Origin of the sequence: Shinella sp. 838 (genome assembly GCF_029623935.1) — a bacterium.
Taxonomy (GTDB): domain Bacteria; phylum Pseudomonadota; class Alphaproteobacteria; order Rhizobiales; family Rhizobiaceae; genus Shinella.
Genome location: NZ_JARSBQ010000005.1, coordinates 53,996 through 111,666 on the forward strand (window position 1 = coordinate 53,996; position 57,671 = coordinate 111,666).

Consider the following 57,671-nt stretch of genomic DNA (forward strand, 5'->3'; position numbering starts at 1 on the left):
CCACGAGTGGGAGCAGGTTCTCTCGTCCGACAAAATGGACGGTGATCTCAGGGTGCTGACCCAGACCAGCCAAGCGCTGAACCAGGTAGTCGTGAATTTCTTGGCCGGGGGCCACGTCGTTCACGACGAAAGTTTCGTCAACAAGGTCGGTCCAATCGACCTCGTCGCGCCCGGCTAACGAATGATCTTCCGGTAGAACCGCAAAGACGCGCTCAGACCAAAAATACGAGGTGTCGCAATCAGACCAGAGGCGGGTGCCGGTAAGGAAGGCGACGTCAAGAGAAAACTGGCGGATCGCCGCCACATGCTCTGAATGATTGCCATCGATGAGTTCAACCTGAACCCTCGGATGCGCGCGATGATATGCACGCAATAGTTCTGCAAGAAACCCCGAGGCAATCGATGAGAATATTCCGATCCTCACGAAGCCGTCTTCAGAACGCCCTATGGCAGCAATATCTTCGGCTCCGTCGTCGACGTTTCTGAGAATTTGTCTTGCCCGCCCAAGGAACCGTTGCCCTGCATGGGTCAGCGAAATCCCCCAGGTGTGCCGGTGAAACAGCGAGGCGCCGATTTGATCCTCAAGGTCAGCAATACATCGACTGACCGCTGATTGCGATAGCCCGATGGCCGCCCCGGCTTTGCGGAAGCTGCCATGCTCGGCCACGACCACGAAGGTGTTAAGGTGACGCAGCTCTATTGCAGGTGGTCGCCTAGCCATGACAGCAGCCTCCTACGAGGCGCTAGGCCGTTAAATTCAGGAGATGCCAAATCCAACGGCTCGCGCCACTGTTCGGGTCCAAGCTGTCCGATACCCGCGTCGATCACCCTCGCCCCTCGTTCGCTCGTATCCGTGCAGCGACGAGCCGCGCAGCGAGTAACGGGTTTCGGATCTGGCATGTCGCGATTCGAAGTGCCGTTGGTCATGCTTCGCTCTCGCTACCTGAAGCTGATCCATTGGAGGCCAGCGGCTGTCTTGGTCGGCACGCCTTTCGTGATGATTATGTCCATATGCGCCATGCTTCCGATGCATAAAGATATGGAGTACCGGACAACTCAAAATGAGAAGCCAAGGCAACCAGCCCAGAGTGTGAGCACGACGCTCCGTGATCAGGTAAAAGGCGGCGATAGCGCGAAAGCCGTAGAGGGCGGCGCTGCTCGCTGTAAGCTTTGAACGGCGAGCGTTACCGCGTTTGCCTATCTGAGTTCTGGTCATATTGCTCCTCCAGTATCGCGCGTGGGCTCGGTAGGTGCATGGTTTGCGCCACCGCCCGTAAGCCGACCGCGAGGCAACTGTTGTTGAGATAGCAATGCCCGTCTGGCGGAGTCTTTAATCTCGATTAAGGTGTCGGGAACGACGAGGCTACCCTGCGCGGTTCGCCAAAAGGCCAGCCTGGACGGGTCCGGTTCGACTTCTCGCCCATCAATGTGGAGGGCTTCGGTGGCCAGAGGAGCTACGCCATCACCGCTTTGATCGGGAACGGACATGTCGCTCCCGATCGACACAGTTCGGAGCAAGGTCGAGCTCAGGCGCGGTGCCACCTCGATCAGCACCGAGAACGGCCAGCTTGCGAACTATGTCTGCGTCGACGTCAGAGGCCGTGATCTCGGCGGCTATGTCGCCGATGCCCGAAGGGCTGTTGCGGAGCAGGTGACACTGCCGCCCGGCTACACCATCGGGTGGAACGGCCAGTTCGAATATCTGCAACGTGCCGAAGCACGCATCAAGATCGTCGTGCCGGTTACACTAATCATCATCTTCTAGCTGCTCTATGCATGGCGCTCCCGATGTCCAAGCCTAATTTCATACCTTCAGTGAATAACACAGCATTGGAGTTAAGGAGTTGGGGGGCCAGTACGTCATCTTTAACCTCCATCAACGATTGCTGTCCAACTCGGGCTCACACTGCCATGCGCAAAAAGAAGTCCGACATCGAAGAAGGAGCACTATCATGTCAGAAGCGCAGGCCACTCTGGAGAAGGACGTTGTTCGACCCAAGATCGAGCTGCGAGCTTATGAAATCTGGGTGCGTGAGGGTTGTCCGAAAGGTCACGACCTAGAGCACTGGCTGCGCGCCGAAGCCGAGATCGTGGGGGAGGGCGCCGAGCCCGAAGCGACGGATGAGGTCGCAGATTCTGCCAAGAAGAAGAAATAATCCGTCGATCGCGCGAGTGACGCCGACAAGCGGGCTTCCTCACACCGGGAGGGTACTCTTGGATTTTCTGGATCGGGCTGTTCAGCGGACGCGCTTTGCGTATTTCTCGATGGAGATCGCGCTTCGCGCCGAGATGCATACTTACAGCGGCGGGCTGGGTGTGCTCGCCGGGGACTCGGCGCGCTCGGCGGCTGATCTCGATCTACCAATGGTGTTCGTTACGCTCGTGAGCCGCCAGGGTTATGCGCGGCAGGAGATCGACAACAGTCATGCGCAGGTCAGCCATGCTGATCCGTGGTCGCCCCAAGACTTTGCGACCGCCTTGCCGCAGATGGTAGCTGTGTCAATCGAGGGACGTGCGGTGTGGGTGCGCCCCTGGCTCTATGCGCTGGAATGCCAGCTGGGGCATGTCATCCCGGTGCTGCTGCTCGACACGGATCTCGCGGAGAACGCCGTGGAGGATCGCCGGATCACCGATGCGCTTTATGGTGGGGACCAGGCCTATCGGCTGAAGCAGGAGATCGTGCTCGGCGTCGGCGGCCAGAGCGTGCTGCGTGCGCTCGGCTTCCGCATCGAGAAATATCACCTCAACGAAGGCCATGCAGCGCTGCTAACCCTGCCCCTTCTAAAAGGAACGCGGCGGCCAGACGGCGTTCACGCGTCCGATCCGATCGACAGCTACGACGTCTCGGCGGTTCGCGAGCGCTGCGTGTTCACGACGCACACGCCTGTGGAAGCCGGGTTCGACAAATTCGACTATGACCTCGTTGAGCGCGTGCTCGGCGACTACATTGAACGCGATATCCTGGCGCACCTCGCCGGCGCCGATCAGCTCAATATGACGCATCTGGCGCTGAATCTCAGCGGCTATGTCAACGGTGTCGCCCGCCGGCACGCGGAGACGACGCGCAAACTCTTCCCAGGCTATACGATCGCCTCGATCACCAATGGCGTTCATGTCCATCGATGGACGCATGGCGCCATTGCCAGACTGTTCGAGCAGCAATTCTCAAACTGGGCGCACGAGCCCGAGGTCCTCGCCTTCTCCGATCAGATCGGCGACAACGCCTTGTGGTCGGCACACGGGGACGCAAAGCATGATCTGCTGGCACGGATCGCGCAGGCGACGGGGAGGCAATTGCGTCCCGACCTGCCGCTGATCGGATATGCGCGGCGCATGACCGCCTATAAGCGGCCCGAGCTCATCTTCTCCGACATGGAGCGCTTGCGCGAGATCGCGAACGCTCAACCTTTCCAGATCGTCCTGGCCGGCCTTGCGCATCCGAACGATGGCGGCGGGCAGGAAGCGATACGCGCGCTGGGGGCGCATATCGATGCACTTGAAGGCACGATCCCGGCGGTATTCATGCCTGGGTACAATCTCGACGTTGCCGCCGCGTTGGTCGCCGGTTGCGATGTCTGGTTGAACACGCCGCTGCCGCCGCTCGAAGCATCCGGCACGAGCGGCATGAAGGCCGCCCTCAACGGCGCGCTCAACCTGAGCGTCCTCGATGGTTGGTGGATCGAGGGCTGTGTCGAGAGTGTGACGGGCTGGTCGATCCCCAGCAATGGTGCCGAGGCGAGCGATGCGGGAGCGCTCTATGACAAGCTGCGGGCTGTGGTGCTTCCCCTCTATCACGGTGACCGGGGACGCTGGATCTGGATGATGAAGCAAGCCATCAGCAAGATCGGGTCGTCCTTCAATTCTCATCGGATGATGCGCCGCTACGTCACCGAAGCCTATTTGCGTTGACGAGGGACGAGGATGCGTGTGCAAGATGTGATGTCGACGCGATTGGTCACCATCAGCCCGGAGCACAGCGTCTGGCACGCCGCGCAGATCATGCTCACCGAACATGTCAGCGGCCTGCCGGTGCTCGACGACGCACAAGCCTTGATCGGCATGGTCACGGAAGGCGACCTGCTGCGGCGCTCCGAGCTCGGCACACCTCTCGGTGACGGCGGAGTGCAAGAGCGTGCGCGGGCCTACGTCAAGAGCCGCAGCTGGAAGGTCGGTGCGCTGATGTCGGCCCCGGTTTTGTCCATCGACGAGGATGCCCCGCTGTCGCAAGTGGCGATGCTGCTCGGCCTCAACCGGATCAAGCGTCTGCCGGTGCTGCGCGACGCACGGCTGGTGGGCATCGTCAGCAGGGCGGACCTGCTCAAGGTCATTTCGGCGGGCGGACCGGATGCGGAGATCAGGGGCGATGCGGCGGTCTCGCGGGCTCTGCGCGCCCGCCTCGAGGAGGCGGGCGCCGTGCTGCGCCGACAGCCGGAACTCCATGTCGCCGCGGGTCGGGTGCACGTCGCAGGGACCATGCGCTCGCAGGAGGAAATCGACGTCGTGCGGATGGTGGTCGACAGTGTCGTGGGATCGGGGTTTAAGGATGATTTGACAGTGGAGAAGGAGCCTCGATGAGGGTTGTTCTGTTCGAAGCGGAGGATTGGGAGAAGAAAGCCTGCGCAAAACTGATGCGCCGGCACGACGTCCGCTGCACGACGGCTCCGCTGAATATCACCACGGTCGGCGAATTCGAGGACGCGGAGGTGATCAGCCCTTTCGTGGCGTCCCGCCTTGATTCCGGCATCATCGATCGATTGCCCGATCTGAAACTCATCGCGACCCGTTCGGCGGGATACGATCATATCGACCTGACCGCCTGTCGAGAGCGAAGTATCGCCGTTGCCAATGTGCCGGATTACGGGGATGCGACGGTCGCCGAGCACGCCTTCGCGCTGCTGCTGGCGCTTGCGCGCAACATCGTCGAGAGTGTCGCGCTGACCCGCCGCGGCGGTTTCTCGATGGCCGGCATGCGTGGTCTTGAGTTGCGGGACAAGGTCATTGCGGTTGTTGGAACAGGGCGCATCGGCCGCCGCACGATCGAGATCGCGCATGGCTTCGGCATGAAGGTCCTCGCCTTCGATCAGGTCGAGGACGCTGCCGCCGCGACACGGCTGGGCTTCACCTATGGCGCGCTCGACGAGGTCCTGGCGCAGGCCGATGTGGTGACGTTGCATGTACCATCATCACCGGACACCGTCGGGATGATCGGCGAACGGCAGTTCGACGTTATGAAGGACGGCGCCATCCTCATCAATACCGCGCGCGGCAATGTGGTCGACACGGAGGCGCTGGTGCGGGCGCTGGCAAGCGGCAAGTTGCGCGCGGCCGGTCTCGACGTGCTGCCGCAGGAGCCGCTGATCCGTGAGGAGGCCGAGATCTTCCGCCAGAACATGGCGGTCGATACGGTCGATCTCAAGGCGCTTGTCGCCAACCACGTGCTGCTGCGCTTTCCGAACGTTCTGGTCACGCCGCACAACGCCTACAACACCGACGCGGCGCTGCGACGTATCATCGACACCACCCTTGCCAACATCGAAGGCTTTGCGGCCGGTCGCCCGGTCAATCTGGTAGGGGTAGCCTGAGATGTGCCTTTCCGCGGAGGTCAGTCTGGGTGCCGCCGCCGTCCTCATCCCGGGCGGCGCGGTGGCGGGCGCGTCGGCCTGGCGGGCAGATCGCCGCTATCTGATGATCGCAACCCTTCCGCTTCTGTTCGGTCTGCAGCAACTGGTGGAGGGTTTGATCTGGATCGAGGGCCACGCAGGCAACACGCATCGCGTCGGCCAGTATTCCTTGCTCTACATGTTCTTCACCTGGATTGCCTGGCCGATCTGGGTACCTCTGTCGGCCTACTTCCTGGAGGGCGGTGGGCGCCGGAACCTCATCCTTTTGTTCGTCATCGCGGGCGCGATGCTGGGCGGCCTGCAGTTCATTCCGTACTTTGTCCATGACGGCTGGCTGGCAACGACCTTCCTGCGTTGGGCAGTTCGCTATCAGGACATCAATCTGCTCGACGGGCTCGTCTCCCGGACCGTGACCTACGCGATCTACGTTGCTGTCGTCATCGTGCCCTTCCTGCTGGTGCGAGGCTGGGAGATCAAGATTTTCGGCCTGCTCGTCGCCGGCGTCCTCGTCATCACCTATGCGTTCTTCTCCTACGCCTATATCTCGGTGTTCTGCTTCGGCGGTGCGGTGATCTCCCTCTATCTCCTGGCGCTGATGTGGCGCAGGCGAGCCAGGCCCGCACTGGCGTGATCGCTGTACGGTCGCATTGCCGGCGTTTGCCGTGCCAAGTGCGAGCGTAGAGCAAGATCCGCACGACGAATACGCCCATATGCACCCGCAGCCGAAGTGGGGCATCGCGTTGCGTTCGATTGCTCCATTTGGAAGCCGCTGATGCTGTTCACAGGAGAGGGCTCGCCAGCCGCGCCAGGTTCTCGCCAATCTTGTGGATCATTGGACGTTTTTCCCAACCGTCGAGCGTGAGCGTCGCGGTGTTGTCGAAGCAGCGCACTTGCTCACGGCGCAACTGTTCCGTGACACCCTTGTCAAAAACGATAAGGCTTACCTCGGCGTTTAGGACAAAAGAGCGGATGTCGACATTGCTGGAACCCAGCAGCGAGATCTCATCATCAAACGTCATATGCTTGGCGTGCAGAAAGACCTCCTCATAGAGATGCACTTGGACACCGGCCTGGAGGAGTTCGGAGTAGTAGGATTGCTGCGCCAATTTCACCAGGATGTGATCCGTGAGACGCGAGACCAGCAAACGCACCTCCACCCCACGCAGCACGGCGGTTTTGAGTGCTTGAAGGAGAGGTTCGTCCGGGACGAAGTAGGGCGTCGTGATCACGACACGCTTGCTTGCGCCGTGAACCAGAGCCGCAATTACATTGCCAATCCCTGCGTTCGGGTAGTCAGGACCGCTTGGAAGGACCTGTGCAACGGCCCCGGCATCGGGATGATGGTGTGGAAAAAGGGCGGATACCGCCAGTTCCTCCTCCGTTTCCATGAACCAGTCGGCGACAAAGACGGCTTGCAGCTCTGTCGTGATCGGGCCGACAACTCGTGCGACCAACTCCTCGTTTGCGATGTTGGAGGCAGATAGGGCGTTTGTTATGTTCTGGGAGCCGATATAGCCGATGCGGCTGTCTATGACGGCAACCTTACGGTGATTACGCAGGTCGGCACGCGCCGATCTGCGCCGAAAGATCCCCACCTTCAGAGCGAATTGAACGTCCACACCTGCTCGGGTTAGCAGCCTCGTCACCTGGTGCCGCCATTGCCGGGACCCGATGGCATCAATCAGTACCCTGCATGTGACACCTCGCAGGACCGCCCGTTCCAATGCTTCTATTACGCGCAGACCCGTCCGGTCGTCTGCGAATATGTAGAACAGGAGATGGACAGTTCGTTCCGCATGATCGATGTCGACGACCATGCGGTCGATAACACCCTCATAATTGGAAAGAAGTTCGACGTTGTTGCCAGAAAGCGCGGGGAACTGGCCGAGGGTTTCAATCAGGAGCGCCGGTCCCGCCAGCGAGCCTGGCAAGTCGGGACGGCGGCAGAAGTGAGAATGGGCAATCTCTTTCGATGCCGCGACCAGGACCTCCGGCAATCTGGCGAAGCGTTCCCTGCGCCAGCGGGGATAGGTCGGTCTGCCGATAACAAGATAGACCGCAAGTGCAGGAAGGGGCAGGAAAAATATTAGCAGCAGCCAGCTGCGCGCGGCGTCGGGCGAACGTCGAAAGGGCACGACAAAAACCATGACAATGCGGATTGTCCATTCCACTACCAAGTAGGCGATCGCCCAGGCTTCGTTCCCAATAAGCGCCATCGCCGTCGTCCCGTGTGCCTATGTTTTCCGCGAAGGTTGAGGAGTGGAGTAGCAGCGTTCGTTCGATCCCAGGATCTTCGGCTTCCACGGTCCTGTGATCTCCGCCCGTCCGCTGCGCGCGGCGGTGCAGGTGCGCCCGCACCGACGCAGCGCTCATCGTCGCCACAGTATGTTAATCCACCGCAGGACGCGCATGCAGATCCAGATCGCCACGATAAATCCGATCAGGGCCGTGACGGGCAGCCCTATCACCTCAGGTCCAATATGCGCTTGCGCCAACAGCGCGGACGTGACCAGCATTCCAGCCGACAGAAGCGCCAGCGCCGCGAGAGCCGCCCGGCGGTCGAGCCGCCGCTCGGTTTCGTCCGATTGATGGACACGCACACCAAGGGCTAGGTCTCCGCCGTCCTGATGGGCGCGATGAAGCCAGGAGGCCAACAGCGAGGGCAGGTCCTCTGCGGAGAGCGCCAGCTCGGTTTTGAGACGCGCCATGGCTGCCGGGTCAGGCCTGCCGCCCAGCGTGTGCGCCAACGCGGCCTCGCCTTTGGCAATGATCGTATCCAGCACATTGAAGTTGGGATCGAGCCGGCGCAGGCAGCCCTCAATCAGAAAAAGCGCCCTGACGAAAACCATGAGGTTATAGGGAACGACGACGCGGGCGCCGTCACCGAGCCGCATCACCCTGAGGAAAGCATCGGCGATAGACCAGTCCTTCAGCGGCAGCGAGGAATAGTCGCTGAGGATTTCTTCGATACCCTGCACGAATGCCGTGCGTTCCGCCTGCCGGTCGATCAGCGAAAGAGCGATGGCCGCGTCGAGCATCCATCCGGCGTCCTGGTGAACGAACGCCTGGAGAAAGATCCCGAGATTGCGCCGTGTCGTGTGGTCAAGATGGCCCACGAGCCCGAAATCGTGAAAGCAGATCCGGCCGTCCTCCATAACGAAGAGATTGCCGGGATGCGGATCGCCATGAAACAGACCGGTCGTCAGCAGTTGCTCAAGATAGAAATCGACCAGGACGCCCGCGATCCGCGAACCGTCCTGCGATATGGCCGAATCCTCGATCGATCGGCCATGGCTCATGACCTGGACGAGGATTGCTTCGCTTGATAGCGTTTCGAATGCTTCCGGCACGTAGACGTCGGTGCGCTGCCTGTAGGCATCAGAAAATCGTCGAATGTTTCGCGCTTCCTGGAGAAGGTCAGTCTCGCGCCGGAGATTGGCCCACATTTCGCGGGCGAGGCGCTCGGGCTGCAGGCGGCGGAAGCTCGGGATCGCCGCGCCGGCGATCCGGGCAACGGCAACGAGTATCCGCATGTCGCTGTCGATCCGCTCCCGCATGTGCGGGCGCCTTATCTTGACGATCACCTCCTGGCCGTCGGGCAGGGTGGCGCGATGGACCTGGGCGATCGAAGCGGCTGCGAAAGGTTCGCTGTCGAATGTCTGGAACACCTGTTCGACCGGCCGGCGCAAGGCGCGCTCAAGTTCCGCCCTGGCCTCTGTCGAGGAAAATGGCCGGGCACGCTCGCGCAGGTCGCGCAGTTGCCTGAGATAGTCCTCCGGGAACAGGTCGGGCCGCATGCTGAGGGCCTGACCGATCTTGATGAAGGTTCCGCCGAGCTCATCGAGCGTCTGGCGTAGGCGAACTGGCAGGGCCGAGGCATCGGCGGCGACGCCGCGGCGCCGCTCGGCTAGATAGAGCAGAGTCAATGAGACTGCGGCGGCGACGATCCTGAAAAACCGCGAGCTCACGCGCTTTACCCCGGTTATAGGCGGCCGCCGCGCATCGCGTTAGAACAACCGCTGCCGGATGCCGAGCGACGCGTTCGTCAGCGCGATTGAAGAGTCGGCACCCGATGCGAGGCCGGTCAAGGCGCGGATGGCATCGATCGTCTCGGGAATGACGATCGCCTGGTTGTCGACCATGTAGGCGTAGAACAGCTCGTCGCCTTCCGTGCGCAGCATGTCTTCCCAGAGCGCCACCTCGTAGAGATTGTCGTGCGGTCGGCCGAGGTCGGCCATCAGCTCCTTCACGGTATTGATCGCGGTGAGCCCGTCCGTGGTTCGGATCAGCGCGATCCGCGACGAAGCGCCGAAAGCCCCGAGCACCTCCTCCTTCTCGGCCGCCCGGGTCATCTGGACGGACCAATAATGGAGATGCGCCAGCGTCTCGGGAACCTTGACGGCCATGGTCACCACGTCGAGGTCGGGGTCGACGCTCTGGGCGTCTGGTCCCTGATGACTCGGGATCTCGGGCTCGGGCACGAGCGTGTTCATGATCCCGCCTTCATGGCTTTCCCACGGATCGGTGGCGCGCCTCAGCAGCGTGCCGCGCGCGCGTTTGAGCAGGCCGGCCCGCTTCAAGACGGAAAGCGTGCGAACGATGGAGGTCGTGTTGCAGGACACAACGCGCGTCGACTGGCGGCCGATCGCGCTCGCAAAGGAGCTTTCTGCGACGAAAGAGTGTCCGGTCACGGCGTGTTTCTCGCCGCCATGGACGATGAACTTGATGCCGCGGGCCCGGTACCGCTCGACGTTGGTTGCGGCGACGCGCTTGGGTGTGCAGTCGACGACGATGTCCGCGGTCTGGAGCAGCGCATCGAGCGTACCGGCGACCGACAAGCCGGATGCCCTCATCGGGCCAGCCGTCTCATCGGACGCCGCGTAGAGCGGAATCGCCTTCTCTTCAAGCGGGCGCAGGCGCCAGTCGCTCGCGATGTCGCAGACACCGACGAGTTCCATATCAGCCTGAAGACGCACGGCGTCGGCCACCCGCTTGCCGATTACGCCATAGCCGTTCACGGCAACCCGGATGGAACTGTGCTGTGTCATTCCAGAAATCCTTAGAAACGAAAGTTCGATCGCGCCGCTTCCCGCCGCCTTAAGAGGAAAGAGCACCATTTTGTATGCCAGCGCTCGGCGGCTGCATCTTTGATCGAGGTTAAGGATGCACAGTCGTCGTGGTGCCGGCTCGGATTCCGGCACCAGGCAACGACAGGTTCTAGCCAAGATCCTCATAGGTGACGTAGGCCATCATGCCGGTCGCCATGTGGTAGAGGTGATGGCAGTGCAGCGGCCACTTGCCCGGATTGCTGGCATCGAAGACGAAGGTCAGGGTTTCGCCGGGTGGCACTAGCGCCGTATCGCGCACGGCCCCGGAGATTGCGGTGCCGTTCACGTTGGTTACCTGGAAATGATGACCGTGCAGGTGCATCGGATGCGCCATCATGGATGCGTTGCGCATCGTGATCTCTATCCGCTCCCCTTGACGCGTGCGCATATCCGAGGCGCCGTCCATGCCCCATACATAGCTTTGCATCTGGCCGGTCAGGGCGATCTCGAAACGTCTGTCTGCCGGACGAACGGCCAGCGGCCTTACGGCCCGCAGGCGCTGCTCGAGGGAATTGCCCACGATCGGACCGTCGGCCTCGGCAATGGGAGCGATACGCTGGATGGGGGCTCCGGCTGTGGCGAGGATCACGCCCGTGCGTTCCATTGCCCCTTCCCGCAGGGCCAGAACAGGATAGGTTCCGGCTCCTTGAGGCAGTTCCAAGCGGATATCGAGGCGTTGACCCATGCTGATCGGGAATGTTTTGCCGTCGACCGGTTCGACCTCCTGGCCGTCGACAGCAACGAGCGTTCCCTGCACGACGCCGGTGTCGATGGTGAAGGCTGTGGCAGTCGCGCCATTGATAATGCGCAGGCGGACGCGGCCGCCTTTTTCCACTTGCACGACTTCGGGATCGTCGAGCGTTCGATCGTTGGCCAGGTAGGCATCATAATCGATGTCGTTGAGGTCCATGGCCCCCATTGTGCCCATGTCCATTCCGGGCATGCCGCCCTTGTTCATGCCATCCATCTCCATATTGCCGTGCCCCATGGCGGAATGATCCATCATCGGCATTCCGGCCATTTTCCCTTGCCCTGTCGCAGGTACACTCGACCGGGCGTCGTGGGCTTGTCCGCTCTTGAGCCTGGCCAGCAGTTCCTCGGCCGGCGTAAAGGAAAAGTCGTGCAGGAGGATGACGACGTTCTGTTCATCCCGTTCCCTGTCGGCCGCGGTGCGGACGACAAGTGGCGCGGCAAGCAGGTTCTGCTCCTGAAGCGTGTGCGCGTGCATCCAGTGCGTGCCGCCGGCACCGACAGGGAAGGTATAGCGCACGACCTCGCCTGCCTTGATTAGGGCCATCGGATTGTCCGGCACGCCGTCCATCTTCCAGGGCGGCGTCAGGCCGTGCCAGTGGATCATGGTCGGTTCATCGATCACGTTTGCAAGCTCGACATCGAAACTCGATCCAGCGTCCAGTTGGATCCCTTGCTTGCCGTCAGGCTGCATCAATCCGAACACGCGTGCTGCCTTGCCGTTGACCTCGATCGTGCGGCTGGCAATTCCGAGCCTGAGCGGTGGCGCGGCGGCCGAGGCCTGAGGCAGGGCGCCGAAGGGGCGGATGACGGAAGCCGCGCCGACGGCGGCGGTCCCGGTCATGATCGTTGTGAGAAAACGACGTCTGTTCATGGTTCACTCCTGATGTGGCCTGCATCGGCAGGCAAGCTGATCGGTGCGTCTTTCGGACGCTGGTCGGCGACCCAATGCGCGATCGGGTCGTTTCGGTCAGATCAGCTTCGGGGAGGCCCGTGGGAAGGATGGACAGAAATGCCGGCCGATTGGGTCTCGATCGGCAATGCATGATCCCTCACCACGGGGGCACCATCGAAGAGGGCGGCAGGCGGCACAAGGCTGAAGCACTTGAGGCAGTATTTTTGGCAGCACTGATCGAGGCTTCTGTCGGTCCTCTTGCCGCTACCATGATAACCTGCATGCACGAGAACGCCGTCCACGTTGGCGCTTGCCGAAACGGTTTGAGTATTGGCCGGGTCTGGACACGGCAAGGTGTGGGCAGTCGTCAAGGACGCCGTCAGAAAGGCGAATACCAACGCGGCCACGACAGCCGTTCTCAATCGTTCGCAAATGTTCGCCACCAGAGCCACCTCAAATCACCTCGATTCAACTCTAGCGCATCAGGAAGTTTTCCTGTTTGATCGGGATCAATGCCAATCCGATGCTGTAAAGCCGTTCCAGCCAGATAGTGTTGTCGTCATGATGAGACCAATCACGACGGCGTACCAGGCCAGTCGAAATGCGGAAGTGTCGCGAAGACGAGGAAGCCCAAGCCGACTGCCGTAATGGTGGCGACCGCGATCGGGAGCCAAAAACGCACCGGCCCCGTCCCGGCCGCGACAACCAACCGTCCAGCCGCGTTCGTTGTCAGGGCGAGCAGCACGGCGTGCCCCACAGTCTCTCTGTCTGCCGAGACACCAAGGAGCCGCAATGCGCTCAGCACGGCAACGTCGATATCGAAGGTGCCGGTGATCGCCGACGTGACCACCATGCCACCAGTGTTCCCGACCGAAACTGCAGCACTTATGGTCGAAACCACAGCAAACAGGATCGCAAAGGCCAGCAGTGCCCACAATTCGAAGGGGTTGCGTGGCATTTGTCCAGCGTCGGTTGGAACTGCACCGCGCGACAGAAACACCCCGCCGCACATCACGAAAGTCAGAACCGCGGCAAGAATGGCAAGTCCTGCGACGCCGAGCACTGATGGTGAGACGATCGCGACGATGCCGGCAACACGGAGCACCGAGACGGCGGCGGCGAGCGTGGCGGCTCCGGCCAGCGGCCAAGGATTGCCGCCTGCGGTTGCCGTACGCGCGAGCGCCAGCGTCACCGCCGTCGATGATACCACTGCCCCCGCCAATCCGCCCACCAGCACTCCACGTGTGGTTCCGAACAGGCGGACGGCAATATAGCCGAGGAACGAGATTGCAGCAGTCAGCACTGTGAAGAGCCAGATCTGTTGCGGATTGAAGCCGCCCCACGGATCGATCGCCTGCGCAGGGAGGAGCGGCAGGATGATCGCCGTCATCACCGCCAGCACCAGCGCGGCGCGCAACTCGATCCAGGAGAGGCGCCTGAGAAGACCATGCAGCAGATCGCGACTGGCGAGGAGGACGGCAAGTGCGGTGCCTCCGGCGGCAGCGGCGCGGTGATCCCCCGCAACCGCCAGTGCTCCGAGCACGAACACGCCCAGGGCCGCGACAACACCGGTCACGCTGAAATCCGCATCCTGAATGGCTTCGCGGCTCTTGTACCAGGCAAAGACCGCGGTGAAGGCCAGCAGCCCTGCGATCAGCACCGATGGTGCCGCGACGCTCTTGGCGAGCGCGGCGAACAGGCCGCCAAGAAGACCGGTAATGGCATAGGTGCGGATACCGGCCGTTCTCGCGCCATCCGGGGCGTCGCGCTCGCGCCAGCCACGCTCGAGACCTACCAGCAGGCCAATGGCGAGCGCCAAGCCCAACCTGGCGATCAACGGGTCCACTGTCAGCTTCCCGCGGGCTGACGGCCATGAAACGAAGTCGGCATCATCGCGGCTTCCGGATCATGCGCCAAAGGACGTCGTCGCGGCGCCAGAAATGATGCCAGAGCGCCGCTGCGGCATGAAGGAGGACAAGAACGAGCAACGTCCAGCTCAGCAGGCTGTGAACCGGCGCAATCCGGAACGTGACATACATGGCGATCGTGCCGGTGACCGGCAGCGCGATCAAGACGGCGTAGAGCGCGACATGCATAACGGCGGCAATGATGCGCTCGACGACCGACATGCCTCGGGCAGGCGGCGGTCTGCCATAGGCAAGGCGCATGACCAGTTGCGCCAGTACAAGACCAAGGATTGCCCAGCCGCTCCAGGCATGGACCTGATGCAGGAACAGGTCGAAGGGGCGCGGTTTCATGAACAGGTGCGCCATATGCGTGCGCTGGATTGCCCAGGCCGTCGGCACCTGTACGAGGCAAAGGACAAGCACGGTCCAATGCATCAGACGATGGGCGAGTGGGAATTCCTCGGGCGGACTCCGCCGGTGGCGTCCTCCCGGGCGCCGCCATCTCAAGTCTCGACCTCGACGATGTCGCCTGCGCGCGCGGCATAATCGAGCGCATAGGCGAGCTCGCCCGTCGTCTCGGCATGGACATGAAGCAGGGGCTGGCCCCGATCGATGTCGTCGCCGAGCCGAACCTCCATGTGAACGCCCGCCGCCTTCGATTCGGGTGCGCCAGCGAGCTTGGCAAGCCGCGAGAGTTTGCGGTTGTTTATGTGAACGACGCGCCCGGTATGCGGCGCGAGCAGGGGATAGACATTGGGCGCCCGCGGTGGCGTACGAGGGCCGCCCTGCGCCCGGCAGATCGCCTCGAACTTCGACCAGGCCCTCCCGCTTGAGAGCGTTTCGAGCGCGCGGACGACGCCTTCTCCCCGTTCGGCCTTGCCGCCGATCTCGAGTGCGGCACCGGCCAGCGTCGCCGCCCGGCGGCGCAGGTCGTCAGGGGCGTCCGCTGCGTTCTGCAATACGGCGAGCACGTCCAGCGCTTCTAGTGCCGGCCCGATGCCGCGACCGACGGGCTGCGAGCCGTCCGTCTGGATGCAAGTCGTGGCGAGCCCGAACCGTGAGGCAACAGCGTTGAGACGCAGGCCGAGCTGAGCGGCCGCGTTCTCACCGCGCACCTTGGCGGTCGGCCCGACGGGAATGTCGATCACGACGTGGGTAGACCCCGCCGCTATCTTTTTGGACAGCACGGAGGCGACCAGCTGGCCTTCGGTGTCGACGTCGAGCTCGCGCTCGACGCGGACGAAAATGTCGTCGGCGGGGCTCAGATGCACAGCGCCGCCCCAGGCGATGCAGCCGCCTTCGCGTTCGACGACGCGCCTCAATGTCGCGATGTCGAGCTCCACCGGCGCCAGCGTTTCCATCGTGTCGGCGGTGCCGGCCGGAGAGGTGATGGCGCGTGACGAGGTCTTGGGCATGAGCAAGCCGTTCGCGGCGACGATCGCGACCACGATCGGGGTTGTCCTGTTGCCGGGAAGGCCGCCGACGCAATGCTTGTCGACCACGATTGGCGCGTCCCAGCGCATCCGCTCGCCGACGTCCACCATGGCGCCGGTCAGGTCGGCAGTTTCGTTCTCGTCGAGGGGGAGGGCGGCGCTGGCCGTGAGGAAAGCGGCTAGGTGGACTTCCGTGTAACGCCCGGCGACCATGTCGCGCAGGATTTCTGCGAAGGCGCGCGAATCGAGCCGATTGCCGTAGATGCGCTGACGCACGCTCGCCAGCGAGTCGATCGCGGGTGCATGGCTGACCCTGACCGCGTCACCGTCGGCAAGGCCAAGCCGCTCCCAGGCGGTTTCGGAGAGGCCGACTTCGTCGAGGGCGATTAGACCGTCACCGTCGACCTGGAACAGCGTCGCCTGAACCTCGCCGCTGCCGTTGGAGACAAGGACTTGTGAGCGCGCCGACAAACCCTCCGACCGGCAGACGTGGCAATCGGTGCGCATGACGACGACGGCCTGATGCTGCGTGTGCAGGCGGATGCGCCTCGCCCGCAGGGTCGGTTGAGCGGGAATTGTCGTGTCGGCGAACGTCATAGATCGAACTTCTGGTTCTGGCGGGGAACGACGGCATCCCATCCGAGCTCCCGGTCAATGCGAACGCGCAGCGCTTCGGAGCCTTCGTCTTCGCCGTGCACGATGAAGACCCGGGACGGCGGTCGGCGGAAGCCCGACAACCACCGCATCAGCTCGCTGGAATCAGCATGCGCCGACAGCATTGACAGTTCCTCGACCGCGGCGCGAACGGGAATCCATTCACCATGGATCTTGGTCTCCTGCGCGCCTTGCAGCATAGCACGACCGCGGGTGCCGGCCGCCTGGAAACCGGAGAACAGGATCGTATTGCGTGCATGCGGCGCGAACGCCTTCAGATGATGAAGCACGCGCCCGCCGGTGGCCATGCCACTCGCCGAGATAACCACCTTGGGATACGGGCTTGCCGTGATGCCCTTCGAGCCGTCGACGTCGCGGGTGTAGGTCGCAATCGCGCAGACCTCCTTACATTGCTCCGGGGTCAGGCGGTGGTCCCCACGGTGGGCGTGGAGGAGGTCGGTGGCGTCGATTGCCATCGGGCTGTCGAGATAGACAGGCACCTTCGCCAGGCGCCCAGTACTTTTGAGCTTCCAGAGATGGTAAAGGAGCGATTGCGCGCGACCCACGGCGAAGGCGGGAACGACGACCGTCCCGCCGCGCGCGACTGTTCGCTCGACGACGGCGCCGAGCGCTTCGGTGGGATCGGCAGGATCGTGCATGCGGTTGCCGTAGGTCGATTCGATCAACACATAGTCCGCCTCCGGTACAGGGGCCGGATCGGGAAGAACCGGATCGTCATAGCGGCCGAGATCGCCGGAGAAGGCGACACGGCGTCCGCCCCATTCGATCTCGGCGGTGGCGGCGCCCAGGATGTGCCCGGCATGACGGAAAGTCAGCGTCGCGCCGAACGGGAGCTTGACCGGCTTGTCGAAGGGCACGGGCGAGAAGAATTCAAGGCTGCGCTCGGCATCCCGGATGCCGTAGAGCGCGAGCGCCGGCTTGTGTTTCGAGAAGCCTTTTCTGTTGGCGTATTCGGCGTCCTTCTCCTGCAGGTGGCCGCTGTCCTTGAGGATGAGCTCTGCCACATCGCGCGTTGCCGCCGTCGCATAGATCTTTCCCTTGAAGCCGTCGCGCACAAGCTTGGGAAGGTAGCCCGAATGGTCAAGATGGGCGTGCGTCAGGATAACGGCGTCGATGCTCGAAGGGTCGATCGGCAGCGGTTCCCAGTTTAACTCGCGCAGGTTCTTGAGGCCCTGAAACAGACCGCAGTCGATCAGGATGCGTTTGTCGCCGTTGGTGAGCAGATGTTTCGAGCCGGTGACGGTGCCTGCGCCGCCGAGGGACGTAAGTGTCAGCATGGCGTCCTTCATTTGGTAGGAGTGGTGAGATCGGCGGGCGAGCCTTTCCCATCGATGGCATTGCGTTCGGCGACTGTCAGGAAGTCGCGGCGCGACCACCCAGCCAAAGGTGCGGCGGCATCGATCAGATGCGCCCAACTGCAGCGATTGGCGAACAGCAGGCCCGCGACATCCAGCGTGCCGCCCCGGCTGATATAGCCGCGGGCCACAGTGTGTTTCGGACCGCTGTCGAGCCGTCGCAGCAGGCCGAGCATCGGCTCGGGCCGTGTGTGCGAGACGATCAGGCGCGGGACATCGACCGGGAAGAGGCGCACGAGCTCCTCGTCGGACGCCACAAAACGCGCCTCGATGGGATCGCGGGGGATCCTGAAGCGACCGGGCTCGTTGATCGCCGTCACCACGACCCGCCGTCCATGCTCTTTCAGGCGGTTCGCCGCCTTGAGCGCCTCTTCGAGCTGGTAAGCGCCGATCGCAACGATCTGCAGCTCGGCGCCGTCAACCTGTCCCTCGATGTGGGCAGCGCCGTCGGCGACGAAACGGACGGCGGCAGCGCCGTCGAAGCGGTGCGGCATGTCGCGCTTTGAGACGATCACGCAGGCGACCTGGCCGCGCCCCTCGAACACCGAGGCCATGGTGGCGACGGCGCTGTTGGCGTCTACCGGAAACAGCACACGCGCGGTGTCCGACATCTCGCCGAGCAGCGCCTCGCCGACGGTCGGATCCTGATGCGACTGCTCGTTCTTGGAATTCTCCCAGGTATGCGAGGTGACGACAAGCGGCACGGAAATCCAGCCCGGGCTCTGGCCCACCGTGCGTTGGTGGCGCGCGAAGATGATCTCCTGACGCAGGCCACCGAGCATCTTCATCGCGAAGGCTTCGTAGCTGACGATGAGGTTGATCCCGCCTTTGTTCGCAAGGGCCGCGGCGGCGACCGCTTCCTCGTTGAGTGCGGTGATCACGGCGCCATCAACGGCATCGGCGACGCCGGCTTCGGGCGTATTGACGCGGTGGCGGAGGCGGTCAAGGGTGGCACCCATGTGGTTGGAGCGCAGTTCGTCCGGATTGCCGACGCGCACCCTGTGCGACGGATTTGCGTTGACAAGGCTCACGAACCAGCGGTCGAGCGCATGCATGGCGCAATCGGCCGGCGCGCTTTTGTCGGTCCATTGCGGCTGCGGCAGGCTCGGCGCAGACGGCCGGCGCGACGCCAGCGGATGCCGGCTCTCCGGGGGACGCTTCTGCTCCTGGTGAATCGCAATTGCTGAAACGGCCTCGGCGATCTCCTCCTGCGGGACGAACAGAACCCGCGCCGCTTCGTTGAACGCAGTTCGCGCGGCCTCGTCGCGGGACGGATTTCCGGCAAGCGGGAGATTGTGCGCGGCGTTCGTGCCAGCGCCTGGAAAGCCGAAGCCTTTCACGGTATTGGCAATGGCGTAGGGAATGGGAGCGGGATAGACGCGGGCGGGATCGCCCGCAAAACGGCCAAGGCGCTCCTCGGCCGTCAGGATCGCCCAGACGAAGGCCGCGGGATCGCGACCGTCGATCTCGAACGGATCGAATCCGTTGAGCCTGAGATGATCAGCGAGCCAATCGGCGCCGCCCTGCTGCGCAATCTGCGCCCGCTCCTCGATGCGTCGGCCGTTAAGGATCATGATCGGCACGACGAGACCGCTATCCTCAGCTCGCCACCAGCGCGCCGTCCAGTCCGAGCCGCGCTGCTCCTCGAAGGCGCCATCGCTCACGAAAGCGACCAGGCTCTCTCCGGGTAGCGGGGCATGGACGTACTGGACCTCGGCGAAGCCGAGATATCCGCCCTCGGAAATGGCGCCGGCCGTGTTCGGTCCGGCATGGCTGCCGATCGGCACCGCCGGACGGCCCTCGGCATTGATAGCATAGGAATAGAAGTCGGCGGCGAGCCGGGACAACCCTTTCTCGCTCCGGTCATAGCGCCCTTTCTGCGCATCCGAAACGTCGCCGGTCAGCGCGTTGAGCGCCTCGATCGCCGCGACGCAATGGCCCTGTCCCATCACCCAGGAGCGGGTGGTGGCCGAGAGCGTGTTCGCGGCAAGGTAGCCGACAAAGGCCGGCACCATGTTCAGGGAACCGCCGGTATGGCCTTCAGGGGTTGCTTTGAAGGCTTCTAGCGGCAGCGACGCGCCGGAGAGGTCGACGCGCTTGGCATAGGTCATGTGAACCACCGTCCACATCGCGGCGGAGGTCAGCCGGTCGGCAGCGGCAAGCAGGCGGTAAAGCGCGTCCGGGTTCTGCTTCGGCGACTGCGCAAGAGCGCGAATGCGCTCGACGGTTTCGTCGCTATGCGTGATCGGGCCGTAGCCGGCACGCCAATGTTCGAATGCTGGGGAGTGTTCGAAGGCTGTGGACGTCGTCGCGGCCATGCGCTGCTGCCTTTCCTGGATGTGTCTGCTTTCCGATGCCGATGGCATCACTCAACCCCGCCGGTCCACGACGGAGGATCGCTGGCGGGAAAGGAATCGATGCCGGCGCGTTCGACGTCGTCGAGCGGCTCGGGCGGGCGTCGATGACGAACGAGTTCAGGATCGGGAGCGTCGGCGATGGCCAGCGCATCCGTGACCAGTCGGGCGAGCCCGATCGCGTTGCTCGGATGACTGACCGAATCGGAGGAGACGATCCTGCCGCAGAGCGGCGCCAGGCGCGTATAGGAATCACCGGCGAAGATGCCGTGCACGACAGCGACGTCGGGTCGTGCGAATCCAAGCGGCGGCAGCTTTCGCGCCGCCTCGATGAGCGTATTGCCGGAGGAGGCGATGTCGTCGACCAGGACGGGCTGCAGCCCGCTCGATGAGGAGAGGTCGGGAAACGCGATCTCGACGTCGCGGTCGCCATGCCGGATCTTACGCAGCACCGCATGCGGCGCGCCGATCTTTGCGGCGATGGCCGACACCCATTGCTCGCTTTCCTCGTCCGGACCGATGATCAGCGGATCGGCAACCGACGCGGCGATCCACTCCGCCAGGAGCGGCGCCGCATGCAGCGTCAGCGCCGGGATTTCATAGAGCGCGGACAGCGCCGGATAGCGGTGCAGGTGCGGATCGACGGTGACGAGCCGGTCGAAGCTGGACGAGATCAGGCGCGCAAAGGTTCGGGAGGTGATGGCCTCACCCGACCGGAAACGCCGATCCTGCCGCATATAGGCCAGATATGGAGCGATCAACGTCACCGCGGTGGCGCCGAGCGATCGGGCCGCGTCAGCGAGAAAGACGAGCCGGAGGAAGCCCTCATCGGGGCGAGCGAGCGTCGAGACCAGAAGAACCGATTTTGCTGCGACGTCGCACGCGAGGCGGACATAGCTCTCGCCGTCCGGGAAACTGCGCGTCTCGATCGCCCCCAGCTCGCCGGCGCCAGCGTTCGCAAGTGCTTGCGCAAATGCTTCATTGCCGGGGAGAGCAATGATGACGGGGACGGAAGTCATCTGGGCTGTGGCAGGGGCCATCATCGTTCTTTCGCAGTCTCGTTCCGGCGTGCAGCACGACGCGCGGTCAGCTCATGATTTCTTGCCCAAAGGCGAAGACAGGTCTCAGATAAAGCCCGCACGGAAGCTCGATTCTTTAATCGAGATTAAGTTCTTGCCATTGCGTGCCAACTCGGCCTCGCGTGCGAACGGCATTTCCGGTCATGCACGAAGGGATGCATAAAGGCTCCGGCCAGCACCTTTCCGGACGCAATCTTGATCTGAGTTAAAGTTCCGGCCTTCCCAGGCGCGCATTTTGACGACCAAGCAGGCTTCAAGTGACTTTTAGCAGAGAACCTTGTCGATCCTGATGCTCAATAGACGCGGCGATCCATAACGCGCCTGGCTGATGACATAAATCGCATTGGCCGTCGCGCGCGAGAGAAGTACGGGAATGCGGCCCATGGAGAATGAGAACAAAGCGCCCGCGAAGCGGGTCTTCAAGTTCGACATCTTGTATTTTATTGCGGTCTTCTTTGCCGTTCTGCTGATCCGGGATCTGCTTGTCGGCCAAGGCCACATCGAGGTCATTCCGTACAGCGAGTTCCAGAGCCTGATCGAAAGGGACGGCGTCGCCGACCTGGTGGTCGGACCGACGGAGATCACCGGCGCTTACAAGCCGCCTATCGAGAAGGATGCGCCCCAGCATTTCTCCACGGTTCGCGTCGATCCGCAGATCGCCGACGTGCTAACCAAGAGCAACATTTCCTTCTCCGGCAAACCCGCGCCGGGCCTCTTCGAAAACCTGCTCTCCTGGCTGATGCCGGCTGCGATTTTCGTGTTGATCTGGATATTCCTGCTGCGGCCGATGATGGCCGGACAGCATGGCGGCCTGATGAGCATCGGGCGCAGCCGGGCGAAAGTCTATGGCGAGAAGTCTGTAAAGGTGACCTTCGCCGATGTGGCGGGCGTCGATGAAGCCAAGCAGGAGCTCGCCGAAGTCGTCGGCTTCCTAAAGGACCCGGCAACCTATGGCCGGCTCGGCGCGCGCATTCCCAAGGGCCTGCTTCTCGTCGGTCCGCCCGGAACCGGCAAGACGCTTCTGGCGCGTGCCGTCGCCGGGGAATCGGGGGTTCGCTTCTTTTCGATTACCGGTTCCGAATTCGTCGAGATGTTCGTCGGCGTCGGCGCTTCGCGCGTGCGCGACCTGTTCCAGCAGGCGCGCGCGCAGGCCCCGGCCATCGTCTTCATCGACGAACTCGATGCGCTCGGTCGCGCCCGCGGCGTCGATATGCCGGGCGGTGGACATGACGAGAAGGAGCAGACGCTCAATCAGCTGCTCGCCGAGATGGACGGCTTCGACCCGAGCGTCGGCATTATCGTTCTCGCCGCGACGAACCGGCCAGAGATTCTCGATCCCGCGTTGCTGCGCGCAGGTCGCTTCGATCGCCAGGTTCTGGTCGACCGCCCCGATCGTCAGGGCCGGATCGACATACTGAACGTGCACCTGAAGAAGATCAGCGTGGCGCCCGAACTCGACGTCGCGGCGGTCGCGGCGCTCACGCCCGGCTTCACTGGCGCCGATCTCGCCAATCTGGTCAACGAAGCCGCGCTTGTGGCCACGCGCCGCGGCGCGAGCGCCACCGTGCTCGACGATTTCACGCAGGCCGTGGAACGTATCGTCGCCGGCCTGGAGAAGAAAAGCCGGATTCTCATTCCACGCGAGCGCCAGATCGTCGCCAATCACGAGATGGGGCATGCGCTCGTCGCCATGGCGCTTCCCCAGACCGACGTGGTGCAGAAGGTCTCGATCATCCCGCGCGGCATTGCTGCGCTCGGCTACACGCTCCAGCGGCCGACCGAGGATCGCTTCCTCATGAGCCAGTCCGAATTGCAGGATCGCATGGCGGTGCTGCTTGGCGGTCGGGCCGCCGAAAGCCTGGTGTTCGACGAGATTTCGACAGGCGCGGCGGACGATCTCGTCAAGGCGACGGACATCGCACGCAACATGGTGGTCCGGTTCGGCATGTCGAAGGAGCTCGGACAGGTCGCATATGAACCGGAGACCGGCAGCTTCCTCGTCGGACAGACCCCGGTCTGGCGGCCGCGCACCTATAGTGATGAGACGGCCGAGGCCATCGATCACATGGTGAAAGACCTGATTGACAGCGCCTTCCAGAAGGCACGCGCGATCCTCGAGCGCAACCGATCCGTGCTCGATACCAGTGCGCGCGAGCTTCTTGCGCGCGAGACGCTCGGCCCCGACGAGCTCGCCAAGCTGACCACGGGTCTCGAGCGCGAGGCACCGCGAAAGCCAGGTCTCGCTCTGGTCGAATGATGCGGATCGAAAATCGCCGGATAGGCCTGCTCGACGGGCGCTCGCTGTTTAAGGGAATCTAAGGTGCGCAGATCATCCGTTGTAGTCGTCGCCGTGTTGGTTGGCACTGCTGTGGCCGGCGGCTATGTCTATTGGCTCGGTACGCAGAACCGGGTTCCAGCAGGTCTGGCGCGAGTGAATGGAAGGATCGAGGTCGAGCGGGTCGACATCACCAGCAAGTATGCCGGGCGACTGGCTGAAGTCCTGGTCGACGAGGGCGCGAACGTCAACAAGGGCGACGTGCTTGCCCGCCTCGATACGAGCGAGATCCAGGCCCAGTTGACGGCCGCGCGCGCCGCCGTCCATCGCAGCCATCAGAGCGTCGCCAGTGCGCAAGCGAGTGTTGCCCTGCGCGAGGCTGAACTCAATCTTGCGCGAATCGAACTCCAGCGGGTCGTCAACCTCATGCGAACGAACACTTCGACCCAGGCCGAGCTCGATCGCCGCACGGCGCAACGCGACATCTCAAGCGCGTCTCTGCAGACCGCTAAAGCCGCGGTTGAGGACGCCAAGGCCTCGGTCGAGGTTGCCGAGGCGCAGGTCAGCCAGATCGAAGCCGCCATTGCCGACATGACGTTGAAGGCCCCGGTATCCGGCCGCGTCGAGTACCGTCTCGCCCGAACCGGCGAGGTCGTCGGCGCCGGGGGGCGCATATTGACGGTCTTCGACCTCTCGGACGCCCATATGACGATCTATCTTCCGACGGCCTCCGCCGGTCGTGTGGCGGTGGGCTCGCAGGCCCGCCTCGTGCTGGACGGCCCAGGCGGCTACGTCTTGCCGGCGATCGTGTCGTTCGTTTCGGCCGACGCGCAGTTCACACCGAAATTCGTGGAGACGGCGAACGAGCGCGAGAAGCTGATGTATCGCGTCAAGCTGCATCTCGACCCGGCGCTGGTCACCTCCGAGCGCGGCTATGTCAAGGCGGGGATGACCGGCAACGCCTATGTTCCGGTGACCCCAGACGCGCTTTGGCCGACCGAACTTGCGCCGAGGCTGCCCGATGGAGGCTGAGCCCGCCACAGCCGTCAGCCTGTCGGGCGTCCAGCATGCCTATGGGAAGGTGATCGCTCTTCGCAATCTGGCTCTGACCGTTCTGCCCGGGTGCAAGCTCGCCATCGTCGGCCCGGATGGGGTCGGCAAGTCGACCTTGCTCGGCTTGATCGCGGGGGTTCGCCGCATTCAGCGCGGTTCGGTCAATGTGCTGGGCGGCGACATGGCTTCGGCGGCGCACCGCAACGAGGCCGCGCCCCGCATCGCCTATATGCCGCAAGGGCTCGGACGCAATCTCTATCCGACCTTGTCGGTCTACGAGAACATCGACTTTTTCGCCCGGCTCTACACCCAGCCGGACGATGGTCGGCGTCGACGGATCGACGAGCTCATGCGGGTCACGGGGCTGTTTCCCTTCGCCGAACGACCGGCGGGGAAACTCTCCGGCGGGATGAAGCAGAAGCTCGGGCTGTGCTGCGCGCTGGTTCATGATCCCGATCTCCTCATTCTGGACGAACCGACGACCGGGATCGATCCGTTGTCGCGCCGCCAGTTCTGGACGTTGATCGGACGTATCCAGGCCGAGCGGCCGACCATGACGGTGATCGTGGCGACCGCCTACATGGAGGAGGCTGGCGCCTTCGATCGTATCGTGGCGATCGACGATGGCGCGATCATCGCTGAAGGAAGTCAGACGGACCTGCTTGCGCGCGCCGGCGCCACCACTCTCGAACAGGCCTATATCGAGCTACAGCGTCCGGAACGGCGCGGGGCGCGCGCGGCGCCGTCCGTGCCGCGTCTCAAACCCGACGGCGGACCGCCGGCCATCGTGGCCGAAGGCCTGACCATGCGCTTTGGCGATTTCACCGCGGTCGACCATGTCAGCTTTCGCATCGAGCGCGGCGAGATCTTCGGCTTCCTCGGCTCCAATGGCTGCGGCAAGACGACGACGATGAAGATGCTGACCGGGCTGCTTCCCGCGACCGAAGGCCGTGCCGAGCTCCTGGGCAAGCCGGTCGATGCGCGCGACATCTCGGCGAGGACGCGGATCGGCTATGTCTCGCAATCTTTTTCGCTTTACGAAGAGCTGACCGTGCGCGGCAATCTCGAACTGCACGGACGACTCTGCGGCATCGGCGGCAAGGGGCTGGGTGAGCGGGTCGATGAGGCCTTGTCGCGCTTCGAGCTCGGTAATGTCGCCGAGATGCTGCCGGACGCCTTGCCCTTGGGCATGCGCCAGCGTCTTCAACTGGCGGCGGCGTGCCTGCATCGGCCGGACGTCCTGATCCTGGACGAGCCCACATCGGGCGTCGATCCGGCGGCCCGCGACCGCTTCTGGAGCCTCCTGCTCGAAATGTCGCGCCGCGACGGGGTGACGATCTTCATCTCGACGCATTTCATGAACGAGGCCGAGCGCTGCGACCGCGTCTCTCTCATGCATGCGGGCCGCGTGCTGGCGGTCGGCGCGCCACGCGAGCTCCAGGCCGCACGTAAGGCCGCAAGCCTCGAGGATGCCTTCGTCGCCTATTTGGAAGATGCGGCGGGCACGGGTGCCGGCGAGCCGTCCGTGACTGATGAAGCGGTTGGCGTGGTCGAGCCGACCTCAGTGAGGCTGAACAACAATGCCGAGGTGGCGCAAACGCCGCGCCTTGCTTCGATGAAGCGGATCTGGACGTTTGCACGCCGGGAGGCGCTCGAGCTCAGCCGGGATCGCATCCGGCTGGCCTTCGCGCTGATCGGTCCGCTGCTGCTGATGGCGGCGTTCGGCTACGGGATATCGTTTGATATCGAACGTTTGCGCTACGCGGCGCTCGACCGCGACCAATCTCTGGAAAGCCGCGCGTTTCTCGACCAGTTCTCGAACTCGCGGTACTTCGTCGAGCAGGCACGTCTGAACGACGATGTCGAGATCGACCGGCGCCTGCGCGCCGGCGAGCTGAAATTCGCCATCGACGTCCCGCCCGGCTTCGGCCGCGACCTCTTGCAAGGCCGCCGGCCCGAGGTCGGCTTCTGGCTCGACGGCGGCAATACCTTTCCCGCCGAGACCGCGCGCGCCTACATTCTTGGCACGCTTCAGACCTATGCCGGCGAGCTGGCGCGCGCCCCTCGTGGCGCCAACGGACTGCCGGCCGAGACGCTGCGGGTCGAGCCGCGCTTTCGTTACAATCAGGATTTCCGTTCCGTCTTCGCGATCACGCCGGGATCGATCATGCTGCTGCTGATCATCTTCCCGGCGATGCTGACCGCCCTCGGGGTTGTGCGGGAAAAGGAGATGGGGTCGATCGCGAATGTCTATGCGTCGCCGGCGACGGTCGGCGAGTATCTACTCGGCAAGCAGCTCCCTTATGTTGTGATCGGCGTCCTGAGCTATCTCAGCCTGCTGGCTTTCGCCGGTGGCGTGCTGGGCGTCGTGCCGAAGGGCTCGCTGCTGGCGCTCTCGCTCGCAGCCCTGGTCTATGTCTACGCCGCGACGGCATTCGGGCTTCTCGTTTCCGCCTTCGTCTCGACCCAGGTCGCCGCGATATTCGGCACCGCCATTCTGACGGCGATGACCGCAGCGCATTATTCGGGCTTCCTGATCCCGGCCTCCTCGCTCGAGGGGCCGGGCCGCATCATGGGCCTGTCATTCCCGCCGCTTTGGTTCCAGACCATCAGCCTCGGCGTGTTCGCCAAAGGTCTCGACACGCCAGCGTTCGCCCGCGAGCTTCTGGTGCTGGCGGCGTTCGCGCTTGGATTCCTGCTGCTGGCGCGGCTCTTGATCCGCAAGCAGGGGGCGTAGCGATGCGGCGCTGGATCGAAAACGCCTTCCGTCTCGGCGTCAAGGAATTCGCCAGTCTGTCGCGCGACGTCGTGATGGTGGTGCTCATCGCCTACGTCTTCACCTTCGCTGTCTATTCCGAAGCGACAGCGATGCGAACCGACGTCAACGACGCCAAGGTGGCCGTCATCGACGGCGATCGCTCGACCCTCTCGGGCCGGATCAAGGACGCGCTCCGGCCTCCCTATTTCCGGCCGGCGGTCGAAATCGACCGCTCGAGCCTCGACGGCTTGATGGACAAGGGCGCCTTCACGTTCGTTCTCGACATTCCGCATGGTCTGGAAGCCGATTTTCTCGCCGGCCGCAACCCGGCCATTCAGGTCAATGTCGATGCCACCAGCATCTCACAGGCCGGCGTCGGCACCGCCTATATCCAGGAGATCGTCGCGCAGGAGACAACACGCTTCCTCAAGCAGGCCTCCGTCGAGACGCTCGCCCCGGTCACCGCGGTGATCCGCGCGATGTTCAACCCGAACCTCGAAGCCATCAGCTTCACGGCAAGCATGGGCGTCATCAACAACGTCACCATCCTTGCCATCATTCTGGTCGGTGCCGCGGTGATGCGGGAACGGGAGCATGGCACGATCGAGCATCTTCTGGTTATGCCGGTGAGCGCCAGCGAGATCATCGCGGGCAAGATCTGGGCAAACGGGCTGGTCATATTGCTGGCCGCGGCGTTTTCCCTTCACGTCGTGGTCGAGGTTGTCCTGCGCACACAGATCGTCGGTTCGATCGAGCTTTTTCTTGCCGGAACGGCCATTTATCTGTTCGCCGTGACGTCGCTCGGCATCCTGCTCGCCACGGTCGCAAACTCCATGCCGCAATTTGCGCTGCTCTCCATCCCGGTCTTCGTGCTGATGTTCCTGTTGTCCGGCTCGTTCACACCGTTCGAGAGCATGCCCCGAGCCCTGCAGCTGATTTTGGACCTTTCGCCGTCCACGCATTTCGTGCGTTTCGCACAAGCTGTACTCTACCGCGGCGCCGGTCTCGATGTGGTCTGGCGCGATCTTCTGATCATGGCGGGCCTTGGCGCGGGCTTCGTCGCGATTGCCCTTTATCGTTTCAAAGCCATGCTCGCCCGCCAATCGTGACGGTCGCCGTCTAAGCGTATCGCAAGACACGCGCAATTGCGCGTATTCCTGTTTCGGCAGTTATCGGCTCGCTGCCGGTTCCGGCATCAGGAGCCGGGGCAGCCGGATACTGGCCAGCAGTGTGCCCAGAACAATCAGCGCGGCGAGGACGAAGCTCGCATCGGGCAGGATCGGCAGATTGAACAGCGCGCCGCCTGCGACCGATCCCAGAGCCTGACCAAAACTCGCGGCGGCGGTCATGCGGCCGAGTTGCGCTCCCTGGCTGGTCGGGATGCCGAACGACGCCCAGTAGGTTGCGACCGGAGACAGCATGCCGGCACTCGCGGCCACCAGCGCGACGGCGACCGACATCAATACCGAGGTGCTAACGACCGAAACGACGACCAGCCCGATGGCAAGCGTCGCCAAACCAGGCGCGATGAACCAGCGCGTGAGCTCCGGCTTGATGAGAGGCGAGAACACCAGAGCCTGGACGACCGCCATCACGAGGCTGCATTCGGCGAACATGATGCCGATATGTGCGGCATCTAGGCCGAGGACCTTTCCGCGGAGCGCAAGTCCGACTTCGAAAACGCCGATCGCGAGCGCCGTCACCAGCGCAATCACCAGGAGCCGCAGCATCGCCCGCCGTTCGAGCTGTGTGGCGTCCGTTGATGCATCGCCGCTCTCGCGCCGCGTTCCGGAGGGAAGGAGGAAAAGCACCAACACGGCCGCGATCACGGCCAGGCCTGTCGCCGTGAGCAATGGCATTGCCAGCGAGCTGTCGGGAGGGAGTGCCCAGAGGCTTCCAGCGACACGCACCGCCAGCCCTCCGAGCAAAGGCCCGATGAAGAAGCCGGCGGTGCCCGCGATGTTGATCAGCGCGAAGCGATGGGCGCGCCATTCTTTCGACGGGGCATAGTCGCCGATCAGCGCATACGCGACCGGGGTGATGGCGGCGGCGAAGAACCCGGCAAGAAAGCGGCCGAGATAGAGAAGAGGCAGGCTTGCGGTGACGGCGAACAATCCGGTGGTCGCGGCAAAACCCAGAAGGCCCATGAGGATGATCGGCTTGCGGCCGCAGCGATCGGAAATGCGTCCCCAGACCGGCGCGCCGACGAAGATCGCGATGATGTAGACGCCCGTCAGCAGCCCCGTGTGCCATGAAAGAGCCTGCGGCGTGCTCCTGCCGGCGATCTGCTCGATCAGGAAGGGCAGGATCGGCAACGCGACACCATAGCCGACGGTGATCGCGAACATCGCGACGAGTACCGCTGAGAGCGCGCTCCAGCTCAGTCGGGTTGGTTCAGCCAGATCCATGCCGATGCGACCTGCTGCCCAACCCGCAGCCCGAGCGATCGGGCATCGTCGACATCCGCAGATTGGGCGAAACGAAGAGCTGGCCGAATCTTTCGGGCATTCGAGGCCACCCTGCACCAGCCATCGCTGGCGAGGTCAATGGTGAGGATGCGCGAGGGTAAGCCTCGTCAACAAGAATCCGATCCCCCGTGCCATTTGAGATGTCAGGAACGGTGACGGCCAGGAACAGGCTGAGGCCTGGCTGGTCTGGCGAGCGGCTCAAAGAGCGGACACTTGTCATGAAGCGGCCTTCATGCCTTGGCGCCTGTAAAAACGCAGGAACTGCGCATTGATGGCAACGATGATGGTGCTGGCTGACATGAACACCGCGGCTATGGCCGGCGTCATCAGAAAGCCCGTGCCGAACGTGATGCCGGCGGCCATCGGGATGGCTATGGTATTGTAGCCGGTTGCCCAGATGAGGTTCTGCACCATCTTTCGGTAGGTCGCACGTGACAGACCGAGGATTGCCGCGACATCGCGCGGATCGCTCTTGACGAGCACGACATCCGCCGACTCCACGGCCACATCCGTGCCGGCTCCAATGGCCACGCCGAGGTCCGCCTGGACGAGCGCCGGTGCATCGTTGACGCCGTCACCGACCATTGCCACCGAGAGGCCCCGAGCCTGAAGCTCCTTGATCTTGTCGGACTTCTGATCGGGCAGAACCTCCGCGAAGTACTCGGCGATCCCTAGTTCCTTCGACACGCTCTCGGCTACACCCTTTGCGTCGCCCGTCAACATGACTGATTTGATGCCGAGCTGGGTGAGTTCCGCGATGGCGTCTTTCGATTCCGGTCGGACGATGTCGGCGAGCGCGAAGAGCGCACGCGCTTCGCCGTTGCGCACCAGCGCCACCACCGTTTTGCCCTGCGCTTCGAGCTGCTTCAGCCTTTCATGTGTGATGGGTTTGCCCTGTCGTGCAAGATGGCCGGGGCTGACGATGCGAATGTCCTGCCCGTCGACCTTCGCGACAATGCCTTCGCCCGTGATATTGCTCACCTCGCTGGCTTTCTCAATGTTGATATTCCTGCGTTTCGCTTCAGCCACGATGCCGTGAGCGATCGGGTGCTCGGACTGACTCTCAGCTGCCGCGGCAAAGGCAAGCTCGGCGTTCTCGTCGCCACCCGCGAGCAGCACGACGTCGCTGACGCCGAAGCGCCCCTCGGTCAGTGTGCCGGTCTTGTCCAAAACGACTGCCTGGAGATTGCGGGCACGTTCGAACGCCGCCCGGTCACGGATCAGAAGACCATTGCTGGCGCTCAGCGATGTGCTGACGGCGACCACCAGCGGCACGGCAAGCCCAAGGGCATGCGGGCAAGCCACGACCATCACGGTGACCATGCGTTCCAGTGCGAACTCAAGCGGCGCGCCAAGCCAAAGCCACCAGACGAACAGCGTTCCGAAGCCGACGACCAGGGCGATGTAGGTCAGCCAGGCGGCCGCCCTGTTGGCGATATCCTGTGTCCGCGAACGCGTTGCCTGGGCTTTCTTCACCAGATCGATGACCTGAGCGAGATAGGTCGCATCGCCTGTCTTCGTCACTTTGATGGTCACGGCGTTGGCGCCGTTGATCGCACCGCCGATCGCCGTTGCGCCGACCGTCTTGGTGACGGGACGCGATTCGCCCGTCAGCATCGCCTCGTTGAAGCCGGACGAGCCCTCGACGATTTCGCCGTCGACCGGAACCTTGGCGCCCGGGCGGACGATGACGCGATCACCGGGCTTGAGATCGGAGATCGGTACCTCGTGCATCTTGCCGTCGTCGTCGATGCGGGTCGCGCTATCGGGCAAGAGGCGAACGAGCTCTTCCAGGGCACGCGACGCGCCCATCACGGAGCGCATTTCGATCCAGTGACCGAGCAGCATGATGGCGATGAGGGTGACGAGCTCCCAGTAGAACGCTTCGCCCGGAAAACCGAACGTGACAGCGGCGGAGAAAAAGTACGCAGCCGAGATCGCCAGCGCGATGAGTGTCATCATGCCGGGCTGCCCCTTGCGCAGCTCGGAGAAGAAACCGGTCAGAAAGGGCCAGCCACCATAGAAGTAGGCGATGGTCGACAATGCGAACAGGACCCATCCGTCGCCTGGGAAGGAGAGCACGTCCGAGAGCCCGAGCCAGTCTCTTATCATCGGAGAGAGCAGTAGCACCGGAGGGGTAAGCACGAGGGTCACCCAAAACCGGCGGCGAAAGTCCGCGACCATGGCGCCGTGATCGTGGCCGGCGTGATCCGAATGGCTGGACCCTGCCGCAGAAACGATGCTGGAAGCACCTTGCCCGGCTTCCTGCGCTGCTTCGCCGGTTGCATGATGGTTATGATTCCGGTGATCGTGATGGGAGTGCGGTGAACTCATTTTTCCTCGTCCGTATGAGCCCGTCCAGACGTCCATCACAGCGGGCTACAGGGGTTCTGCCGCACTGATCAAGGCTTTGGAAGAGACAATGTTTAGATGTGCAACCTCGCCGCCAAACGCGCGTGAATCTTTAATCCAGATCAAGTTCTGGCTTCGCGCGGCATCAGCGTAGCGTGGGAAGCGGTCGGCCAACCACTATGCCGACTTGACGATCGTGCCGGCTTTGCCCTCCAGAATCGCGCGGGCATCTTCCAGGCGTCCGATGCCCGCGATCCGGCCGGGTGTCCCGGCGAACTGGCAAGCGGCTTCCACTTTTGGCCCCATGGACCCGGGCGGAAACGCAAAAGCCGCCAACTCGGCCGGTTGCGCCGCTCGAACCGGACGCTGTTGTGGCGTGCCCCAGTCGAGATAGACGGCATCGACGTCGGTCAGCATCAGGAATGCATCGGCGGCGAGGTCCGCGGCGAGCAGGCCGGCAGCACGATCCTTGTCGATAACGGCCTCCACGCCCTGAAGGCCGCCCGAGATGTCCCGAATGACGGGAATACCACCACCACCGACGCAGATCGTCACCACACCAGCATCGACCAGCAGGCGGATTACCTCCATCTGGACGATGCGTTTCGGCAGGGGTGACGGCACCACCCGCCGCCACCGCCCGGGCGCCTCTTCTGTCATCGGCCAGCCATGCGCAATGCGTGCGCTCTCGGCTTCTGACCAATCGTAGATCTGACCGATAGGTTTTTCCGGCCGGCCGAAGGCGGGATCGTCCGGGTCAACCTCGATATGGGTCAGCAATGTCGCCAGCCTTGCGGCTTGCGGAAGCGCATTGGCCAGTTCCTGCTCGACCAGATAGCCGATCATGCCGATGCTCTCGGCACTGATGACGTCGAGGGGGTAGGGAGCAATATCCTTCAGCGCCGCCGCCTGAAGGGCAAGCAGACCGACCTGCGGTCCGCTTCCATGCGCCACGACGATGTCGTGATGCGCGGCAAGGTCGGCAAGCGCCGCCGCAGCCTTGCGCACATTGGCGCGCTGCACCTCCGCCGTCATAGGCTCGCCTCGCTTGAGAAGGGCGTTGCCGCCCAGCGCAACAACGACCCGCATGATCACACTCCCAATGTGGCGACGAGAATCGCCTTGATTGTATGCATGCGGTTTTCCGCCTGGTCAAAGACGATGGAAGCATGCGACTCGAAGACTTCTTCCGTCACTTCCATGCAGTCGATGCCGTATTGCTCATAAATCTTCTCACCGATCTCGGTCTCGCGGTTGTGAAAGGCCGGAAGACAGTGCATGAACTTGGCGTGGGGATTGCCCGTGGCGCGCATCAGATCGGCGGTGACGCGGTAGGGTGTCAAAAGCCTGATGCGCTCGTCCCAGACCGAATCAGGTTCGCCCATCGAGACCCAGACATCGGTATAGACGAAGTCGCACCCTTTCGACGCTTCCTGAGGATCCTCCGTGAGCGTAATCCGTGCTCCGGTCTTCTCCGCCACGGCCCGGCATTGATCGACCAACGCCTCGTCCGGCCAACACGTCTTCGGCGCACCAAGCCGCACGTCCATGCCGATCAACGTCGCTCCGGTGAGGAGCGAATTGCCCATATTGTTGCCGGCATCGCCGAGGAAGCAGAAGGAGAGTTGCGACAGGTGCTTGCGCGTGTACTCGCGCATGGTCAGAAAATCGGCGAGAATCTGCGTCGGATGGAACTCGTCCGTCAGGCCATTATAGACAGGCACGCCGGCATGAGCGGCGAGTGTCTCGGCCTGTACCTGGCCAAAGCCGCGATACTCGATACCATCATACATGCGTCCAAGCACCCGGGCGGTATCCTTCATCGACTCCTTCTTGCCGATCTGCGTTCCTGACGGGCCGAGATAGGTGACATGCGCACCCTGATCGTAGGCGGCGACCTCGAAGCCGGTCCTGGTACGCGTTGAATCCTTCTCGAAGATCAGCGCGATGTTCTTTCCTTTGAGCCGTTGCTGTTCGTAACCGCCATACTTGGCCTGTTTGAGCGATGCGGAGAGCTGCAGCAGAAAACGGATTTCGTCCGGTGAAAAATCGAATAGCTTGAGCACGCTGCGGCCGACAAGATTGACGGGCATTCTTTCCTCCCTAGATCGGATCGCGGATCAGCGGACAAGTCATGCAATGGCCGCCGCCTCGGCCGCGGCCGAGCTCGGCGCCGGGCACCGTGATGACCTCCACGCCAGCCTTGCGCAGTTGCGTGTTGGTATAGGTGTTGCGGTCATAGGCAACGACCACGCCAGGCTCGAGGGCGACGACATTGTTTCCGTCGTCCCATTGCTCGCGCTCGGCCACATAGGCATCACCGCCAGTCTGCACCACCCGCAGCTTCTTGAGGCTGAGCGCCCGCGCCACAACCTCCGTAAGATGGCCCGTCTCCTGCCGCACGTCGATTTCCCCGGCCTTCGCACCCGGCCGCAGCGAGTAGGCGGTGATGCCGTCCACAACGTCCGAAAACAACGTCACCAGGTCGCGATCGCAAAAGGTAAACACGGTATCGAGATGCATGGAGGCGCGCTCGACGGGCAGTTTGCACGCGATGACGCGTTCAGCGGCCCCTTTGGCGAACAGGGCGCGCGCGATCTGCCCCACGGCCTGCGGCGTGGTGCGCTCTCCCATACCTATCAGCACGAGGCCGTTTCCAAGCGGCATGACATCTCCGCCCTCTGCGGTAGCCAGTCCGTAGTCCTCATCCGGGTCGCCCCACCAGACAGGAAAGCCGGCGTTGCGAAAGTCCGGATGAAAACGATAGACGGCGGCAATGTTCACCGTCTCGAGCTTGCGGGCATTCCAGCGCATGGGGTTGAGCGTGACACCGCCATAGATCCAGCACGTCGTGTCGCGCGTAAACAAATGGTTCGGGAGCGGGGGAAGCAAGAAATCCTGCGGCCGCAGGACCGGCGCCAGCACGCCGGTTGGCGCGACCGGCAGTTCCGCCCTGCTCATGCCGCCCATGAGGATGAGCGACAGATCGTCGGAATTGATTTCCATCAGGTGGGCGCAGAGATCGTCGGCAAGCCCGACACCCACAGTGTTCACGTTGACCCGCCGCTCCAACAACCAGCGGCGCGCCTCCATATCCTGCATCGTCTGCGCCAACGCCTCGCGCAGGAAGACGACTTCGCTGCCGCGATGGCGGATCGCATCGACGAACGTCATGTGCTCGACACGGGCCTGCTTGACCCAGATAACGTCGTCGAAGAGCAGTTCATGACAATTGCCAGGGGTTAGGCGGGTAAGGGCTGCGCCCGGCCGGTCGACCAGAACGCGTCTGAGCTTGCCGACCTCGGAATGAACGCCGTAGGTAATGGTCATCCTGGTTCTCCTTCAGGCAGCGAGCAGCACGGCTGCGCTGAGGCTGGCCATGATGATGACGGTGAGTATGAGGAGCAGCGGCGCCATGAATCGGAGCCAGCGCTCATAGGGGACGCGGCCGATGGCGAGCGCGCCCATCACCACGGCAAATGTCGGGTTGATCAGGTTCACCAGGCCGTTGGCCGATTGATAGGCGGTGACGACGAGGTTGCGACCGACCCCTGCGAAGTCCGCGACGGGTGCCATGATCGGCATCGACAGAACGGCCAGCCCGGAGGAAGACGGCACGAAGAAGGAGAGTAGGACATTGATCCAGTAGATCACGTTGATGAACGCGACCTCTCCCAGTCCCGCAACCGAGAGTTCAGCCCAGTGCAGGATCGTATCGGTTATCTTTCCTGCATCCATGATCACGACGATGCCGCGCGCGAGGCCGATGATCAGCGCCACACCCAGAAGGTCGCGCGCCCCGTTGACGAAGGCGTCGACGAATTTCTCCTCGCCAGGACGCGCGATCAGGCCAATGAGGATTGCCGAGGCCAGGAAAAGGCCGCTCATCTGGCCCATCCACCATCCGGCCCGCAGCACGCCCCAGATCATGACCACGAAGGTGAGTGCGAACACCACAAGCACGACCTTGTGCAGGCCGGTAAATTCAAGTGCCTCGCCGCCATGTGCGGCAAGAAAATGCGCCTCGTTGTCCGCCTTGCGATCATAGACGAGGGAGCGGCTGGGGTCGATCCGGACGCGCTCTGCATAGCGCATGACATAGATGACGCAGGCGAGCCAGGAGAGCCCCAAAATGACGAAGCGCAGCACGATTCCCTGGGTGAAAGGGATACCCGCGGCGTCGGACGCAATGACTGTGGCAAAGGCGTTGACCGTGGAGCCCAACACGCCGACGCCTGCACCAAGCAGGATGATCGCCACCGCGGTCACGGCATCGTACCGCGCCGCGATCATGATCGGGATCAGGAGCACATAGAAGGCAAGCGTCTCCTCAGCCATGCCGTACGTCGTGCCGCCGAAGGCGAACAGCGCCATAAGCACCGGGATCATCCACTTCTCGCGGCCCTTGAGTGACCTCATGGCACTGCTGATACCGGAGTTGATTGCTCCGGTGGAGGCGACGACACCGATGAACCCGCCGATAATGAGCACGAAGAGCGCAACGTCGATGGCGTTGGCCGCATTGGTCACGGGGTTATAAAGCCCGCCGATTGGGGCCATGATGACGTCGAATACGCCCTGCGGATCCGGTTCGCTCACGGTATATGTACCGGCGACTGGAACTTCGCGGTCCAGTGCGGGGTTTTGCACCCGTTGGTACTGGCCGGCCGGAATGATCCAGGTCAGCGCTGCGACGAGCACGATAAGTCCGAACAGAATGGTGTAGGCGGTTGGAAACCACCATTTCCTTGCTTCGGTCGCCGACGATGCGATGCTCATGGTACGCCCCCCTTCTTGTGTGTTGTCACCGTCACCCTGGCTAACCTGTGAGGCGATCGCATTTGAACCTGAGCGTGTCGGGAACCCGCGGATGGCCACCCACGTCGTGCGCAGAGAAGGCAAACGCGGTCGCTCGAAGACCATATCGGTGATCTTCTGGTCGAAGCGCCCGCCATTCCTTGATCGAAGTTAAGTTCGCCTGCCGCGCATCGGCCTATGTCGAACCACATATCGATTGGACGCAATCGTGGATCTACACGGCAGCGGCACAACGGATCCGGTCGACACATATGCATGGAATGCAGATGCGCGGCCCATCGCAACAGCAAGGAGGCTCGACATGCAGCCCAGAATGAGAACGATGCTGGCACTTGCGCTGGTGTTCGCACCGGCAACGGCGTTCGCGCAGAATGATGCGCACCATGACACCCGACCGGCAGGCGAACAGCCCCCGTCAGCAACCATGAGCATGCCGCAACAATGCGCACCGATGATGGAGATGATGGAAAGCATGATGGGCGACCACATGTCGGCCTGCCTGGCATCGCTGCCGCACGCCTCGCAGGCCTACATGCGTGCCATGATGGGCATGCACGCACCGATGATGGAAGCGATGCAGTCGACGGATCCGGATGTCGCATTCGTCAAAGGGATGATCCCGCACCATCAGGCAGCCATCGATATGGCCCGGGCCGTTCTTGAGCTTGGGACCGACCATCAGACCAAAGCCTGGGCGCAGCAGATTATCGCCGCGCAGCAGACCGAAATCGATGACATGCGTCAGTGGCTGCGGCAGCGCGGCGAATAGATGCGGAACGAACTTGTCATGGCGTCAAACCCCCACAAGGATCGCGGAGCCTCACGGAAGTTCGCTGTCGGAGTAGATCACATGGCGGTAAGGGCATGGCTGCGGAGTTCTGGTGTGCTGATCGCGATGATGCTCGCGCTCGGCACCGCAATGGCAAACGATGGCTATCAGAAAGCGGGCGGCCTTGCCGTTTACCTTGGCATCGTCCCGGCCCCTGTCGTCCGGGGTCATCCGACCGGTCACCCGGAAAGCACAATGCACGGCGGGCCTGGAACCGCGCGGCATCAGCAACACCTCGTCGTCGCCGTTTTCGACGACCAGACAGGCGCACGCGTGGAGAACGCGAGCGTGTCCGCAACCATCAGCGGCCTGGGTCACGTTGGCCAGCAAACCATCCAGCTCGAGCCGATGAAAATCGAGAACACGATCACCTACGGTGGTTTTGTCACTCTCTCGGGAAACGATCGCTACGACATCGCCGTCGAGATCACCGTTCCGGGACGTTCGCGGCCGATCTCGGTGACATTCTCCAGTGATCATGTTCAATAAAGCGAAAAACAGGCGCCAGGCCTTTGCTGCAGCAAAGCCCATTCCAATCTGTTGGAATTCGGATCGGAAGGTGTGGCAAAGGTAACAATTTGCCGTTCTCCTGCGAATGACACATCGAACCCTCGTGCGGCGGCCCTTCATCTGAACCACCCGCCCTGGAGTATCAGCCGGCGATGGGCGCGGCTTTCAGTGGAAACTGACGATGACGCGGCGGCGACTACGAACGGAAGATCTGATCGACAGGCTTGCGGCGGATATAAGGCCGCGACACGTTGAAAGCCGAATCCGAACCCGCCGGCTCTGCGCCGCCGCCATCCTTGCGATCATGGTGCCGGCGCTCCTCTTGGCGCGGCCGCTTCGTGCCGATCTTCCCTCTCGATTGGCGGACGGTATGTTTGTCACCTCAGTTGCGACCTCGGCGATGATCTTTGTCACTGGTGTGCTGGCGCTTTTGATCGTGCGCATCTCACCGCTATCCCGGTCCTGGCTCCTCCTGCCCCTGATCGCCCTGGGACTCTGGCTCGTGTCGGAATTTACCAGCATCGCCCTCGACGTCTCCCGGGAGGGTTGGCGTGCTTTCGCCTTCGAGACGAGTCCACAATGCCCGCTCGTTATCGGGATCGTCGGAATTCCGATCTTCTTCGCGATGCTTGGCCTCGGCCGGATCGGCCTGATCCTGTGGAGGGGGCCGACAATCGCGGTCGCCGCTCTGTCAGCCTTTTCCCTGCCTGCAACCATGTTCAATCTGTTTCATGGCCTGGACACCGGCGCGATGGTCCTGCTTTGGCATTTCGGCGCGATCGCAATCTTCTCCATGACGGCGGCCTTTTTGCTCAATCGGCGTATTCCTCGCATCGTGTGCGACTGGCTCGCGGTATGATCAGCGAAGCGCGCGACAAAAGATGAACTGGATCAAGGGGGCACAAGCAGCCGTTTACGGCGAGGCAATGGCTTTTCAGCCGACCGCCACGCATGAGTGTTCCTGTGCCGACTCACATTCCGGCTGTGTGGTACTGACCGCCTGCAAGCGACGCTCTTCCCGCTCGATATAACCCCGCGTCAGCGGGACGGCGTCCTGTCGCCTGGCGATCTGGATCTGGAACACCATCATCCCCTGATAGCGGAAAGCGAGTTCCGAGACGCCGAGATAATACTCCCACAAGCGCGCAAAGCGCTCATCGAAGAGATCGACCGCCTCAGTGCGGCGGGCGAGAAATCGCTCGCGCCAATGTCTGAGCGTTTCGGCATAGTGAAGGCGCAGGATCTCGACATCGGTGACCACGAGCCCCGCCCGCTCGATCGCCGGCAGGACCTCGGAAAGAGCCGGTATGTATCCGCCCGGGAAAATGTATCTGGCGATCCACGGGTTGGTGAAACCCGGCGGATCGGAGCGGCCGATCGAATGCAGCACGAAAACGCCTTCATCATCGAGCAGATCGCGGCATTTTCGGAAGAACTCATCGTAGTGATTGACGCCGACATGTTCGAACATACCCACTGACACGATCCGGTCGAAACGTTCGTTCACGTCCCTGTAGTCCTGCGATCGGAATTCCAGACGCGCCGGATCTGAAGCCGCCGCTGCCCGCCCCCTAGCAAATTCGAGTTGTTCGCTCGAAAGCGTGATCCCGGTGACATGGGCGTCGAAAGCCTCAGCCAGGTAGAGCGCCAGACCGCCCCAGCCGCAGCCGATGTCGAGCACGCGCGCATGACGACCAGGCAGGAGCTTAGCAGCAATGTGGCGCTTCTTGGCCTGCTGCGCCTCATCCAAAGACATGTCTGCTCTTTCGAAATAGGCGCAGCTGTACTGCATGTCCTTATCGAGGAAGAGTTCGTAGAGCTTGCTGCTGAGATCGTAGTGATGAGCAACGTTTCGCCTGGATTTCTGACGGACGTTTTTCTGCACCCGCCGCCGGAGAGCAAAACGCAAGCGGGAGAGTATCTTTGTCGTGATCGTCGCCGCGTCGTTCTGGTCCTGGGACAGAAGCAGCTCGAGCACCTCCGTGATGGTACCCTGTTCGATGATAAGGTCGCCGTCGACGAAGGCTTCGCCAAGCCGCAACTCGGGATCGAGCAGAACCCGACGCTGCGCCGCGGCGGTTCTGAACCGCACTGCCACCGCCGGACCGGCCCCGTCACCGAAGCTCCTGGTGACCCCGTTGGCGGTTGTTATCGTGAGAGTTCCGGTTTTGACGAGGCGACGAAGGGTTTTGAAAACAAGGGTATCCATGACGGGGCTTTCTAGTCAACGTTGGTATATCCCGACTAGAAAGCGTGCGATCCCGCCGCAGACTTTAACGTGGGTTGAAAAGGGTGAGCGATAAAGCCATGATCGATAGAAAGACGAACAGTCGCCCGCCATCTTGATCACCCGCTCGCTTTGGCGCGTCGCGCCGACAGGCGGGGAATGAATGCCGGCACTTCCCGCATATAGCGCGCATAGGCGTCGCCGAATTCGGCAAGCGACTCGCGTTCTTCGTGTTTGGAAAGGCGCCAATACATGAAGACCAGGACGGGGAACATCGCAAGTGTGAGCAGGGTTGGCCACTGCAGCAGGAAGCCGAACATGACCAGAACGAAGCCGACATATTGTGGATGCCGAACCCAGGAATACACCCCCGAGGTGGCGAGCGTGCGCTTGCGTTGCGCTTCGTAGAGCATCTTCCACCCGGCCGAGATGAGGACAAAGCCGCCGCCGATGAAGACAAAACTCAGCAGGTGGAACGGACCGAAATGGGGATTTGAGCGCCAGCCGAACAGCTCCTCGAGCAGGTGACCCGCGTCGTGGGAGAGCCAGTTGACGCCCGGATAGCGGGACTGCAACCAGCCGGAGAGCAGGTAGATCGTCAGGGGGAAACCGTACATTTCCGTGAACAGCGCCACGATGAAAGCACTGAAGGCGCCGAAGGATCGCCAGTCCCGCGGCGTGGATGGCTTGAAGAAGCTGAACGCGAAGAAGATGAAGACGATCGAGTTGAGGATGACGAGGGACCACAGGCCGTACGCGGGAATGTCGTCTTGCATGGCGCTCTCCTGGATGGAATTTCAGTGCTGATGCGGCGACTGCTGTCGCGCGGACGAGCGGTCGTTGCCGCCGCCATGCCCACTATGTCCGCCATGCTTGCCGTGCATGAAGACATGCAGGAGGGGGCAGGCAAGGATCAGCAGCCAGGGCAGCCAGCCGAGCAAGTGCGCGCGGTGTTCCGTGAGGAGATAAAATCCCGCGATCGCGAGGAAGCCGTAAAGGGCGATGTTGGCGGCGCTGAAACGCCCCCCCGGGTTCTCGTCTTTATGCAATTGGTCTCGGTTTGTTTCCATGGTGCTTCATCCGACAGTTTGAACACGTCGATTGCTCCGCGATGCCGGTCGAATGTTGAGGCCAGTCCGCAGGAAGGTGCTCTTCTTGGCCCGGATGATGCTGTGACAGATGTCTGGAATCTTTGATGTGAGTTAAGTTTCAGATTGCTCCCCGGCGAACCAGGCGATGCCTCGCTTCCGAAAGCAAGTCAGGTATTCGATGTTCTGACCATTGGTCTGCCGCCTTGGAGCAGCATTCAGGCCATATGCGACGCTGAAACTCAAATTAAGCTGGAGGCAAGTCTTCGAACCCGCGGACCAACGTACCAATCGATCGAGCGCATGATCCGATCCGAACATCAATACCCTGCATTCGAAGGCGATTCCGCTCTGAGTCCGCGATAAAGCCGCATACGAGATGAGTAACCCCGCTTCCGACGATGAGGTCGTAGGTGGCCTCGGTGGTGCGTTGCGGGTTCCGCCGAAAATCACGCGCGCGAGTGGCGGGGTCGATCAGCAGCAGTCCCTCGGATTTCGCGAAGAAGGGGCTGAGCATGGTTCTCCTGCGCGTGCGCACGATGAGCACGCCGATGATGCGTTTTCGATCTGCCGGCACGGAGGCTATCGATGACATTTCCATCCCGCGGGAGGATTCTGTGACGATGAGAGAAGCATCATTTTGCCGCTCGCTCTTTAATCTCGATCAAGCATCGCGGGTAGCATTGGCGGCCAGCCCGTCATGTATTCGCGGTAGGGCTAACGAGGCACGCTATAGCGACGGATTCCAGTTGGCGTGTTGATCTGGATCAAAGCGGTCTTGCAAACAATGTAGTGAGATGCAAAAGTAGCTTTCTCGTCTCGTGTGCAGAAAACCAGTCCAGGTGCATGCGGAGCGAGGGTGCGCGACCTGTAAACCGCCGAGAATTCGATTTTATGCTTCGGTATCTGGCACTGCTGATTGTTAGTGTGATCGCTGTCCTCGCACAAGCCGGACCGTCGATGGCGCAAGTCGGTCAATCGACACCGAGCGTCTCGGAGAGGCATCAGGCTACCTCATTGCTAAAGGTCGCCATGTCGGACGACGACGATTGCGTCTCGGGTTCAGGTTGTTGTAGCGCCATATGCTCACCCTGTGTTGTATCCCTATCAGCGCAGTCCCACGGTTTCTCGCGCTTCCTACCCACGTCTTCGCGGACTTGGGTTTCGCGCCAGAATTGCTTGCGCTCGATCATCCTCGGCCGCGATCCGCCTATCCCCCGAAATCAGCTCATCTGAGGCCATCCAGGTCGATCGTCAGCCACGCCCGTCAGTCCGGCGTGAACGGCAACACGACCATAATGTGGCTTGCTGATCGCTTCGCGCTTATCGCGCCGAAGGCTCGGTCCATCAATGATCTATTGATTGGCTGCGCAAGCGTGGCCGCCGCAACGGGCCAGGAGCCCGGGAGGTGTAATGTGAGCTGGCATCAAGCGTCTTTATCAGGAGAGACATCCCGGTCGCTCCGTTGCGACCATTGGGAAACCGCTGAGAAGGCACGGAATGTACCACCCTTACCAAATTTCCCCATTACCGTGTCCCTCCAGAAGGCGGCCATGCAGGCCGACGAGGTGACCAAACGACGAGGACGTCACAAACAGGACAATGACAGTGAGGCGCGCACCGTTGCCTTGCCAGTCGACGCACACAGACTGATTCCCAACTACCGCAATGGCGACCGACGCGTCGAAGCCGGCCGGGATTTGTTCAGCATAGGATTCGACGGAAAGGCCATCTTCAACCTTCTCGACGGATGGGTAGCCATCTACACATTGCTGGAGGACGGCAGACGGCAGATTGTCCAATTCGCCCTGCCTGGCGCGGTTCTGGGTGTCCGTTCATCGAGGAGCGCGCCCGCAACCGTCGGTGCTCAAGCCCTGACCGACGTCGTGGTATCGGTCATTCCGACCCCTGTCCTGACGTCGCATTCGCGTGCAGACCCCGACATTACCATGCGCCTGGCGCGCTCACTTGCACACGACTGCAATCTGGCTTTCGATCATCTCACCAGCATAGGTCGGCGTTCAGCGCGCGAACGGGTCGCTCATCTGCTCCTTGAATTGTTCACACGTTACCGTGCACAATGGCCAGGACATCGCAGCGAGGAAATGGTGCTGCCGCTTACCCAGGAGCAAATCGGCGACGCCACCGGCTTGACCTTCGTTCACGTGAACCGTGTTCTCAGCGCGCTGCGCAAGGAAGGAATCGTCCAGTTCCACTACCGGCGTCTGCGAATAATCGATCCGGATCGTCTCATCGAAGTCGCAGGCGTCGATCCGGAAATCGCAATGGCCTGGCTTGAACGACAACCCTGGGGGTAGCGCTTCGCCAAAGGGATTTGGCGCGGCATATACTTCTTTCAGGAGCACTCGCCGGCCGTAGGCTGTCTTGTCCGCCACGGTGGCGTTCATCGATGGACTCCCGGATGAGATTCCAACCGAAGTGCGAACCAAGGCTCTGATCGAGTTTCCGCCGCTCGCCTATCAGGCGTGGTTCGGCAGCCGTGCAAATGCGTATCCAGCAACGGCGCGATTCTGAAATCGAGCCAGTCGAGTATCCTCAGCGAGATACATCTTCGTGAGCTTTGCGGATCTTCTCGGCTTTCTCGCAATGACAGTCGAGAAAACCATGGATCGGACAGGTGCGGCACATCTCCTCCAAACGCTTGCGTAGCGCTTGCCGCCCGCGGTGGAGTCGCACCGTGACATTGTTGAGCGAGGTGCCAAGGCTTGCTGCCAATCTGTCGCGAGGCTCGCCCAGGATATCAGCCCGCCAGACGATGTCCGAATACTCGGGTTTCAAGGTTGGAAGCAGACGATACAGACAATTGCAGACCGCTGCATCGAGTTCGGCGTCAACAGGTTCACTCTCGATCTCGGCGTCGTCGACAGGGGTTTCCCGACGCCGTCGCCTGCTCAAGTTCCGCTGATGGTCAACCAGGGTGGTGGCGAGGATGCGGCCCAGCCAGCCCCGAACGGTGCGGATATCTCTGAGTTGAGATGCGCGCTCCAGCGCCCGAAGGGAGAGGCGCTGCAGCACCTCCTCCGCATCGTCGCGATTCCTCAGGCGGCGCTGGAGGAAGACCAGCATTTCCTCTCTCGCCTCGACAAGCGCCCGCTGGACGGCAGCATCAAGAGGTTTCGCGGCATCGTCAGACTTATCGGAACGTTGCGTATCCATTCTCTTGCCTCCAGCTTCGGTCATCCTCCGCATTTTCCTGCTGCACGGGGGCAGCTCCCAAAATTCGCCTGATGTTGGACAGGCGCGGCTGATAAGTCTTTAACTCTAATCAAGTGTCATGGCTGTTGGTTTCCACGCGGAACTGAGCCGGTTTTTCCACCGAGAAGTGAGCCACCTCTGACTATGGTTTTATGATTGGGTTTTGGTCAAGGGATTGGCTTTTTCTCCTCTCTTGTTTGCTGCGGCTGCAGAACTGGCCTTGAAGCGGAAGCTGTCATTACCTGTTTCCAGGATATGGCAGCGATGGGTCAAACGATCGAGCAATGCCGTCGTCATCTTGGCGTCGCCGAAGACTGTTGCCCATTCGCTAAAGCTGAGGTTGGTGGTTATCACCACGCTGGTCCGCTCATAGAGCTTGCTCAACAGGTGGAAGAGCAGCGCTCCGCCTGAAGCGCTGAATGGAAGGTATCCGAGCTCATCAAGGATCAGCAGATCGAGGCGGACCAAGGTCTCAGCGATCTGGCCTGCCTTGCCTTTGGCCTTCTCCTGCTCAAGTGCGTTGACCAATTCGATGGTTGAGAAGAAGCGGACTTTTCGACGGTGATGTTCGATAGCCTGGATGCCAAGGGCCGTCGCCACGTGGGTTTTGCCTGTGCCCGGTCCGCCGACGAGCACGATATTCTGCGCTCCGTCAATGAACTCGCATCTGTGCAACTGGCGCACCGTCGCTTCGTTGATTTCGCTGGCGGCAAAGTCGTATCCAGAGATATCCTTGTAGGCCGGGAAGCGCGCAGCCTTCATATGATAGGCAATCGAGCGGACCTCGCGCTCAGCCATTTCGGCTTTCAGCAACTGGGACAGGATCGGTACGGCTGCATCAAAAGCTGGAGCACCTTGCTCGATCAAGTCTGTGACGGCTTGCGCCATGCCATACATCTTCAGGCTACGCAGCATGATGACGACGGCGGCGCTGGCAGGATCATGACGCATGGCGACCTCCCACAATCCGGACGCGCAAGCCATCGTAGCGTTCTACATTGGCCTTGGGTTCACGCACCAAGGTCAGTGCTTGTGGCGTATCGACGTCGGGACCGTCGGTCGTCTTGCCGTCGATCAGCATATGCAACAGGTTCAGCACATGCGTCTTGGTTGCTACGCCTTGATCCAGAGCCAGTTCCACGGCCCTGACGACAACCTGTTCGTCGTGATGAAGGACAAGAGCGAGGATGTCCGCCATTTCCCGATCGCCGCCGGGGCGGCGAAGCATCTGGTCCTGCAGTTGTCGAAAGGGCAGCGGCAATTCCACGAAGGGTGCGCCATTGCGCAGAGCACCGGGCTTGCGCTGGATGACGGCAAGGTAGTGCCGCCAGTCGTAAATCGTCCTCGGTGGCTTGTCGTGACTGCGCTCGATGACCCGCGCATGTTCGCAAAGAACGTTGCCCTCGGCTGCAACGACCAGTCGATCGGGATAGATCCGCAGGCTGACGGGCCGGTTCGCAAACGATGCAGGCACGCTGTAACGATTACGCTCGAAGGTGACCAGGCACGTTGGTGAGACTCGTTTGCCTTGCTCGACGAATCCGTCAAACATGGTAGGCAATTCCATCAATGCTGCTCGCTCATCAGCCCAGACATCCGCAATCGAACCGGGCAGGCTCCCGTGCGGTGTCTCCTGCCACAGGTCTTGGCAATGCTGTTCCAGCCAGAGGTTCAACGTTGCCAAATCCGGGAAGTCGGGCATCTGTTGCCATAGGCGGGGACGAGAATCCCGGACGTTCTTCTCGACCTGACCCTTTTCCCAACCCGCAGCGGGATTGCAGAACTCAGGCGCAAACACGTAGTGGTTCGTCATAGCGAGAAAGCGGATATTGACCTGCCGCTCCTTGCCGCGACCAACGCGATCGACTGCGGTGCGCATATTGTCGTAGATCCCTCGCGCAGGCACACCACCGAAGACCCGGAAGCCGTGCCAATGGGCATCGAACAACATCTCGTGTGTCTGGAGCAGATACGCCCGCAAGAGAAACGCCCGGCTGTGCGACAGTTTGATATGCGCAACCTGCAGCTTAACGCGCTCGCCGCCGATGACGGCATAGTCCTCACTCCAATCGAATTGGAATGCTTCGCCTGGGCGGAAAGACAGCGGAACGAATATGCCTCGGCCCGTCGTCTGCTGCTCACGTTGTCGATCCGCCCGCCAATCACGGGCGAAGGCCGCAACCCGGCCATAGGAACCGGTAAAGCCCACAGATACCAGATCGGCATGAAGCTGTTTCACCGTTCGGCGCTGCTTGCGTGACCTCCCGGCCTCGGTCTTTAGCCAGCCCGCCAGCTTGTCGGCAAAAGGATCAAGCTTGCTCGGTCGTTCCGGCACCGTGAACGTCGGTTCGATCGTGCCGCGCTCAAGTACTTCGCAATTGTGTTGCGCGACAGCCCCGTACGCCGGCTGATCTCCCGGATCGACTGCTTCTCGCGCAGCGCCATCCGACGGATGATGTTTAAAAGTCCCATGTGGATCACTCCGTTGCCCCCGTCGCTCGCAGCGTTGGGGGAAGGTTCACATGGCTCAGTTCTCAATGGAAATTATCTGCCTAACCGGCTCAGTTCCGCGTGGAAACCAACACTCCAAAAGACAAAAAACTACGTAGTGTCGGGATTTGACTAGTACCTAAAACTAGTCATCAACCGTTGACGATTCTGTCATCAGTCGATGACAACTCCATCGGCCGGAGCGTGTCAACGAATTTTTGTCAAAAGCAAAGAGCCAAAAGCATATGGCAAGGCGCTCAGAGGCAGTTCACCGCGATAGTTCTTGGGTCCATAGGAGAAGATTAAGGTCCCGTGCCTGGGCTCAGATCTGGTTGGATCTCTTACGGCGACCGCGCTGACTCCATCGGTGCGGTTCCGGGAGACTCGCGTCTCTCGCATTCGGACACGCTAGCGTCGTTGGTGTCCTGGAAGCTCCGCGCAGGAGGAGTGGCTGTTCGCGAACGAACGCGAGTAGACTACCTTCATCGTTTCACGCGCGCCTCGTTAACTTGCCGGTTGTCATCAATCGTTGACTGTCATGACTGGGAAATGTAGCTTGCAGAATCGGGGCCGCCGCCGCCGCATTGGTCGTCGCGTTTGCACAAATTGCCCCTCGGTTTTTCTTGGGGGCGTGTCCTTTCGTGACCCCTAACCTATGATTAAGGCGAGGAGAAACTTATGGCATTCGATGCCGGGAATTTGTTGCTGGTCGATCGCTACTGGCGTGCGGCAAACTATTTATCCGTTGGCCAGATCTATCTGATGGACAATCCATTGCTCCGCGAACCCCTGAAGCCGGAGCACGTCAAACCGCGCCTGCTTGGCCATTGGGGCACGACGCCGGGCCTGAACTTCATCTATGCGCACTTGAACAGGATCATTACCGATCGCGATGCCGATATCCTCTATATCTGCGGACCCGGCCATGGCGGCCCCGGCATGGTCGCCAACACCTGGCTGGAAGGCGTCTATTCAGAGACCTATCCCGAGATCGGCGAGGACGAAGCCGGGATGAAGCGGCTGTTCAAGCAGTTCTCATTTCCGGGCGGCGTCCCCAGCCATGTCGCGCCCGAGACGCCGGGCTCGATCCATGAGGGCGGCGAGCTGGGCTACGCGCTGGTGCACGCTTTCGGCGCCGCCTTCGACAATCCGGGCTTGGTCGTGGCTTGCGTGGTCGGCGACGGCGAGGCGGAGACCGGGCCGCTCGCGGCCGCGTGGCATTCGAACAAGTTCATCAACCCCGCCCGCGACGGCGCGGTTCTGCCGATCCTGCATCTCAACGGCTACAAGATCGCCAACCCCACCGTGCTGGCCCGCCTGTCCGACGAGGAACTGCGGCATCTCTTCGTCGGCTACGGCTACGAGCCGTTCTTCGTCGAGGGCAGCGAGCCGGCCGACATGCACCGGCAGATGGCGGCGACCCTCAACACGGTCTTCGACCGGCTGGCGGCGATCCGCGAGAAGGCCGCGTCGTCCACTGAGCGGCCGCGCTGGCCCATGATCGTGCTCCGGAGCCCGAAGGGCTGGACCGGTCCGAAGGTGGTGGACGGCAAGATGGTCGAGAACCACTGGCGCTCCCACCAGGTGCCGGTCGCGAACTGCCGCGAGGATGACGGCCACCGCGCGATCCTCGAAGAGTGGCTGCGCAGCTACGATCCCGGCGACCTTTTTGATGCCGACGGTGCGCTGAAGCCCGAGCTGAAGGCGCTGGCGCCGACAGGCACGCGCCGCATGGGCGCCAACCCGCACGCCAATGGCGGCCTCCTGCGCAAGGAATTGCACACACCCGATTTCCGCAGCTATGCCGTCGCGGTGGAGCGCCCCGGCGCGACGGAGGCGCAGGCGACGAAGGTTCTCGGCGACTATCTGCGCGACGTGCTGCGGCTGAACGAGGCCGAACGGAATTTCCGCGTGTTCGGGCCTGACGAGACGGCGTCCAACCGCTTGGGTAGCGTGTTCGAGGCGACGGACCGGGTCTGGATGGCGCAAACGCTCGAAAGCGACGATCATCTGTCACCCGACGGGCGGGTGATGGAGGTGCTGTCCGAGCATCTCTGCCAGGGCTGGCTCGAAGGCTATCTGCTCACCGGTCGGCACGGCTTCTTCTCCTGCTACGAAGCCTTCATCCACATCGTCGATTCCATGTTCAACCAGCACGCCAAATGGCTGAAGACCTCGCGGGAGCTGGAATGGCGCAAGCCGATCTCCTCGTTGAATTATTTGCTCACCTCCCATGTCTGGCGGCAGGACCATAACGGCTTTTCCCATCAGGACCCCGGCTTCGTCGACCTCGTCGCCAACAAGAGCGCGGACATCGTGCGCGTCTACCTGCCCCCGGACGCCAACACGCTGCTGTGGGTCGGCGACCACTGCCTGAAGACCTGGGACCGCGTGAACGTCATCGTCGCCGGCAAGCAGCTGGCGCCGCAATGGCTGAGCATGGCGGAGGCCGAGAAGCACTGCGAGGCGGGCCTCGGCATCTGGGACTGGGCCGGCACCGAGGACGGACTGGAGCCGGATATCGTGATGGCCTGCGCCGGCGACGTGCCGACCATGGAGACGCTGGCCGCCGTCGACCTTTTGCGGCAGTCCCTGCCGCATCTGCGCATCCGCGTCGTCAATGTCGTGGACCTGATGGCCCTGCAATCGCCGCAGCATCACCCGCACGGACTGTCGGACGAGGCGTTCGACCGCATCTTCACGCGCGACCGGCCCGTCGTCTTCGCCTATCACGGCTATCCCTACCTCATCCATCGGCTGGTCTACAAACGCGCCAACCATCCGAATTTCCACGTACGCGGCTTCATCGAGGAGGGCACGACGACGACGCCCTTCGACATGGCCGTTCTCAACGAACTGGACCGTTTCCATCTCGCCATCGAGGCCGTCGAGCGCCTGCCGGTCCTGAAGGACAAGGGCGCGGAGATCACCGCGGCACTGTACGAAAAGCTCGTCCTCCACAAGGCCTTTGTCCGCGAGCATGGCGAGGACATGCCCGAGATTCGAGATTGGACGTGGCCTCATCCCTGAATCCCTCAGGACGCCGGGGAATGTTCGGGCAAGTGGACTTCGAAAAACTTGCGGAGCGGTATTCCGCCTGACTTTTCACGCGCCTTTGGCTGCTCTCCCAATCGCCGCCGGGCTTATCCTCGGCCATTCGTGGGATGCTCACAGATCGCTGGAAAGGAATGCCGGATGAAGGGCGATGCAAATCCAGTTGGAGCCGTAATCCCGGCGCCGACCGACTATTCGCAAAATGCTGCTGCGCATGTCGTAGACGTTCTTGCCAGCCATGCCGAGCGCGGTCTGACGAAAGCGGAAGCCGCGCGGCGGCTTGCGGAATATGGCCACAACCGATTGCGGGCAGCCAAGGCGATCCCGGTCTGGCGACGCGTGCTCGCGCAATTTCAGGATCCACTGGTCTATCTGCTGCTCGGAGCGATTATCATAGCGTTGGCGGCCTGGGTCATAGAAGGCCGCCACGGCTGGCCGATCGATGCGGTCGTCATCGCCATGGTGGTTCTGGCCAATGCCATCCTCGGCTTTGTGCAGGACGCCAAGGCGGCTAATGCCGTCGCCGCGCTGGCGCGGATGACAGCCGCGAACACCTCCGTTCTGCGCGACGGCGAGCGAATCCGCATTCCCAGCGCGGATCTCGTGCCAGGCGACATCATGCTGCTCGAGGAAGGAGACGCCGTCGGCGCCGATGGTCGGTTAATCAGCGCCGCAAGCCTTAGAATTCAGGAAGCCTCGCTGACCGGCGAAAGCGAGGCTGTCCTCAAGGATGCGGCCATGCTGCGTAAGCCTGCGCCGCTGGCCGAGCGGTTCTGCATGGTGTTCAAAGGCACGGCGGTCGTACAGGGAACCGCACGCGCCATCGTCACGGCGACAGGGATGCGGACCGAGATCGGCGCGATCGCTCAAATGCTCGACGCCAGTAAGGAAGATATCAGCCCCTTGCAGAAGGAAGTCGCGAGAGTTGGCCGCGCGCTCGGCGCTGCGGTGATCGCGATCGCTCTCATTGTCGTTGCGACTGTGCTGCTCGTCTCCGACATCGATGGCCCATCGGACGTCATTTCCGTTCTGCTGATGGGGGTCTCGCTGGCGGTAGCAGCGGTCCCCGAAGGATTTCCCGCCATCCTGTCGCTGGTGCTTGCACTTGGCGTCCAACGCATGGCGACCCGCAAGGCGGTGGTCAAGGCGCTCTCGTCCGTGGAGACACTCGGTTCGGCTTCGATCATCTGCTCCGACAAAACCGGAACGCTGACGCGGTCGGAGATGACGATCGAGCGCATTATGACAGCATCGGGTGGCACCCGTGTCAGCGGTGTGGGCTATGCGCCTTTCGGCGATCTGAAGGTTGACGACGGTAAGGCTCCTAGCGCGGCCATGCGCGCCGAGCAGATCGTCGTCCTGAGCGGTGGCAGCCTGGCAGGCAATGCCGCTCTGAATCAAGGGCAGGCGGGAGTTTGGGAGATCCAGGGCGACCCGACCGAAGCCGCGTTCCTTGTCGCCGAGCGCAAGCTCGGCATCGACGAGCGCCGCAAGCGCCGCTTCGAACGCATCGCCGAGATCCCCTTCAGCTCGGACCGCAAGATGATGTCGACGGTCGAGCGCGACCATGAACATGGCGGCGCGCGTGTCCTGATTGCGAAAGGCGCGCCGGATGTTCTGATGACCCGTTGCACGCATGTGCGGGTCGGCATGGACGTGGTCCCCTTCGACGCCGTGCAGCGTGCGCGCGCCACCGCTGACGTCGACCGGTTGTCCGACGAGGCCCTGCGAACTCTCGCAGTCGCTTATCGTCCGATGGCCGACACCGAAGGCATCGAGCACGGCGAGGGTCTGGAGCATGATCTGATCTTCGTGGGGACCGTCGGGATCATCGATCCGCCCCGGAAGGAGGCGGCGGTCGCCATATCGCAGGCCCGGCGCGCCGGGATCCGCGTCATCATGATCACCGGCGACCATCCGCGCACCGCATCGCGCATAGCCGGGCTGCTGGGAATCGTCGATCATGGCGCGCGGGCACTGACGGGTGCCGAGCTCGACGCCATGGACGAGGCCGCCTTCGCTGCTGCAGTCCGCACGACTTCCGTCTATGCCCGCGTGGCGCCCGTGCACAAGCTGCGTATCGTCGATACCCTTCAGGCCGACGGCAATGTGGTGGCGATGACGGGGGACGGCGTCAACGACGCGCCCGCGCTGAAGGCCGCCGATATCGGCGTCGCCATGGGGATCACCGGAACCGAGGTGACGAAGGAGGCGGCGAGGATGATCCTGGCCGACGACAATTTCGCAACCATCGTCGAGGCTGTGCGTGAAGGACGCGGGATCTTCGACAATATCCGGAAATTCCTGCGCTACTTGCTATCGTCCAACATCGGAGAGGTGCTGACCGTCTTTCTCGGCGTCGTCGGAGCCGGCGTGATTGGATTGACCGACGTCGGGGGCGGGGGACTGGTGCTGCCTTTGCTGGCGACCCAGATCCTCTGGATCAATCTGATAACCGATTCCGGTCCTGCTCTTGCAATGGGGATCGACCCGCAGGACGACGGTGCCATGGCGCGTCCGCCCCGCAGACCCGACGAGCATGCGATCGATGCCCGGATGTGGCGAAGCGTTGCCGGAACCGGCCTGGTGATGGCGCTGGCGACGCTGCTGACGATCGACCTCTATCTGCCCGGCGGACTGATAGAAGGCTTGCAGAACCTGGAGCGGGCGCGCACAGCGGGGTTCACGGTGCTGGTGTTCGCTCAGCTGTTCAACTGCTTCAACGCCCGATCGGAATTCAAGAGCGCGTTCAGCCATCTGTTTTCCAACAAATGGCTTTGGGCGGCCGTCGGCCTGTCTGTGGTCCTACAGATCGCCGTCGTCAATCTGAGCTTCCTCAACACCGCCTTCGGAACGCTGCCACTGTCGCTGGATCAATGGTTGTTCTGTGTGGCGATGAGCAGCAGCGTTCTTTGGTTCAGCGAAATCCGCAAGTGGATCAGCCGCCGGTACCATCCGTCTGGCCCGAATGCCGTTACCGCCTGATTGATATGGCTTCTGGTTTCAGTTTTGCGCATGACTTGGAACTATCAGGATATCGCACTGAACTTCATGAAGAATTTGCCCTGCGACACTCTCCACAAACAAGTTCATGATGGCATGCCTCCCATCTGTCCCGGCCACGACCAGACCAATGTCGTTCTCATCGACGTAGACGGCCAGCTGGCGCGCAGGATCGCCCTCGAACGTGACGATTTGAATGTTGTGAACTCCATGGTCGTGCTTGAATTGCTCTGATAAGTTTCTGATCTGCTTGACGGCATCTTTCGATAATTGCCTACTGTAGGCTTCCTTGTCGCCAACCCAGTTTTTGAATGGGGGCTCAAACGCATGGAAAACAACGAGGCTTTCGGGTTGAAAGAACCTGACAGCCGTTTCGAACACTCCCGACGCTGCAGGCGACAGGTCGATTGCGGCGACAATACGGTCGCGTGTGTCGTCTGGCTTCTTTTTCACCACAAGCACAGGCAGTCCGCTCTCCCGTAGAAGTGACGTCGTCGTGCTCCCCAGCAACGACCGACCGTCAACTTCGTTTCGCGATATACCCGTGACAATCAGATCAGTCTTGTCCCATAAAGCTATTTCGTTAATCTCGACAATGGGACGACCTCGTCTCACGACGACCGCACTGTTGAGCCCCTCAATAGCCGAAAGCTCCTCACGCAGGAGGGTGGAGCTGTGCGCAACGGCGCGGGGAAGGGACTGCGTTTCCGGCTGTTCGAGAGCCCCATCGTCGCTTTCGATGACATGGATCACAGTCAGCCGGGCCTGTCACTGAAGAGCCAACTGAATGGCGCGAACCTGTGCCCGATCACATTGGGCCGAGAAATCCGTTGCGAAAATGATATGCTTCGGATGGCGGTGCTTCATAATCTTCCTCAGCTACAGTCCGCGAACAGCTCGCCCTTCACCATCAATCGGCTGGTGTGCAGGAATGGGAGCCTGCGCACCAGCACGAATGCGCGAAGGCCGGAAAGTCTTGCTCGGCCTGTCCTCGATCAAAACGAAACCCTCCGAGGCGTGCAGCCATTCCTCTATCATCAGTTCGACAACTTCGTCGCGCGAGAGGGCAAGAACGTCCGCCACGGCATCGACAGCCTTGGCGAGCTCATGATCGAACGTGACTTCGCCGGTGTTCCAGGCATGAGCGGCGGCAATGAACAAAGCGTCCCGCATTTCCCGCGGCACCACCAGCGCAACCGCCTGGTCCAATCCGATTACCGTTTGTCCAGTGTTCGACACCTTACTTCTCCTCGCGACCTATGCGTCAGCACCTGAGTTCAAACACCTTTTTATGAGCGACGGAGAACCTGCCAAAACCTCCCCTGAAAATTGGTTGGGCGCTTGTCTGAAAAACCCCTCGTCTACAGCTTGACCAATGTGCCCTGGCGCCCCTCGAGAATCCCACGCGCATCTTCAAGCCGGCCAATACCCGCGAGCCCGCCCGTGTTTGCAAAGGCGCACGCCGCCTCCACTTTTGGCCGCATGGATCCGGCAGCAAAAACACCGCTGTCCAATTCGGCGGGCGCAGCTTTCCTGATCGGTCGCGACACCGCTGTGCCCCAGCCCTGGTAGACGGCATCAACGTCGGTGAGCATCAGGAAAGCGTCAGCGCCGAGCGCATTGGCGAGCAACCCGGCCGCTCTGTCCTTGTCTATGACGGCCTCAAGGCCATGAAGCATGCCATTCTCGTCACGCGCCACGGGGATGCCGCCGCCGCCGGCGCAGATGACCGTGACGCCGGCGTCCACGAGCAGCCGGATCGTCTCGATCTGAGTGATGCGCGCGGGTAGCGGGGAGGGCACGACCCGCCGCCATCGTCCTTGCGCTTCCTCCACCATCGGCCAGCCATGCGCCTTCTTCGCCTTGGCCGCCTCTTCCTGATTATAGACCGGCCCTATCGGTTTTTCCGGCCCTGCGAAGGCTGGATCGTCCCGGTTCACCTCGATCTGGGTCAGCAGTGTCGCGATCCTCGATCCCGCAGGCATGGCATTGGTCAACTCCTGCTCGACGAGATAGCCTATCATGCCGACGCTTTCCGCCCCGAGAATATCGAGAGGATAAGGATCGACATCCGCAAATGCCGCCGCCTGGAGCGCCAGAAGTCCGACCTGTGGCCCGTTTCCGTGCGCGACGATAATATCGTGATCTCGCGCCAGATCCGCGAGCGCGATCGCCGCCTTGTGAACATTTGCGCGTTGGACGTCGGCGGTCATCGGCTCGCCGCGCTTGAGCAGCGCGTTGCCTCCCAGTGCTACCACTATCCTCATGTCAGGACCCCAGCGTGGCGACAAGCAAGGCCTTGATCGTGTGCATCCGGTTTTCGGCCTGGTCGAAGACGATGGAGGCTTCCGATTCAAAGACCTCTTCGGTCACTTCCATGCTGTCGATGCCATATTGCCGGAAGATCTTCTCGCCGATCTCGGTCTCGCGATTGTGGAAGGCGGGCAGGCAGTGCATGAACTTCGCATGCGGATTGCCAGTCGTCGCCATGATCTCGGCGGTGACGCGATAGGGCGTGAGCAGTTCGATGCGCTCTTTCCAGACCGAATCCGGTTCGCCCATGGACACCCAGACATCGGTATAGACGAAATCGCAGCCGTTGACGGCTTCGGCAGGGTCTTCGGTGAGGGTGATCTTCGCACCTGTCCTGGCTGCGATCTCCCGGCACGACAGCACCAGATCGTCCTCGGGCCAGCAGGCCTTTGGCGCGCCAAGGCGCACATCCATGCCGATCTGCGCCGCACCCGCCAGCAGCGAGTTGCCCATGTTGTTTCCTGCATCACCAAGGAAGGCAAAACTGATCTGCGACAGGTGTTTGCGTGTATATTCCCGCATGGTCAGGAAATCAGCGAGAATCTGCGTTGGGTGAAACTCGTCGGTCAGTCCATTATAAACCGGTACGCCGGCATAGGCCGCCAGCGTTTCGGCCTGTTCCTGCCCGAAGCCGCGATACTCGATGCCGTCATACATGCGGCCGAGGACCCGTGCAGTGTCCTTCATCGATTCCTTCTTGCCGATCTGAGTGCCGGTCGGGCCAAGATAGGTGACATGGGCGCCCTGGTCATAAGCGGCCACCTCGAAGCCTGTTCGGGTACGCGTCGAATCCTTCTCGAAGATCAACGCGATGTTCTTGCCTTTTAGGCGCTGCTCCTCGTAACCGCCATATTTCGCCTGCTTGAGCGAGGCTGACAGCTTGAGCAGGAACCGGATTTCATCGGGCGTGAAGTCGAGCAGTTTCAGGACGCTGCGACCTTTCAGGTTAACGGGCATGACAAACCTCCTTCAAACTGGATCGCGGACGAGCGGGCAAGTCATGCAATGACCGCCGCCACGCCCCCGGCCGAGCTCGGCACCCGGTACGGTGATCACTTCGACGCCCGCCTTGCGTAGTTGCGTGTTGGTATAGGTGTTGCGGTCGTAGGCGACGACGACGCCGGGTTCGAGTGCTACGACGTTGTTGCCGTCATCCCATTGCTCGCGCTCGGCCACATAAGCGTCGCCACCCGTCTCGACCACGCGCAACTGTTTCAGTCCCAGCACCTCGGCGGCGACCTCGACGAGTGGTCGCTCCTCCTTGCGCACATCGATCTTGCCTTCGCTCTCTCCCGGGCGAATGGAGTAGGGCTCAATCTTGTGCGCCACGTCTGCAAAGAGCGTCACGAGATCCCGGTCGCAGAAGCTGAAAACAGTATCGAGGTGCATGGACGCTCGCTCGATCGGCAGTTTGCAGGCGATCACTCTTTCCGCCCCACCCTGCGCGAACAGGGAGCGCGCAAGCTGACCGACCGCCTGCGGTGTGGTGCGCTCGCCCATGCCGACGAGAACGGTTCCCTTGCCGACTGGCATGACGTCGCCGCCTTCCAGCGTGGCGAGGCCGTGGTCCTTGTCGGGATCCCCCCACCATACCGGGAAGCCGGCATCGCAGAAATCCGGATGGTAGCGGTAGATGGCAGCGATGTTGACGGTTTCGAGCTTGCGCGCGTTCCAGCGCATCGGATTGAGCGTGACGCCACCATAAATCCAGCAGGTCGTGTCGCGCGTGAACAGGTGATTGGGCAGCGGCGGCAGGATGAAGTCCTCCGGACGCAAGGTCTCCGAGAGCAGGCCGCCGCTCTTGATCGGCAACTCCGCCTTACTCAGGCCGCCCATCAGGATCAGGGAAAGAGCGTCAGCCTCGATCGCCATCAGATGCGCCCTCAAATCGTCGGCGAAACCAACGCCTACGGTGTCGTCCGTGACGCGTCGTTCAAGGAGCCATCGGCGCGCCTCCGGGATCTGCAGCGTCTCCGCCAGCATCTCCCGAAGGAACACCACTTCGACACCGCGATGACGCATGGCGTCGACAAAGGTCAG

43 protein-coding genes and 2 pseudogenes (2 of these 45 running past the window's edge) are annotated in these 57,671 nt (G+C 62.1%); 16 read left to right on the top strand and 29 right to left on the bottom strand.

What is annotated here, in order from left to right; translation table 11 throughout:
- Both P9A16_RS17400 and P9A16_RS17405 read right to left on the bottom strand, forming a co-directional pair.
- Window positions 1-721, bottom strand: partial view of a LysR family transcriptional regulator gene (locus tag P9A16_RS17400; RefSeq protein ID WP_112585219.1) — the 5' portion only. 212 nt of this gene lie to the left of the window's left edge; 721 of the gene's 933 nt are visible here — the first part of the coding sequence; it begins with the start codon at window positions 719-721; the stop codon falls past the left edge of the window.
- 36 nt (window positions 722-757) lie between these two features.
- A complete protein-coding gene (locus P9A16_RS17405) occupies window positions 758-1,216 on the bottom strand; it encodes a DUF2933 domain-containing protein (RefSeq protein WP_112585221.1) in 459 nt (152 codons plus the stop codon).
- A gap of 297 nt (window positions 1,217-1,513) precedes the next feature.
- Between P9A16_RS17405 and P9A16_RS17410 the strand changes: the two are divergent.
- The 6 genes and pseudogenes from P9A16_RS17410 to P9A16_RS17435 all read left to right on the top strand — a co-directional run.
- A pseudogene (locus tag P9A16_RS17410) lies at window positions 1,514-1,762 on the top strand (efflux RND transporter permease subunit); the annotation flags it as partial.
- A 190-nt stretch (window positions 1,763-1,952) separates the two neighbouring features.
- Window positions 1,953-2,156, top strand: a complete 204-nt coding sequence (locus tag P9A16_RS17415) for a DUF2934 domain-containing protein (RefSeq protein ID WP_050747024.1) — start codon at window positions 1,953-1,955, stop codon at window positions 2,154-2,156.
- 58 nt (window positions 2,157-2,214) lie between these two features.
- Window positions 2,215-3,909 (top strand): alpha-glucan family phosphorylase, encoded by a 1,695-nt coding sequence (gene glgP / locus P9A16_RS17420; protein ID WP_278025776.1) that lies wholly within the window; start codon window positions 2,215-2,217, stop codon window positions 3,907-3,909.
- Window positions 3,910-3,921: 12 nt separating this feature from the next.
- Entirely contained in the window at window positions 3,922-4,575 is a 654-nt protein-coding gene (locus P9A16_RS17425; protein ID WP_112585223.1) for a CBS domain-containing protein, read from the top strand.
- The gene (locus P9A16_RS17430; protein ID WP_050747022.1) at window positions 4,572-5,582 is read left to right on the top strand and encodes a hydroxyacid dehydrogenase; all 1,011 of its coding nucleotides are present in this window, start codon (window positions 4,572-4,574) and stop codon (window positions 5,580-5,582) included. The genes P9A16_RS17425 and P9A16_RS17430 overlap by 4 nt, the downstream gene beginning before the upstream one ends.
- A 1-nt stretch (window position 5,583) precedes the next feature.
- Window positions 5,584-6,252 (top strand): DUF6629 family protein, encoded by a 669-nt coding sequence (locus P9A16_RS17435; protein WP_077546179.1) that lies wholly within the window; start codon window positions 5,584-5,586, stop codon window positions 6,250-6,252.
- A gap of 148 nt (window positions 6,253-6,400) precedes the next feature.
- On the opposite strand, the gene cls is transcribed toward P9A16_RS17435, so the two are convergent.
- From cls to P9A16_RS17485, 10 genes are all read right to left on the bottom strand, one after another.
- Window positions 6,401-7,837: a cardiolipin synthase gene (cls, locus tag P9A16_RS17440; RefSeq protein WP_112585224.1), complete on the bottom strand. Its 1,437-nt coding sequence runs from the start codon at window positions 7,835-7,837 to the stop codon at window positions 6,401-6,403.
- A 153-nt stretch (window positions 7,838-7,990) separates the two neighbouring features.
- Window positions 7,991-9,589, bottom strand: a complete 1,599-nt coding sequence (locus tag P9A16_RS17445; protein WP_112585226.1) for an ABC1 kinase family protein — start codon at window positions 9,587-9,589, stop codon at window positions 7,991-7,993.
- Window positions 9,590-9,628: 39 nt separating this feature from the next.
- Window positions 9,629-10,669 (bottom strand): type II glyceraldehyde-3-phosphate dehydrogenase, encoded by a 1,041-nt coding sequence (locus P9A16_RS17450; protein ID WP_077546182.1) that lies wholly within the window; start codon window positions 10,667-10,669, stop codon window positions 9,629-9,631.
- A 169-nt stretch (window positions 10,670-10,838) separates the two neighbouring features.
- Window positions 10,839-12,353 carry a multicopper oxidase family protein gene (locus P9A16_RS17455; RefSeq protein ID WP_112585228.1) on the bottom strand — a complete coding sequence of 505 codons (1,515 nt, stop codon included), beginning with the start codon at window positions 12,351-12,353 and terminating at the stop codon, window positions 10,839-10,841.
- A gap of 595 nt (window positions 12,354-12,948) precedes the next feature.
- Window positions 12,949-14,220, bottom strand: coding sequence for an MgtC/SapB family protein (locus tag P9A16_RS17460; RefSeq protein ID WP_077546184.1), 1,272 nt, complete (start codon window positions 14,218-14,220; stop codon window positions 12,949-12,951).
- 43 nt (window positions 14,221-14,263) lie between these two features.
- A complete protein-coding gene (locus tag P9A16_RS17465; RefSeq protein ID WP_278025777.1) occupies window positions 14,264-14,788 on the bottom strand; it encodes a cytochrome b in 525 nt (174 codons plus the stop codon).
- A complete protein-coding gene (locus tag P9A16_RS17470) occupies window positions 14,785-16,311 on the bottom strand; it encodes a thymidine phosphorylase family protein (protein ID WP_112585230.1) in 1,527 nt (508 codons plus the stop codon). The genes P9A16_RS17465 and P9A16_RS17470 overlap by 4 nt, the downstream gene beginning before the upstream one ends.
- On the bottom strand, window positions 16,308-17,666 hold the full coding sequence (locus P9A16_RS17475; RefSeq protein WP_112585940.1) for an MBL fold metallo-hydrolase RNA specificity domain-containing protein: 1,359 nt from the start codon (window positions 17,664-17,666) through the stop codon (window positions 16,308-16,310). The genes P9A16_RS17470 and P9A16_RS17475 overlap by 4 nt, the downstream gene beginning before the upstream one ends.
- An 8-nt stretch (window positions 17,667-17,674) precedes the next feature.
- Window positions 17,675-20,062, bottom strand: a complete 2,388-nt coding sequence (locus tag P9A16_RS17480) for a xylulose 5-phosphate 3-epimerase (RefSeq protein ID WP_216331576.1) — start codon at window positions 20,060-20,062, stop codon at window positions 17,675-17,677.
- A gap of 47 nt (window positions 20,063-20,109) precedes the next feature.
- Window positions 20,110-21,141: a ribose-phosphate pyrophosphokinase gene (locus tag P9A16_RS17485; RefSeq protein ID WP_235864173.1), complete on the bottom strand. Its 1,032-nt coding sequence runs from the start codon at window positions 21,139-21,141 to the stop codon at window positions 20,110-20,112.
- Window positions 21,142-21,559: 418 nt separating this feature from the next.
- On the opposite strand from P9A16_RS17485, the gene ftsH reads away from it, so the two are divergent.
- The 4 genes from ftsH (at window position 21,560) to P9A16_RS17505 (ending at window position 28,372) form a co-directional block, all read left to right on the top strand.
- Window positions 21,560-23,434, top strand: coding sequence for an ATP-dependent zinc metalloprotease FtsH (gene ftsH / locus P9A16_RS17490; protein WP_112585232.1), 1,875 nt, complete (start codon window positions 21,560-21,562; stop codon window positions 23,432-23,434).
- 63 nt (window positions 23,435-23,497) lie between these two features.
- Window positions 23,498-24,484 (top strand): HlyD family secretion protein, encoded by a 987-nt coding sequence (locus P9A16_RS17495; protein ID WP_112585234.1) that lies wholly within the window; start codon window positions 23,498-23,500, stop codon window positions 24,482-24,484.
- Window positions 24,474-27,242: a ribosome-associated ATPase/putative transporter RbbA gene (rbbA, locus tag P9A16_RS17500; protein ID WP_112585236.1), complete on the top strand. Its 2,769-nt coding sequence runs from the start codon at window positions 24,474-24,476 to the stop codon at window positions 27,240-27,242. The genes P9A16_RS17495 and rbbA overlap by 11 nt, the downstream gene beginning before the upstream one ends.
- A 2-nt stretch (window positions 27,243-27,244) precedes the next feature.
- A complete protein-coding gene (locus P9A16_RS17505; RefSeq protein ID WP_112585238.1) occupies window positions 27,245-28,372 on the top strand; it encodes an ABC transporter permease in 1,128 nt (375 codons plus the stop codon).
- A 60-nt stretch (window positions 28,373-28,432) separates the two neighbouring features.
- Here P9A16_RS17505 and P9A16_RS17510 read toward each other — a convergent pair whose 3' ends face one another.
- The 6 genes from P9A16_RS17510 to P9A16_RS17535 form a co-directional block, all read right to left on the bottom strand.
- The gene (locus tag P9A16_RS17510) at window positions 28,433-29,671 is read right to left on the bottom strand and encodes an MFS transporter (RefSeq protein ID WP_112585240.1); all 1,239 of its coding nucleotides are present in this window, start codon (window positions 29,669-29,671) and stop codon (window positions 28,433-28,435) included.
- 276 nt (window positions 29,672-29,947) lie between these two features.
- On the bottom strand, window positions 29,948-32,101 hold the full coding sequence (locus tag P9A16_RS17515; RefSeq protein WP_278025778.1) for a heavy metal translocating P-type ATPase: 2,154 nt from the start codon (window positions 32,099-32,101) through the stop codon (window positions 29,948-29,950).
- Window positions 32,102-32,260: 159 nt separating this feature from the next.
- A complete protein-coding gene (gene arcC / locus P9A16_RS17520; RefSeq protein WP_112585244.1) occupies window positions 32,261-33,172 on the bottom strand; it encodes a carbamate kinase in 912 nt (303 codons plus the stop codon).
- A gap of 2 nt (window positions 33,173-33,174) precedes the next feature.
- A complete protein-coding gene (gene argF / locus P9A16_RS17525; RefSeq protein WP_278025779.1) occupies window positions 33,175-34,176 on the bottom strand; it encodes an ornithine carbamoyltransferase in 1,002 nt (333 codons plus the stop codon).
- Window positions 34,177-34,186: 10 nt separating this feature from the next.
- On the bottom strand, window positions 34,187-35,413 hold the full coding sequence (locus P9A16_RS17530) for an arginine deiminase (RefSeq protein WP_112585249.1): 1,227 nt from the start codon (window positions 35,411-35,413) through the stop codon (window positions 34,187-34,189).
- Window positions 35,414-35,425: 12 nt separating this feature from the next.
- Entirely contained in the window at window positions 35,426-36,862 is a 1,437-nt protein-coding gene (locus P9A16_RS17535) for a YfcC family protein (RefSeq protein WP_112585251.1), read from the bottom strand.
- A 340-nt stretch (window positions 36,863-37,202) separates the two neighbouring features.
- On the opposite strand from P9A16_RS17535, the gene copM reads away from it, so the two are divergent.
- From copM to P9A16_RS17550, 3 genes are all read left to right on the top strand, one after another.
- Window positions 37,203-37,670, top strand: a complete 468-nt coding sequence (gene copM / locus P9A16_RS17540) for a CopM family metallochaperone (RefSeq protein WP_216331578.1) — start codon at window positions 37,203-37,205, stop codon at window positions 37,668-37,670.
- A 114-nt stretch (window positions 37,671-37,784) separates the two neighbouring features.
- Window positions 37,785-38,219 carry a hypothetical protein gene (locus tag P9A16_RS17545; protein WP_278025780.1) on the top strand — a complete coding sequence of 145 codons (435 nt, stop codon included), beginning with the start codon at window positions 37,785-37,787 and terminating at the stop codon, window positions 38,217-38,219.
- Between the two features lie 202 nt (window positions 38,220-38,421).
- The gene (locus P9A16_RS17550; protein ID WP_112585255.1) at window positions 38,422-39,099 is read left to right on the top strand and encodes an NrsF family protein; all 678 of its coding nucleotides are present in this window, start codon (window positions 38,422-38,424) and stop codon (window positions 39,097-39,099) included.
- Between the two features lie 75 nt (window positions 39,100-39,174).
- Here P9A16_RS17550 and P9A16_RS17555 read toward each other — a convergent pair whose 3' ends face one another.
- The 3 genes from P9A16_RS17555 to P9A16_RS17565 all read right to left on the bottom strand — a co-directional run bounded on the left by P9A16_RS17555 (window position 39,175) and on the right by P9A16_RS17565 (window position 41,537).
- Window positions 39,175-40,449: an SAM-dependent methyltransferase gene (locus P9A16_RS17555; RefSeq protein ID WP_112585257.1), complete on the bottom strand. Its 1,275-nt coding sequence runs from the start codon at window positions 40,447-40,449 to the stop codon at window positions 39,175-39,177.
- A gap of 137 nt (window positions 40,450-40,586) precedes the next feature.
- The gene (locus P9A16_RS17560) at window positions 40,587-41,243 is read right to left on the bottom strand and encodes a methyltransferase family protein (protein WP_077546200.1); all 657 of its coding nucleotides are present in this window, start codon (window positions 41,241-41,243) and stop codon (window positions 40,587-40,589) included.
- A gap of 21 nt (window positions 41,244-41,264) precedes the next feature.
- On the bottom strand, window positions 41,265-41,537 hold the full coding sequence (locus P9A16_RS17565) for a DUF2933 domain-containing protein (RefSeq protein WP_112585259.1): 273 nt from the start codon (window positions 41,535-41,537) through the stop codon (window positions 41,265-41,267).
- A gap of 1,571 nt (window positions 41,538-43,108) precedes the next feature.
- Between P9A16_RS17565 and P9A16_RS17570 the strand changes: the two genes are divergently transcribed.
- Window positions 43,109-43,873, top strand: coding sequence for a Crp/Fnr family transcriptional regulator (locus P9A16_RS17570; RefSeq protein WP_112585946.1), 765 nt, complete (start codon window positions 43,109-43,111; stop codon window positions 43,871-43,873).
- A gap of 238 nt (window positions 43,874-44,111) precedes the next feature.
- Here P9A16_RS17570 and P9A16_RS17575 read toward each other — a convergent pair whose 3' ends face one another.
- The 3 genes and pseudogenes from P9A16_RS17575 to istA form a co-directional block, all read right to left on the bottom strand.
- Window positions 44,112-44,732 carry an RNA polymerase sigma factor gene (locus P9A16_RS17575; RefSeq protein WP_216331579.1) on the bottom strand — a complete coding sequence of 207 codons (621 nt, stop codon included), beginning with the start codon at window positions 44,730-44,732 and terminating at the stop codon, window positions 44,112-44,114.
- Between the two features lie 189 nt (window positions 44,733-44,921).
- Complete coding sequence (gene istB, locus P9A16_RS17580) at window positions 44,922-45,722, bottom strand: IS21-like element helper ATPase IstB (RefSeq protein WP_025590956.1); 801 nt, start codon at window positions 45,720-45,722, stop codon at window positions 44,922-44,924.
- Window positions 45,712-47,243 (bottom strand): annotated as a pseudogene (gene istA, locus P9A16_RS17585) (IS21 family transposase). Before istA ends, istB begins: the two are co-directional and overlap by 11 nt.
- A 696-nt stretch (window positions 47,244-47,939) precedes the next feature.
- Between istA and P9A16_RS17590 the strand changes: the two are divergent.
- Both P9A16_RS17590 and P9A16_RS17595 read left to right on the top strand, forming a co-directional pair.
- Window positions 47,940-50,291 (top strand): phosphoketolase family protein, encoded by a 2,352-nt coding sequence (locus P9A16_RS17590; protein WP_112585267.1) that lies wholly within the window; start codon window positions 47,940-47,942, stop codon window positions 50,289-50,291.
- Window positions 50,292-50,456: 165 nt separating this feature from the next.
- Complete coding sequence (locus P9A16_RS17595; protein WP_278025781.1) at window positions 50,457-53,300, top strand: cation-translocating P-type ATPase; 2,844 nt, start codon at window positions 50,457-50,459, stop codon at window positions 53,298-53,300.
- 18 nt (window positions 53,301-53,318) lie between these two features.
- Here the strand turns inward: P9A16_RS17595 and P9A16_RS17600 are convergent, their stop codons facing one another.
- The 5 genes from P9A16_RS17600 to arcA form a co-directional block, all read right to left on the bottom strand.
- Entirely contained in the window at window positions 53,319-54,077 is a 759-nt protein-coding gene (locus P9A16_RS17600) for a universal stress protein (protein ID WP_336620611.1), read from the bottom strand.
- 120 nt (window positions 54,078-54,197) lie between these two features.
- The gene (locus tag P9A16_RS17605; RefSeq protein WP_077548366.1) at window positions 54,198-54,557 is read right to left on the bottom strand and encodes a hypothetical protein; all 360 of its coding nucleotides are present in this window, start codon (window positions 54,555-54,557) and stop codon (window positions 54,198-54,200) included.
- Window positions 54,558-54,679: 122 nt separating this feature from the next.
- Window positions 54,680-55,585, bottom strand: coding sequence for a carbamate kinase (gene arcC / locus P9A16_RS17610; protein WP_112585273.1), 906 nt, complete (start codon window positions 55,583-55,585; stop codon window positions 54,680-54,682).
- A 1-nt stretch (window position 55,586) separates the two neighbouring features.
- On the bottom strand, window positions 55,587-56,588 hold the full coding sequence (gene argF, locus P9A16_RS17615; protein WP_077548368.1) for an ornithine carbamoyltransferase: 1,002 nt from the start codon (window positions 56,586-56,588) through the stop codon (window positions 55,587-55,589).
- A gap of 12 nt (window positions 56,589-56,600) precedes the next feature.
- Window positions 56,601-57,671, bottom strand: the 3' portion of a protein-coding gene (gene arcA / locus P9A16_RS17620) for an arginine deiminase (RefSeq protein ID WP_077548369.1). 156 nt of this gene lie beyond the right edge of the window; only the last 1,071 of its 1,227 coding nucleotides appear in the window; its start codon lies off the right edge, out of view — the gene reads right to left on this strand; it ends in the stop codon at window positions 56,601-56,603.

Excerpts from the sequence above, each read along its gene's own strand:
- P9A16_RS17530 (WP_112585249.1), bottom strand. The coding sequence starts at position 35,413 with ATGACCATTACCTACGGCGTTCATTCCGAGGTCGGCAAGCTCAGACGC.
- P9A16_RS17550 (WP_112585255.1), top strand. The coding sequence starts at position 38,422 with ATGACGCGGCGGCGACTACGAACGGAAGATCTGATCGACAGGCTTGCG.
- P9A16_RS17475 (WP_112585940.1), bottom strand. The coding sequence starts at position 17,666 with ATGCTGACACTTACGTCCCTCGGCGGCGCAGGCACCGTCACCGGCTCG.
- P9A16_RS17570 (WP_112585946.1), top strand. The coding sequence starts at position 43,109 with ATGCAGGCCGACGAGGTGACCAAACGACGAGGACGTCACAAACAGGAC.
- P9A16_RS17560 (WP_077546200.1), bottom strand. The coding sequence starts at position 41,243 with ATGCAAGACGACATTCCCGCGTACGGCCTGTGGTCCCTCGTCATCCTC.
- argF (WP_278025779.1), bottom strand. The coding sequence starts at position 34,176 with ATGCCCGTCAATCTTGTCGGCCGCAGCGTGCTCAAGCTATTCGATTTT.
- rbbA (WP_112585236.1), top strand. The coding sequence starts at position 24,474 with ATGGAGGCTGAGCCCGCCACAGCCGTCAGCCTGTCGGGCGTCCAGCAT.
- ftsH (WP_112585232.1), top strand. The coding sequence starts at position 21,560 with ATGGAGAATGAGAACAAAGCGCCCGCGAAGCGGGTCTTCAAGTTCGAC.
- P9A16_RS17505 (WP_112585238.1), top strand. The coding sequence starts at position 27,245 with ATGCGGCGCTGGATCGAAAACGCCTTCCGTCTCGGCGTCAAGGAATTC.
- P9A16_RS17575 (WP_216331579.1), bottom strand. The coding sequence starts at position 44,732 with ATGGATACGCAACGTTCCGATAAGTCTGACGATGCCGCGAAACCTCTT.
- P9A16_RS17480 (WP_216331576.1), bottom strand. The coding sequence starts at position 20,062 with ATGGCCGCGACGACGTCCACAGCCTTCGAACACTCCCCAGCATTCGAA.
- P9A16_RS17455 (WP_112585228.1), bottom strand. The coding sequence starts at position 12,353 with ATGAACAGACGTCGTTTTCTCACAACGATCATGACCGGGACCGCCGCC.
- P9A16_RS17535 (WP_112585251.1), bottom strand. The coding sequence starts at position 36,862 with ATGAGCATCGCATCGTCGGCGACCGAAGCAAGGAAATGGTGGTTTCCA.
- P9A16_RS17435 (WP_077546179.1), top strand. The coding sequence starts at position 5,584 with ATGTGCCTTTCCGCGGAGGTCAGTCTGGGTGCCGCCGCCGTCCTCATC.
- P9A16_RS17415 (WP_050747024.1), top strand. The coding sequence starts at position 1,953 with ATGTCAGAAGCGCAGGCCACTCTGGAGAAGGACGTTGTTCGACCCAAG.
- P9A16_RS17425 (WP_112585223.1), top strand. The coding sequence starts at position 3,922 with ATGCGTGTGCAAGATGTGATGTCGACGCGATTGGTCACCATCAGCCCG.
- P9A16_RS17595 (WP_278025781.1), top strand. The coding sequence starts at position 50,457 with ATGAAGGGCGATGCAAATCCAGTTGGAGCCGTAATCCCGGCGCCGACC.
- copM (WP_216331578.1), top strand. The coding sequence starts at position 37,203 with ATGCAGCCCAGAATGAGAACGATGCTGGCACTTGCGCTGGTGTTCGCA.
- P9A16_RS17565 (WP_112585259.1), bottom strand. The coding sequence starts at position 41,537 with ATGGAAACAAACCGAGACCAATTGCATAAAGACGAGAACCCGGGGGGG.
- P9A16_RS17510 (WP_112585240.1), bottom strand. The coding sequence starts at position 29,671 with ATGGATCTGGCTGAACCAACCCGACTGAGCTGGAGCGCGCTCTCAGCG.
- istB (WP_025590956.1), bottom strand. The coding sequence starts at position 45,722 with ATGCGTCATGATCCTGCCAGCGCCGCCGTCGTCATCATGCTGCGTAGC.
- P9A16_RS17485 (WP_235864173.1), bottom strand. The coding sequence starts at position 21,141 with ATGATGGCCCCTGCCACAGCCCAGATGACTTCCGTCCCCGTCATCATT.
- P9A16_RS17515 (WP_278025778.1), bottom strand. The coding sequence starts at position 32,101 with ATGGACGTCTGGACGGGCTCATACGGACGAGGAAAAATGAGTTCACCG.
- P9A16_RS17450 (WP_077546182.1), bottom strand. The coding sequence starts at position 10,669 with ATGACACAGCACAGTTCCATCCGGGTTGCCGTGAACGGCTATGGCGTA.
- P9A16_RS17430 (WP_050747022.1), top strand. The coding sequence starts at position 4,572 with ATGAGGGTTGTTCTGTTCGAAGCGGAGGATTGGGAGAAGAAAGCCTGC.
- argF (WP_077548368.1), bottom strand. The coding sequence starts at position 56,588 with ATGCCCGTTAACCTGAAAGGTCGCAGCGTCCTGAAACTGCTCGACTTC.
- P9A16_RS17555 (WP_112585257.1), bottom strand. The coding sequence starts at position 40,449 with ATGGATACCCTTGTTTTCAAAACCCTTCGTCGCCTCGTCAAAACCGGA.
- P9A16_RS17405 (WP_112585221.1), bottom strand. The coding sequence starts at position 1,216 with ATGACCAGAACTCAGATAGGCAAACGCGGTAACGCTCGCCGTTCAAAG.
- arcC (WP_112585273.1), bottom strand. The coding sequence starts at position 55,585 with ATGAGGATAGTGGTAGCACTGGGAGGCAACGCGCTGCTCAAGCGCGGC.
- arcC (WP_112585244.1), bottom strand. The coding sequence starts at position 33,172 with ATGCGGGTCGTTGTTGCGCTGGGCGGCAACGCCCTTCTCAAGCGAGGC.
- cls (WP_112585224.1), bottom strand. The coding sequence starts at position 7,837 with ATGGCGCTTATTGGGAACGAAGCCTGGGCGATCGCCTACTTGGTAGTG.
- P9A16_RS17590 (WP_112585267.1), top strand. The coding sequence starts at position 47,940 with ATGGCATTCGATGCCGGGAATTTGTTGCTGGTCGATCGCTACTGGCGT.
- P9A16_RS17470 (WP_112585230.1), bottom strand. The coding sequence starts at position 16,311 with ATGACGTTCGCCGACACGACAATTCCCGCTCAACCGACCCTGCGGGCG.